This is a genomic window from Natrinema zhouii, assembly GCF_013456555.2.
GTDB classification, from domain to species: domain Archaea; phylum Halobacteriota; class Halobacteria; order Halobacteriales; family Natrialbaceae; genus Natrinema; species Natrinema zhouii.
Window position 1 is genome coordinate 1 of the sequence record NZ_CP084884.1, and the last position, 57,671, is coordinate 57,671.

Here is a 57,671-nt window from a genome sequence, read left to right on the forward strand (position 1 = left end):
GGCGTTCCAGAAGGGCGGCGAGAACGACAATCTGACCGGCCGGACGAACGTCGAACTCGACAACCGTTTAGTCGTCATCGACATGTCGATGTTTGCCGACACGGGGCAAGCACCACTGTTTATGCACGTGATGTTCGACTGGATCTACCAGCGAGCGGCCAGCGATCACGACCGCCGGACGCAGGTGACGATCGACGAGGCACACTACCTGTTGCGGCGGGAGGCGACGACAGACATGATCGATCTGTTCATCAGACACAGTCGTCATTTCAACACGGCAATCACGCTTATCTCCCAGACTGTCGATGAGTTCGTCGCCCAGTCGGACGGCCAGTCCAAGGAGGCCGCCGAGAAAGCGCGCAACGTATACAATCTCTGTGATATCAAGCAAATCTTTCACCACGAGTCGGTCAGCGACGAGATGATCGACTTTCACGACCTTAACCCTTCCGAGCAAACGTTCCTTACGACGGCCCAGACTGGCGAAGACGGGGGCTACTCGGAGTTTTTGCTTGGCGTCAATGAGTGGTCGAAACCACTTGCACTCCACGTGAACGACTACGAAGTCAGCGTCCTCGATGATGACCTTGATCCGTGGGAGTATCTCGTCGAGAACCGGTATATCGACGCCGACGACGCCAAATTCCTTGCCGCAGAGGACCGACTCGATGACTATGAGATTCCGGAGTCGTTGCTCGAGGAGGCGGATCTGGATGAGATTGACAAGGAGTCTGAGACCGACGAGGCAGTCGTCGAGCACGCCGATCGAGAGCGAGCTGATGTGAAGACCGAATACCACGAAAGAGACATTAGTGAGTGTGCTGAGGCCGGCCAAGGAGCGACAGCAGCTGCAGATGAGGGACCGGAGGAACCGCATGAGAAGAGAGCGGCGGATTCTCGTGCTGAAGCGACAGCGGATCAAGAAGACGATCTCACCACGATCACTGGAATCGGCGAGACGTACGCAGGGTATCTCGCCGAAGCGGGTGTCGAGACGGTTGGTGAGCTCGCTGTGGCAGATACCGAGTCACTTTCAGAGGAGATGTCGATCCCGCACACGTTGCTTGACGATTGGGTCGATGCTGCCAGCTCGATGTGTGAACCGGAGACCGCGAGTGGTGACGCTTCTTCGAGCACGGAGGTGACAACCGATGCAGACGACTGAGATAACCGAGAGTACCCCCGACGTCGACGCCGAATCCCTTGAATGGATCGTGGCAGAGGACGAGCAAGTGAAGCAGGTCTCCGACCTGGACGTGCAGTGGACTGGTACGCCACTGTTTCGAGGCGGATCTCGGACGTTTCTGGTCGCACTCGTTTTCATAGTGGTCGCGCTTGCTCTTGCGACCGAGAGCATCGCCGGGGTCACAACAGGACCGTCGCTCGTCGAGCTCGAGTCCTATACGCTCGCGGTGGAGGGAACCAGTATCGAAATCCCACTGTGGTGGCTGAGTGCTATTCCGTTCCTGGTTGGCCTGATAGGCATCGCGATCAGTGTGCGTCCGATTGTTCGGGCGCTTCGCACCACCTACGTCCTCACCTCGGAGAAACTCTACGTCCGCACGCGGGGGATTCGTGGCGATGGGTTCACGAAACTCCCGCTCGACCGTGTCGTCGACACCACTTTTCATCAGTCCTCCATCGGCCAGCTGTTGTCGTATGGAACCGTCACGTTCAGTACGTTCGACCACACGTCGCCCGAAATCCAGTGCTGGGCGATTGAGGACCCAATAGAGTTTCACGAACGAGTGCTCGAGCTTGAGGCGTCCACTAGCTCGCCGCTCGAGCGTAAACAAGAGTACATCCGAGTTGTGCCGTCGACGGGCGAGCGACCGCCACGGGAAGTTATCAACCAGATCCGTCCCTTGCACGACGTCCGACGAGGTGGGCTGTCGTGGTGGCAACAGCTCAACCCGCTTTCGGAGCCCGATCCGCTCACGTTCGAGTTTGTGATCTACAGCGACGGGACGGACTCTCCGATCGAATTTTACTACACATGCGAGCAACACCTGTCCACGCTCTACGATCGACTCAACTCGGCCTATCCCGACTCCGTGGAAATCGAGCGTGTGACTGTTGACTTTGCGGAGAAGCTCATCACTCCACAGCAGTACTCGTACGACGAGTTCGAAACCGCCCTCGAGAACGGCACTCTCCAGTGTACACCGGCTGAAGTCGAGGCGCTCGTTCGTGTCCGGGGCTCCAAACCGACGCTTGCTGACGGAGGAGCTACGACCATCGGCGAGCAGGTCGATCGAGACAAGACTACCGAAGAGAACACCAGTACGGAGGCGTCTGATTCTGAGGCTTCCGATTCCGAGTCTTATTCTCCTCCCAGCTCCGATTCCAGTCTCCTACTCGGCAAGCAACTCCCGAGCATCGACCTCGATGCACTCCGTGCGAAAGAGAAGGCAGAAAACCGCGATCCAGGGTCGCTTACGTTCGCCCTCGAGACGCCAGTTGACACTGGTGAGGGGGTACTCGCCCGGCCACATCCGGATGAAGTTGAACCGTACGGACTGCGGTGGACCGGCAGCGGAGACCCGTTGGCGGCAATCAAGAAATTCGATCAGAAAATGGGAGAAACTGATCGGTCGAAGGCGAGCTCACACGCGCCGTTGACCGTGCTAATCGATCATTTTGCAAGCACGGATCATCCAATCATTTTCCAGGCCGCGTTCGAAGGCGAGCCCGATCTGACGAAAGAGGGAGAATACCACATCGATGAAATCGAACAGGGGCGCGAGACGCTGTGGGGTGAAGCCGTCATAGCCCTTGAAGAGCTTCTACGCGGTCCAAAGAATAACGAGTCGTCTTTGTCGCGGTCAGAGTCACTCAGTGAATCTCGATCTGAGCGCATTACCGAGATCAAAAACGAAGACTGGGGACATACGTTCACGACCAACCTGCGGGTAGTGACTGTCCCCACGAACTCGTCTCTGAGCGACACATCCGAAATCGAACACGGCCTACGGAATCTGAGTACCGTGTTCGATCCGCTTGCCGGTGACTACTACAAACTCGAGAGCGAAACCCTCCACGAGAAAGGAGTTCTTGAGCGCAGTCGGCGAAAGCGGTCGCGACGCTGTTTTAATCGGTTTCTCGAGGGTGAGGTCGTCACTGGTGGGCGGGTAAGCCGCTCCGAACCCGACCTCCATCTCGATCCCGCCGAACTCTGCAACATGGTCATCGTCCCTAGTACCGAGCATTTGACTGATGAAGCAGTCAAAGAGACACACGCGAATCCCGAAAGCCGCACAGCTCTTCCCGGGTTGGACACCGCCCAACGCCGCCAGTACACCACGGGAATGGTCCTCGGTCAGGACGCTAACAGTGCCGTCGAGGGACCGCTTCGGTTACCGCCGAGCCGGCAAACACGCCACTGGTTGCTTTGTGGCGCGACTGGAAGCGGGAAGAGCCAAGTTACGTACCACATGTTGCGCTCGCTCGCCGAGACGACACCTGGGCCGAACGTCCTCTTCGACCCGAAAGGCGACAACATGTGTCAGAACTACCTGATGGCCCACTATAAGAAATTCGGGCACCTCGACGACGTGTACCACTTCCGCGTACCGGAGACGCTTCCTGCAATCTCGTTCTTCGATATTCGACCAGCGCTCGAGGGGAACGATCGCGAGACGGCAGTCAAGGAGAAAGTCGACCACTTCCACGAGCTGATGCGGATGATCATGGGAGCAGAGAAGTACGAACAGGCGTTCGTGGCGAACGAAGTTTTGACGTTCCTGATCCAGGCATTGTTCGATCCGAAACACGATGATGATGTCTTCGGGTTGGATGATCTCGTCGAGGCCGCAACGCGAATGCACCGTCATCAGGAGCTGCCGGAGGTTTCGGAGATCAATGCCGACATCCACGACTCACTCGCCGCCCAGTTCGCCAAGGACGAGAACCAGTTCGACACGACGATGGGGGCGGTGATGAACCGGCTGAACAAACTGAAAGAGGATCGCCACCTTCACTGGATGCTTCGACACAAACCCGGTCGCGAAGTCGAATCCACCGGAGACGATCTCTACGGCTTCCACCAGCAGGAGACCCACTTTGACTTCAGTGAGTTCCTCGAGGAAGATGTCACGATCCTGTTCGACCTGGGCGACCTGTCGTTACCAGCCCAGCGCGGGTTCACCACAGTCCTGTTGAGTAATCTGTGGCATTCAATCCAGCGACGGCGGCGGACGAACCCCGAGAACGTGGTCAACGTCATCATGGAAGAGGCTGCACCGTTCGTCGCGACCGAACTGGTCGCCGATCAACTGCTCCCCCAAGGCCGATCGTCGGGACTGAGCCTCGGCTTCATCATGCAGTATCCCGAGCAGGTCAAGAAGTTCCACAATGGGAACGGTGCGTACGAGGAACTGCTGACAGAGGTGCATACGAAACTGATTGGTGACATCTCGATGAAGAACCGGTTCGCGAAGACGTTCACGCACGACGAGTTGTCTGTGGAGGATGTCCGGAACCGGAACAACCGGATGGCAGCGGGCGAGTGGTTCACGAAACTCGTTTCCCCTGGGTTCGGTGAGGAGCGACCAGCGCCGTTGACTCTGCACTCGCCCCCGATCATAAGCGGGCATCCAGAAAGCGACGAGCCGTTGACGGCAGCCGAACAGCAGCAATTCGACGAAGAGCTTCTGCCGGAGGTGCTCGAGCGGACTGAGGACGAGTACGGGTTGTACGTACCGACCCACGAAGACGCGATGGAGTGGTCGAATTGGAGTGACACAGATCGGCGGGCTGGTGCGCCGCCGGCGCTGGACGAAGGTGAGAGTACAGAGATAATGGAGTCCGACGAAGAGAGTGAGGACGTAGAAGCTCAGCAGCCGCTCGATGAGATCAGCCTTGACGATGGGAGCGACAATCAGCACGATGATCGAGACGATAGCAGTAAAACGGAGACTACCGACGACGATCCAGTTGACGTTGCAAATGGAGCCGCCTTCTTCGATCCGTCTACGGACGAAGAGGAATGCCCAGTCTCGGACGATGAACTTCGGCGACGGGGGCTCTCTCGAGACGACGCGATCTTCCTCAAACGTGTCCTTGACGCGATGAACCGTGACCTCCCGCAGTACACGCTGTTGGAAGGGATGGGCGAATTACAAGAGGATCTTGATGGGGTTGACGTCGACGTGTTGATCGAACTCGGGCTGCTCGAGAAAGGGAAGGTGGACCGACGACCGTATTATACGGTGCTTCCGGATGGACGAGAGCTTCTCGGCGAGACAATCACCGCCCAACCGGGGATTGGAGATCTTGGAGAGAAGACGCCACACAAAGTCGGGGTCGAACTCCTGGTGCGCTGGCTCGAGACTCTCGAGGAGGTCGATCGAGTGGAGCGATACTATCAGCAGTCCTCGGAGACGATTTTCGACGCTGCCGCGTTCGACGTTGATGATGAACTTGTCTGGGTTGGCGAAGTGGAGATGACATCAAATAACGCGGAGGCAGTTGTGAGTGATTACGAGAAGATGGCTGCGGTCGACGCGGATGCCGTGTGGGCGTTCCCGTCACGTGACGACGCTGGCGAGATCGTGAATGTGCTCGCCGATGCAGAACGTCTTCCTGAGAATGTGAGCGGTCGAACAGCTAACTCATTTTCACTTCTCCAGGAGGCAGTCGAAGGATTTGAAGCCGATGGAATGGCGACGATCCACACCTTCAGGAAGCTGACTTAAACAAGGTGAAATAATGAAGGTTTATATGACATTCGCATTCACCGGTGGTAGACCCTTATGACCTGGCGACAGGCAACCCGTGGCGAGGTCTATGCGTACTATACCGAGGAGTTCCCCGAGTATGTAGACCAGTTGCCGCCGTTCATTACTCCAACGGCACCGAAAGAGTTCGGGATCAGCTTCCGCGAGCGCCATCCCATCCGGAAAGCGGAGCGCCCCGATCGCGACTTCATTCGACGGCCGACGTGGCGCACCGACTCAGATGGCGAGCCGATCGCACAGAACTTCAGCAACGTCGAAGAACTCGTCTCGTTCATTCAATCTCCCGCACGGTACGACCCGTTCCAGGGGAGTAAATACGCCTTGGCTGATCCCGATCTGCTCGAGAAGAGTGATCCGATTTCGGATGGCGTCTACTATGCGCTAGACAACTGGGACCGATCGTGGGTTCTCGCGGTCGATATCGATGCGAAAGACATCGCCACAGCACGCGCTGAACGCGAACTTGACGAGAATGACCTCGAGATCCAATCAACGGATGTGAGTCGTGACGACGCGTTGCTCGCCGAATCCGAGATTCGTGACGCCGATCCGAGGGGGTATCCCTACTCGTTCGAGGACATCGACCGTGCGATCGAGTACGGCTTCGAAACACGAGACCTCTTCATGGATGTGTTTGCTGCCGAGAAGACGATGGTCGTCTATTCCGGTCAAGGCGTCCACGTCTATCTGCTCGACAACGAGCTTGAGTACGGGTATGACGAGAAAAGCCGAGAAGTGCTCAACGATCTCTTGCTCGAGCGTTATGAGATCCCGATCGATCCCGTTGTGACTGCCGACCGAAGCCGTCTCCTTCGCGTGCCCTACTCGTTGCACGCAGAGGTCTGCCGTGTCGTCCAGCCGATCGAGAGCCCAGCGTTCGATCCCCGAACGGAAGCCCGACCACAGTTCCTTGAAACCGAGCGTGAACTTACCCATGATTGATCCACGAGAGACCGAGCGAGACGCCTACCTCGCTGCAGCGATCCCTACCAACTACACTGACAGAGAGATCGTTCAATTGTTCACCCGCGGGTACGACCGCTACGTCGTCGATAATACACCAGACCGAGAGACGCTGCTTTCGGATATCGAACGGTTCGGAACTGCTGCGTTCAAGAGCTCCCAGCGCAACCGTCCGCTCGAGTACCCGTTCGTCGACGAGCCCGCCACGCTCGTTTTGCTGGCCACTCTCAGTTCAATCTGCGTGAGCGAACAACCTCGCTTCGAGGACACGCCGCCTCGGCAGAACCAAGTCCTTCACAACATCCGCGAGCTGTTCGCGACTAACCTCCTCGCACTTGTGCATGAGTACGACGATCCAACGCTCTACCAAGAGATGGCTGAGGTCCTCTACGCGAAAGGCCCCAGTCAGGACGGTCCCCACCCGGGTCGCGTTTGTACGGACGTCAAACCGATGCCCGAATTCGACGAGGAGGTGACTGCCGATACCGAGTACGATCTCTACGTCGAGATCCCAATGGCGGCTGCCTCTCGAAAGTGCCTCGCTCGAGCATCCACCGAAGCGACGGGTGCCGACGAAACGGGCGAGATTCGAACGCAGGTCAAGGACAATCATCTCTACGTCCCGCTCGACCACCTCCATGACACTTATCGATCGTACGGCAAGCGGTGTTTTGGCCGGCTACAGGCAGTCCAAGAGGATGAACTCGGCGACCCACAACGCAAGTGGCTTCGAGAGCACGAAACTGCCATCACCGAGCGGACTGACTACGCCCTCGAGATCGGCCACTACGAGAAGGTGTGGAAAAACTGGGATCAAGGCGAGCAGATCGTCCGACTGCTCCGAAATGCTGTGCAAGCATCACCACACACTCAGATCGGTGAGTTTCATACTGCTCAGGAGTTGTCCGATGCTCTTGAGGTATACGAACCAGAAAACGAGAGTGAACGAGCCCAGCTTACACAGCTGTCGACCCCTCGAAGTGTAGGGAACTCGCTTGCAGATCACTCATCACATCGGTCGGTGACAGTCGATCGGAGTGACCGCATCAATACGTATCGGATCGACCACTCGGGCGGTGGATCGCGGCCACTCGAGATTACGGAACTTGAAGACCTGTTTGAACTGCCTTGTCTTGCTGCGATGGATGAGCGGCTCCAAGAGGAGAAACCGGTCCGAAAAGACCTCTTCAACCTCGTTCGGATGGTAATGTGGCTCCCGCAGTACCGCGAGAAATCCGTCGACGCGATCACCGATGAACTCAAAGACCTGTTCAGCCGGTGGCCATGGTTTGATCCAGAGATCTCTGCCTACCAGATCAAGTACGAAGCCCGACGGGGCGATCGTGGCATTGGCCCCGACGGGAACACACCCCTGCCGATGAATTGTAATAATGACGATATGCAACGGTACTGTATTGGCAAAGAGCAGTGTCCCTACTCAATTTATGGCAGCCTTCCATTCCCCGACGTCATGTACGACCAACTCGAGGAAACTGACCCCGTTTAATATAGCGACGAACTTCCCCGGATCCAACCCTCTCTTTAGCCCATTCATTTCACAACTATAAAGAAGATCTGAAAAACTGAATTTGGCGCTATTCTACTAAACCAATATAACATCTGAAATACATTAATTACAGTTACTATACAGGAGATAAAATACCGTTGCGCATTATCTGAGCCTTAGTGATGGAGAAATCAGCGGATAAGGGGTATTCTTCTAAGAATGTAATATCTAACTGCCCCTTTTGCCGTTCTTCAATTTGAACATTGAAATTCAGAATCGGCTGAGTTGGGTGGCTGAAACTCTCCGTTGCGCGTTTTTGACTTCCGTGCTTGAAATTTTCGCTCGTTGCGCGTATTGTTACGACCTTAGATATGCGCAACGGGAATTTAAAATAGTTTGAGCCCGCGAAACCGGTCGTGAATGACGATTTTTCGTCCAAAGGAATGGGGAGGTATGCAGAAACAGAGGTGTGCGCGACGGGGAATGAGACGTGGAGAGCCAGAGAGCAGGGTAGGTAAATACATCAGAATATGGAGAATTAGACAGGAGGTGTGTTATGACTCGAGAATGGAGGGATTGAGTTGGGTGTAGAACGGGTGGAAGGTAGGGGCAGTAACAAGGGGGTGGACGGAAGGGGAATGAGAGAGGAGTGAGAAGCATTTTTAGAACACGATCAGTGGGAGAGTGGAATGCGGTAGAGTGGTGGGAGAGGAAGGGTTCGAAGCGAGATAATAGATGTAAAAGAAAATTGAGAAGAGAGCAGAATGTGAGGGACCAATAGAGAAAGAAGAGAGGTGGGAGAAGTAGAGAGAGGATGGTGCTCGAGGTGAGAGGGGGAGAAAAGAGTGAAGGGCGGAGAACAGGGTAGAGTGTGGTGATCGGAGTGGAGAGGAGTGGGGCGGGAGACTGAAGATGAAGCTGAGGTATGGGGAGAAAGAGGAACGTACAGGTTAGGAGCCGGGGCGTGACAGGGGATGTGGAGAAGGACTCGAGGATAGAGCGGACCTGGAAGAGGTGGTGACGGATCGTAGGTTGTTCTCCTCAAGGAGCGGATAGTGGCCGTGGGCGAGGACGTCGACGGTGAGATTGGACTCGAGGCGGCGGTGAGTGAAGAGCAGCGGAGAAGACGTGAGATTGGACGATCGTGATGGTGGTGGACGTAGAGTGGCAGGGAGACATTAGACTAGGCGATCGCGAGGCGGTGTTGTTCGCCCACCTGAGAGTGATGAGCGGGATATGAGCTGGACAGATCAACACCAGACGGAAGACGCAGAGGACGACGACCAGACCCTGAGCGAGGAATTTGACGACTGGGTTCGAGAAGGAACAGCGCCAGGCGAGGAAGCTGAGCCCGAGGCAGACCAAGCTGATACCACAGCGGACGGAGCCGAGAGTTCAGCCGAGAATAGTGAGGTAAGCAGTGAGGGTGAGCAGGCCAAGGTTGCATCGATGAGTTCGAGTACTGTCTCGAGGCAGGGGGCAGATGACCCGCTGATGATGGACCAGTGCCCGCGGTGTGACGGTCGCGAGTTCGTCTCGAAGAAGCTCGTGTACGAGGAGTTCCACTACAGCGAAGCGGGTGAACTCGAGGGGCACCAGAACAAAGTTCGGGCAGAGTTCGAGTACACGTGTCTGGAGTGCCAGGAACGGTTCCACGAATTGCCGAGAGGTGTGCGATCGTACTACTCGGAAGTGGCGGTGCTGCGGCAGGATCTGCGGCGAGCGATACGGGTACAGCTACGAGCATGGGGCAGTTCGATGAGATCCTGGATCCGGAAACCGTACAGAAGGTAGGGAGTCGGTGCGGTTTGAGTGAGTGGGAGGATGGGAGTGGTGAGATGAGGTAAGTATGGAGGGAGGGACGACGGGCGGACCGCCCCGCACAGTACCGCCCTCCCACGATCACCCGCCCACCTCCAGGTTCCAGGCTGCTCGCTCGCTCTCTTCGAGCTCGCTGTGCTGCCGGGCTTCCCCCAGTGCAGGGTGCCATAAGTTCTTCTCAAAGATTGGTTTCACCCCATGCTCCAGTGAATCATCTGGTATGTAGGTGGGCGAACCTAACAAGGGTGTTTCTATCAGCCATCGGTAATATGCCGGCTAACCAGCATCACGTAAGCCGTTCGCTCACCTCACGTGCCGCTCGTTTGCCTGATTGAATGGCTCCGTCCATGTAGCCACACCACTGTGTCGCCGTTTCCGTCCCGGCCCAATAGATCCGCCCGACAGGTTCGCGGAGTACCTCGCCATATCCGGTCATCGTTCCCGGCGTCATGTTGCCAGCGTAACAGCCTGCCGACCACGGCTCATTCGTCCATGCTTGGTCCACGTACTCGAGTGGTTCAGCGGCCTGGACTCCAAAATACCGCGTGAAGTCCTCCAGCACGTTCTCACGACGCTCAGAAGCGTCTCGCTCACTCCACGTCCGCGCTTTGTTCGCTACGATGAAGCCGACTAAAGCCCCCATCGTACTGTCGGCGGGCGTATCATCGAAGATGAACCCGACTACTCCGTCATCTACGAGCACGAAGCCCGAATAGCCGTCGTTGCGCCAGAACGGCGCCTCGTAGGTCGCGACGCACTTGATTGCCGATCCCATCGGCATCCGCTGGGTGAGCGCATCCCGTCGGGCCGGAAGCGGGGGGTCGTACGTGATCCGTCCAGCGAGTGTCGGTGGGATAGCCACGATCACGTACGACCCGGCGTACGTCCCGCCATCAGCGTCAACGGCCACACCGTTGTCGTCTTGGGTGATGGCTCTGACGGGGGCTTCAAGGTAGACGGCCTCGCCCAATTCGTCGGCCAACAGTTGGGACAGTTGCTGGGCGCCATCCACGATGCGGCGTTCCTGTGCACCCCCTTCCACGCTAGTGATCGGTTCGACACCACCGGCGGCGTGGATATAAAAGAGGAAGTACAGGAACGACATGTCAGCTGGCTCCGTGGTGAATAGTGCCCGTAGAACCGTATCGAAGGCCGCTCGGGCGGCCTCTGTCTCGAGAGTTTCGGCTTTCCATGATTCGATGGTGATCGCGTCCCACTCCTCGGCGTTAGGCGCGTTGTACGGGGCGTCAAGCGGAATTTGCTCTCGGAGGGTCTCAATCTGCCCGAATGCGTCCATCAGCTCCGACAGGGATTCCGCCGGAAGCGCTTGAAGCGCCTCATCGTGTTCACTGACAGTCCCCTCTACTGCGAGTTGGCCGTTCCCGTCGTCGTATTGGCGGGCTGTTTCGAGGTTGAATTCCTCGATCAGTTCCTGCACGTGGTCCTGCGTGGGACCGATCCACTGTCCGCCAAGGTCGATGCGTTCGCCGTCGGCCAGTGTGTAATCGAGTGTTCGACCACCAACACGGTCGCGGGCTTCGAGGACCGTGACGTTGTGATCTTCGCTCATCAGCTTCCGAGCCGCTGTGAGTCCTGCGAGTCCAGCACCGACGATGACAGCGCCGGCGCAGTCTTGGTTGCCCTGGGCAGTCATCTTACGGTTCCCATTGTGGGTGTGGACATAATTTGCCGAGGTTGTCAATTGATACCATTCCACAAGGAGCGTTCGACGTAACCAGTATTAAATCAGTATCGTGTTCAGGCGCCCGTTGTACTGAACTCTGTATTCAGCTCGCTGTTCTTGACAATTATCGGTGAGTTCGATTGCTGCTCCGTTACCTACTTCGCCTGTACGTAACACTCGTCGGGTCAACGCAACTGGTACGCGAACTGTTCTATGACACCCTTCCAGTGTGTCAGGTTGGCTCCTCTCGGTCGGTGGTCGTGGGTCTCGATCGAGATGGAGACCAGGTGGTGAACGGACCACTCGAGAAGGCAGTATACGCGGGATGGGAGGACATTGGTACGTTGGTGGAGACGAAGACGATGTTGCGGGAGTGCGGATAGACGTGTGAATTGCTCGGAGCGCATAGGGCAGAGTGGGGTTGATGTGAAGGTGACGCTCGAGGATAGGAGATGGCTCGAGAAGAGAGGAAGAGAGGAGTACACTCCCACCGAAAACCCTCGGCCGCTCGGCATCCCGCGCCTCGCTGCGCGCCTCACTCCCTCGCTGTGCTCGGTCGTTGCGGTGCTTACGTCGGCGGGGGACGACCGAGACGTCCTCGCCCTTTCGAAGCCCACCAGGCTGAGCTGAAGGCGGGGATGCTGTAGCTGCCCCTCGACTGGTGTGTGGTTACGGCACGCCCCGCTCGCCTTCCCTCCCTCTGCATCGCTCGCGACCGACCATTCCGGGCTGCTCGCTCCCGGTGGTCGCTGTGCTGCCGGGCTCTGGTTTCGACGCCAGCGGGTAACCGCGAGGGGTTGTGCGGCGTAGCTGCTCACCCCCCACGGTTACTCCGCTGGACGCTCGCATCGGTCGTCTCGGCGCGCGGTGCTGGCTGGTGAGGGTGAGTGTCCCGCTCTACTCGCGCCTCAGGGGACCTGAAGGCGCGAGCGAGAGCGGTTGCAGGAGACGAGCACAGTTGGGACTCAGAGAAGTTGAAGGTGAAGACGCGTTGGAAAGCGCCTTCGGGTTAATTGCAATGAGTTCTACGAACTTCCGAGATGATAAAACTTCGGCTGAATCGAGTGTCAACCAGGATGCGGCGGCGGAGAAGACGGACGTAGGCGTGGCGGTGGAAGACGAGTTCGTGGAGTATGCCGTGGACGAGACGCCGGAGTTCGCGGCGTCGGTCGATCAGGAGATCAACACGAAAGTCGAGACGAACCATCCGGAGACGGTGGTTGGACGCGAGGAGAACGAGTTCGGACACCTGCCACTGGCACAGGAAGAGCGGATTCGGGCTCGAGAGGAGGAGCTCGAGTTGATCAGCGCAAAAGCGACGTTCGGAACGCAGGAGGGACGAGAGAAGCGGACGCGAGAGGTCGTGGTCGAGCAGCGCCGAGAGCGGCGGGTCGAACGGGTGGACCCCCGTTCGGAGCTGGAGCAAGAGCAGTTGGCGGAGGTCAACACACAATCGGTGCGAATCACGGAGACGGTGCGTGGGGGTCCAAGCCGGGCGGCAGTGAGCCGTGGACTGGCGGAGAAGGTGACCGACGGGACGTCGCTGATCGACGCAACCCTCGCGGAGATGGATGAAGTGAAGGCCGAGTCGGGCACGATCGTCGATATCGCAGACGTGCCGGAGGTGGAGGCAGGCGAGGTAGACGTGGAAGGCGAGATCATCAAATTGTGGGAGCCCTCGAAGTCGTCGATCAGCCAGGTTGGGCTGATCGCAGATGAGACCGAGAAGATGAAGGTCACGATCTGGGAGAACTCCTACCAGCCAACAGTGAGCGAGGGAGAGACGGTGCGAATCAGGAACGCGGCGAAGAACTGGCACAACGAGCGATGCAATCTGGCCGTGACCGGCTGGAGCCGCCTCGAGTTCCCCGAACGCGGGCGGTGGTGGACCCAGGAATAGCATAGCTTTCCCTCTTTTTTGTGTGTCCGACCACACGCTCGCTTCGCTCGCGTCCTCCCCACCCTCCTCGCTTTGCTCCCTGTGGTCGCATCGCTCGTCCCTCGCACGTTCTGCGCGCTTCACGCGCATTCATCGCGCGCCACCGCTGCCACGGCTCAGAGAGCATCACAGAGCCGTCCAGTCGCCGCATCTACAGCAGCAGAGAAGGCAGAGACGAGACTGCTCGAGTGACTGCTCAGTTCGACGCGATTGTGGCGTTGTTCGCCCCTCACGAGAGGGCTCAGAGGTGACGGTGCCAGACAGCGAGCAAGAGTCGATTGTTGTTGAGTTTGCTCTGTTGAATAGGGGTACGGCGTCGGGGGAGGTGTGCGACAGCCACGAACGAGAGGTCGAAGGATAATATCTTAGAAATCACGCTTCATTCTTGCCCCAAGCCAGATAGGTACGCTATCCACAGTTGCTAAACGAACCACAGGGTGTCATAGAAAAGTTTCCATACCCTCTCTCTGTGACTATCCGACAAACGGTAAGTACAGACGAAGCAGATATCACGACTGCACCAAGCGCCCGCACTCATCCTCTGACAGTTATCCGGATTGACTTGACTTCTTGGCCTTGAGGAAGTTATCGCGGAGGTATTCCAACTCGTCGAACCCATAACTTCTTAGAAGATCCTCGACTTCGTGCTTACTACTTCCAAGACGTTCTAATGGCTGGTCGTGGGTTACAAGGTATGCCAGCCGCGTCGTTAGCGACGAGAAGGTCATTGAACCGCCACGGAGCAGATTGATTTCTTCGCCCACGATGTCCGACATGATAACGGTTGGCGATGGGACACCATCATCTTTGATGATGCTATCGAGCGTTCGAACGGGTGTTTCTATCCCCTGCCCCGAATGGCGAACTTCGCCCATCCCACCTGGCGTATCGTGTTGAGTATCGAACGCTATCGCCCCATCTGAATTTGAGATAGCACAATCCATAACGAGGGCGTCAATCTCATTTAACTCAAGGTTCGTCTCTAGACTCCTCCGTGTCTGGGGGTGAGGCTCGAAACAGACGATATCTATCTCAGGGTGCCTTCGACCGATTACACAGCTGTTGATGCCAATATGAGCACCAATATCGAAGAAGACATCGTCCCCGTGCATTTCGGAAAACATGTCCTCAAACATCTCATCATAGATTCCGACATCGTCGGGAAGAAATCGGCGTTCTCTTTCTGACGCCACACGAAACTGCACGTCGACACCGCTGATCGTAGTCTGTACGGGTTCATCGGACGGCTGCTCTTCATCTCGGTCCATGATTGTGATAAGCAGATCTTAGAGGATACGCAAAATAACAATACAGCTTTGACACCATTACATGATAACTTCGTACCTGTAGTTATCGCTCAGTACAGGTAAAGAAGTGAACAGTATATTCAAAAATGATAGCGTCACGAATCCGGTTCGAGAGCCTGAACGCTTACCGAGATAAAGTAGACGAACATGAACAAGAAGAATCCGACAATGAGCGGAATGAGCCGCTGATCAATGACGGCGAGTTCCAATATTGCCGATACAGCGATCCCGCTTATGAAAACCAGTATCACGAACCCACCAACCGCATAGTAGAACCGGAGATCAGATTCAAAGTAGCTTTGAATTCCCATTACGCTCTGTTGGCGACCGGAAACGAAAAGTACAGCGAAGTTCGCACAGTCTGCAAGTGTAATGAATGTATAATTCACTCCAGGTTCGGCGAAAAGAACATCATACGGATCATTCGATGACACCCTCGAACCGGCCTCTGCTGCAGCTTTCACCGTTTGAATGAGTATAAGAATACATTCAACAGGGCACAACATTCTACTTTCACAGCGCGGAGACATCCAATTCTCCGTGAAAAGAAGTCAAATGCAGCATCGTTGAATACTCTCGTAATATGGATGACCTCACCGGCTTCCAACGAGACCTCCTGTACGTGATCGCAGGTGCCGACCGCCCGTCCGGCCAAGATGTCAAGGAGGAGATAGAGAAATACTATGAGAGCGAAATCAATCACGGCCGACTGTACCCAAACCTCGATACGCTTGTCAACAAGGAGTTAGTCGAGAAGGGCGAACTCGATCGACGGACGAACTATTACGTGATTAGCGACGCAGGAGAGCAAGCGATCCAGGATAGACGAGAGTGGGAAGATCAGTACGTCGAGTTGTAGTGCATCCATATTCGTTCGTTCGAGAGCGTTGGAAATTCCGACCGTTTTGCTAATGAGAAGGCTTATACTGGCAAAGTTGAGTCTCCCACTGTATGCCAAGTGAGACTACGATGACAAATATCGTTACAGTAATCGGTCGTGGAGTGCCATCCAACTACGAAATTAGCGTCGATGGTGATATCGAACCAGTTGAGGCTGACTCGCTCGAGGAGACTACAGTGGTCTCGGAACATGCTGTCGAGGGGACGATCGAAACTGGCGTCCATCGGTTCCAGTTTTCTGGGGAGCTAGCGAATGTCCATGTTCTCGATTGGAACGGAACTCCAGCATCTGAATCACCGAGCACACCGGAAGTCCACATCGATTACGGCGTCCCCGGCCGAAAGAACAACGGCTAGACTGCCAACGCGATCTCGGTTCACTAAATTTCTACAATCGCGGTCGTGGATCAGCTGTTATCGTTGGCTTCGAACTCGAACTGGTCGTCTTCAGCGACAGCGTTGAGAACGAGACTCGTATTTGACTGGTTGATGTCTGGATTGATGGATTGCCAGCCTACCGAGGCATGGAGCACGATCACCGGTACGTTGTCCACAACGAGGATATGTCTCCGAAGACATCCGTCTTTAGTTAGGAGACGAATCGCGTGACAGCGGTGGCTTATCGAGGTATGTTTGCGGAAGGAACGAGGAGGCGGCAAGTGTGCAACAAGACGCCTCCTCATCTCGAATTATGCGTCGGCTCACTACACTGTTTCCCTCCGAGTTCCTCGAAGAGCACGCCGAGGAACTCGGCGTGGTCGAACGCGACCGCAAGCTCCAGATTCCTGCCTTCGTCTGGGCATTCGTGTTCGGCTTCGCCGCAGGCGAGAGCCGAACACTCACTGGGTTCAGACGGAGCTACAACGCTACAGCGGATGAAACGATCTCTCCTGGCGGATTCTATCAGCGACTGACGCCCTCGCTCGCGGAGTATCTCCGCGACCTCGTCGAGGTCGCGCTCGACGAGGTCGCTGTCCCGGATACAGTTGATGCAGATTTCGACCGGTTCCGTGACGTGATGGTCGCTGACGGGACGATCCTGCGGTTACATCGGTTTCTCGCTGATGCGTACGAACCACGGAAAGGGGAGCAGGGTGGAGCGCGGCTCCACCTGCTCCACAACGTCACCGATCAGACGATCGACCGGTTCAGCGTCACTGACGAAAAAGCACACGACGGCACAGAGTTTGACACAGGTCCGTGGCTCAAAGACCGGTTAGTACTGTTCGATCAAGCGTACTTCAAGTACCGCCGTTTCGCACTGATCGACGAGAATGACGGCTACTTCGTGAGTCGGCTCAAATCAAACGTGAATCCGGAGATAACCGGAGAATTACGGGAATGGCGTGGCGACGCCATTCCCTTGGAGGGTGAGAAGATCCACGACGTGGTTGATGACCTCTATCGGCAGTATATCGATGTTGAGGTCGAAGCAGAATTCCAGCGCAGAGAGTATACAGGGACGCAGTCGTGGGACACGAAGACGTTCCGTGTCGTCGGCATCCGCAACGAGGACGCCGACGACTATCATCTATATATCACGAATCTCCCGCGAGAAGAGTTCTTACCAGCAGATCTAGCGACGATCTACCGCTGCAGATGGGAGGTTGAGTTGTTATTCCGCGAACTCAAGACACAATACTCGTTGGACGAGTTTACCACGAGCAAGAAGCACGTCGTTGAGATACTGCTGTACGCGGCGTTGCTGTCACTGCTGGTTAGCCGTGATCTGTTGGATCTGGTCACCGAGCAGGCAGATGATGAGCTCGTGTTCCCACCAGAACGCTGGGCGGCGACCTTCCGGTCGCACGCCCAGCTCATCCTTCACGAACTCGGTGAATACCTCGGCTACTCTCCGCCACCGTTGCTGGAACGGTTGATCGACGACGCTCAAAAGATACACCAATAACGACCGATACTCCAAGAGAGGCTCGCTACCGCTACACAATCGAGGACTGGGGCCTAACTAAAGACCAATGGTTGCGGTTTCATTATCCGTATTTATTTGGGTGTATCTGATGTCCCATTGTTCCCCATCGAACGTCCCAACCAAGTGCCTATCTACAATATCGCCACCAGAGTAGTTTGCATAGATTCGTTCGCCGGCCTGTTCAAAATGGAAGACGGTATCTGCTCCCACTTCCCCGTCTTCGTCGTTCGCAACGCCAGCATTTTCGATGTGATTTCGCTCGCTATCGTTGAGCTGACCGCTCAGCTTCCGACGAGCAAGACCAGTCAGATAGCCGCCAGCACCGACGAGAAACTCCGTTTCGCTGATATCATGTTTCTCCTCAAGCCGAGAGAGGAAGGCTGCCGTGGGGTCGGTCCCGTGGCGGCCGAAGACGTCGATTTCGAGCAGAGTTTTGACACGATGACATTCGATCGCTGGGATTTCCATTCGATCAGAGACTAGGGAAGTGGTTGTGGCCCCCATCGCCAGAAGATCCCCTCGCCGTTCGTCCAGCGGTCGACTGAAAATACACGAGAAATGATCAATCAGTAGAGAGAATGTTGCAGATATATTAACCGCCATACAAACACTTATTGCCAATTATAATTTATGTCACAAAGTACCATGAATCGTACACGCAGGGAATACTTAGCCGGTACAGTAAGCGCAGCGGGAATGATTACCGTAACCCCGACAGGACAGGCGCGAGTACACCCTGGAGAGGGACCACCGGAGGATACTCCGCCAGGAGAAACGCCATCCAGAAGAGGTGAGAGCGTTATGAACCTTGAGGCGGACCCGATCGAAACGGTCGGTGTTGGCATTATTGGGCTCGGAAATCGCGGACCCGGGATAACAGAAACAGTGGCCAAGATCAACGAAAATGCGATGCCCAATTGCGAGATAAACGCCGTCTGTGATGTCGTGGAGGACCGTGTGCAAGAGATGGCCTCCACGCTGCAGGAGGACTACGGAATGGACCCCGCCACGTACTCGGCCGGGGTTTCAGAAGACGAGTGGGAGGACGATGAATCGTTTAGAGAAGACGATCTCGACAAAATGGTCGATAGTGGGTGGAAACAACTAGTGGAACGCAATGATATCGACTTGGTATATATCTTCACGCACCACCGCTCACACGCTGAAATGTGCGTGTATGCAATGGACAAAGGAAAGCATGTAGCGGTCGCGGTTCCTGCTGCGACAACCATCAAGGAGTGCTGGGATCTGGTTCAGGCGTCCGAGCGGAATCAGGTGCATTGCGTGCAGAATGAAAACTACAATTACAGGGAAGAAGAATTGTGGGTATTGAACATGGTGCAGGAGGGCGTCTTTGATGAGATAACTTTTGCGAGAGGTGGATATATTCATAATCTAGTGGGCACCTATTTCATGGGCGCCTATGGCCCGCCGATCAACTGGCGATCGCGAATGCACATGGAGGAGAAAGGCGATACCTATCCTACCCACGGTGTCGGTCCCATTGCATGGTACTTGGAACTCTTGCGTGGTGACCGTATGGAGTCCCTCGTCGCACAGGAGAGTCCCGAAGCCGCCCTTAGCGAATATGCGCAGAACGAATTGGGGCCGGGCGACGAGTTCTATGGTCAGACTGACTGGGCAAACGGTGACACGACCAGATCACTAATCAAGACGAACAAAGGGTTACACATTGAGGAGCAGTTGGATGTGAAAACGACCCGCACAACCTCTGGGCTTTCCCACAACACCCTCGCCGGGACAGGCGGATTTCACGAAAGCACGACGCACCATGGGAGCAGTTTATCCATAGGCAACGAAGGACACAACGTCTTGGATGACGAAACGTATGATGAGTATCGGGATGAGTATGAACATCCTGTTTGGGAAAGCCTAGGCAAACAGGCCGAAGGATACGGCCATGGAGGAGGCGATTACATAATGGTCTATCGGCTCATCGATGCGCTGAACAAGGGTCGGCCGGTCGATCAAAACGTGTACGATGCGGTCCACTGGTCCGCTATCCGGCCACTTTCTCGCATCTCTATCAATCACGGGAGTAGGCCCGTCAAATTCCCCAGTTTCACCCGTGAGGATTGGGAGAAGAATCGAGAATTACCGATCAACAAATACACTGAAAAAGGGCTGGAACTCTCCACCGATGTGAAGTTCGTTACCGGCGGCGAGACGTTCGAGCTAACCGCTACTTTCACCAACGACGATCGGACCGTCGTCGAGGACGTTCAGTTGGACTTTGACGCTCCGAGCGGCTGGGACGCGATGTCGACGACCGAGACGTCGCTCGACGAAGTCGCGGTCGACGAGTCAGTCACGGTCGCGTGGGAGGTGACGGCTCCGCCCGAACCGGATAGCGATGACACGATCGAGGTGACGGCGGCCTACGTACGAGAGGGGACCACTATCGAAATCTCGAATCGTCCGTCAGTATCCGTCCCGCCGGCGCCGCCGACAGGCGACACCTATCTCAGTGATCACGAGTGGACCACGGCGACTATCGGCTGGGGCTCGATCGGCCTCGACGAGAGCGTCGACGGGAACACACTCTCGATCGGGGGTGAAACCTACGAGAAGGGAATCGGTATCCACGCCGAGTCGGAAATAGTCTACTACCTCAATGGCAACGTATCGCAGTTCGTCACCGACGTCGGGATCGATGACGAAGTTGGAGACGAAGGAAACGTCAAATTCCGCGTGCTCGGCGACGATGAGGTCCTCATCGAGACGGATGTTCTCACGGGAGAAGACAGCGCCGTCTCGCTTGACGTCGACATCTCGGGCGTCGACGTCCTTGAGTTGGTCGTCACGGAAGGGACCGACGGTACCGTCGACTACGACCACGCCAACTGGGCCGACGCTCGAGTGTTCAAGTAATCCGGAGCGATGACGGAGAGCGAACGAAGGAACCGCTCGCTCTGATAGCTTTTTTAAGACGGTTTCCGAGCAATCCGACCGTATACAGGACGCAGTTCGACCAGACGGACCCGTTCTGCCTGAACTCGCCGTCCGGGCCGTCGAGGTGGTAGAACTGGTACTCGATTCCGTCCTCCGTGACCGCATTGATGTCTTGACCGACAGAATCCCAGATCCATCTGCCGTGTTGAATAGATTCTGAGTCACAGTTAAAGTTGCTCTGTTGAATAGAGGTACGGTGTCGGGGTGGGTGTGTTCTGGCCACGAATCAGCGGTTGAAGAGTAAAATCTCAGAAACCAATCTTCATTCTTGCTACCAGGTCAGAAAAATACGATACCGATGACCACTAAACGAATCATCTCTGCGGTAGTTTTCTTCTCCTCTCGGGGTTCAGAAAAGCTATTCAACAGGGCATCCCCTCTCAATCCCACCACAACTGGATTTCCAAGATACAGTTGTCACCCTCTATTTGTCTGAGTGATAAGACACACTCGTTCAACGATGAAGGAGCACTCTCTGCAGCCGTACCGGCAGCCTGCCAATAAGAAGCTTATTAACCTGACTTGGCCTCATGTCTCCCTCACTAAGTTCGGAATTCGCCTTTCGAACAATTGGTCGAGAGCGGTCCAGAGTATTTCTGTTGGAACTTTCTTTTCAAAGTTCGAACGCTCGTGCTGGCTGCTCTCAGCATCCGGCTTCTCGTATTGGAAATGGACTGGCCCCAACTCGGGATGGTCCTCATCACGGTGCCAGCCGCAATTGAACCCCGTATTTGGGTCGGCATAGTGGATCCGGTAGAACTGCTCATTCTGAGTGAACCGCCATTCGACGTCCAACCTCGGTTGTTCTGGACCAGTCGGTGGGATGACGCGGTCGGGATCGATCTGTGCTCGGAGGAACTTTTTGACGAGGCTGTCCGGTTCATATGAAACAGTTGTGACAACAGGGTGGCGCTGCAGGACGTCTCTGAGTCCCTTATAGACCGAGCTATCGATTGTTCCTGAAAGGCCCATTTGTCACGCAGAAATTGTATCGCGTTTTGTGGCCCAGTCGTACTCATTGAGTGCAGCGCGAATGACTGGCAGACGATCTTCAAGATGTTCCCACTCGCTGGCAATCTCGCGACGTTGTGCCATCTCATCACTGTCGTCGAGATCAGCGATGCTCGCTCGGAGTTCGCCTGGCGTCTCGACGTCGTACGAGACCTTCCAATCTGTGATTTTGGTTCGCATTGACTCGAGAGCGGTAGTGAGTTCCTCTCGATCGTGTTCCCGCTGGAGTGCCGCAACCTCACGATATGTGGCCATCAGCTGGTCGATGCCATAGAGGGTCTGCTCTCCCTGTTCGATTTCTCGGAGAACGTTGTCCTCGGCAAGTTGCTCGAGGTATTTCTGTGCGGTTTTCACCGAGACCTCTGTCTCGTCAGCAATCCACTGTGCAGTACGGGGTGTCCGGAGGGTTCGTGCTGCAGCACGAACGCGTTCCCCCCGCGTCATCGATGGTTGGTTGTGATCAGGCATGCTCGTGTCTACGAGCCGCTAGGACATATATCCAAGGTACTGGAAATATATTTCTTCGCGTTGTGAGAACTTGGGTTGGCGCTACAAAATAGACAGTGCTTCTCAATTAACCAACACAGTAGGTTGTATGTTGGTTAACTTGGTGCAGAAATCCAGATCTCGACGTTCACTAGCCAGACAACTCACCGAATTCAAGCTACTACACCGGACAGATAACCAAGGAGACGGCTCTGTTGAAATCCTTAGAACATGATAGCTTTGGACCCTCTACGGTAAGTACAGGCGAAGGCGTTACCGCGACGTGCATCTGCGAACGAAGTGAGCAGTTCACCGCCGGAGCGGGCAAAGCCCGCGGAGGCGGCCTTTTTAACGTAGATTTTTGCGCCGAGAGGTTCCGAACGAAGTGAGGAATCCCGAGGCGGAAAAAGGTACGTAGACACGTGTACTGAATAGTGAACCAGCCCAAACCGATCGAGGGTGACACGAAATTATACGTAATTGATGTGAGTGACAGATGGTATGGACAAGATCAACGAATCGACCGTCGACTGGAAAGAGTACGATCGAGAGCAAACGACGTTCCGGCGGAAGGAACTCTCCAACGCCGTCGACGCCTCGGACCTCGGCTGTAGCCTCTACGAACTCCCGCCCGGGATGCGGTCGTGGCCCTACCACTATCACACGGCCAACGAGGAGGCGATCTACGTGCTGGCAGGCGAGGGACAACTGAAGACGGAGGACGGCCTCGAGCCCCTGACGGCCGGTGACTACGCAACCTTTCCCGCCGACGAGTCGGGCGGCCATCGGGTCGTCAACGACGGCGACGACACGCTCCGGTATCTTGCGATGTCGACGATGAACGGGCCGGATATCACAGTCTACCCGGAGATGAACAAGTTCGGCGTCTTCGTCGGCTCGCCGCCGGGCGGTCGCGACGACCGGTCGCTCGAGGGCTACTACCGCATCGACGACGAGACGGAGTACTGGGACGGGTAGCGATTCGGAAGCGCAGGAGTGGAATCAAATCCCGTTCGGTATACGCTACTTACATGCGATCGGTACGCAACTCTGACGCGCCGGCACTGAGCCGAGACGACGGACTCGTTTCCCACATTCTGCACTCCCAGCGGGATGCGTCAGAGACGGACCTGTCGATCACCTGGGTCGACGTTGAGCCGGGTGCGCGGCAAGTCCGCACGTGTAGTGAGCGTGCGTTTCACGCTAAAATACATATGAAGAATAGGATTTCAACAGAGCCAAAGAGACCGTTGTGCTCGGATTCTCGGTGGAGCTGGTGGACCTACCCGATAGATGCCTCCTCCAGCATCTGGATATCGATTTTCCGCATCTGAAGCATCGCCTTCATGGCTCGGCCCGCTTTTTCGGCGTCCTCGTCACGCAAGAGTTCGGGCAGGACCGCTGGGACGATCTGCCAGGACACGCCGTACTTGTCCGTGAGCCAGGCGCACTGCCCCTCCTCCCCGCCGTCCGCCGTGAGTGCGTCCCAGTAGTAGTCGACCTCCGCCTGATCAGCGCAGTCCACGATGAACGAAATCGACTCGTTGAAGGTGAAGTCGTGTTCCTGGGCGCTGTCCATCGTCGCGAAGTGTTGACCGGCGAGCGTGAAGTCGGCGAACATGACCGTCCCCTCCTCATCTGGCGCCTGGTCAGGGCCGTAGCGGGCGATGTCGTTGACGTCCGCGTCGTCAAACACTGACGTGTAGTACGCCATCGCCTCCTCGGCCTGACCGCACCGCTCACCGACGAACATCAGCGATGGGACGATTTTCCGCTCCGGAATGGTGTTGTCGTGAATCAACTGCCATGATACGCTGTATTCGTCTTTTGTCCAGCCGTACCGGTCGCTGAAGGGGTAGGAATCGAGGGGCATCAGCGTCTCGCCCTCCTTCGCCAGTTCCGTCCAAAGCTCGTCTACCGCCGCTGTCGTGGGACAGTTGACGATGAACGAGATTGCCGGAGTGAACTCGAACTGGGGGCCGCCGTTGAGTGCGACGAACGACTGGCCCTCTAGCTCGAAGTCGATTGTCAGGACGCTCCCCTCTGGTTGGCCCGACGCTTCCGCTGACGCCTCGTCATACCGGCTGGTGGGTCCGATCGACGAGTCGTCGAATATGCTTGTGTACCGGTTCACCGCATCCTCTGCGTTGCCGTCGAACCATAGGTTCGGGGTGATCTTCTGCATGAGGTCACCTTCCCCCAGGTACTGACGATGTAATCCGTGACGGACCTGTTCTCGGTTCAATTTGACGGTTAATTGTCGGCATTGTCGTGCTCCTATTGTGGCTTCACTCCGTCGCCAGTCCATTCATCTGCTCGTCCACCTCGTCTTGGGCTTCCTTCCAGGCAGGGTAGGCGCTCTCGATCTTCTTGCGACCGTCCGGCGTCAACTTCAGACAGCGCTTTCTCGCGTCGTCCGCTTCGGCGTCGGTGACCCATCCCTCGTCTTCCAGTCGATTGGCGCTCCGGGTAAGCGTCGTCCGTTCAAGACCGAGGAGGTTAGCGAGTTCTCCTAGCGGTGTCGGGCCCTTGAGGGCCAGTGCGGCGAGCACGGAGAACTGCGTCGACTGCAGCCCATGGGTTCGAAGTTTCTCGTCGTAGAGTCGAGTGACTTCGCGTGCACGGCGGCGTGCGGCCAGGCAGTGACAGTTCTTGGTGGCAGAGAGATCCACAGCTACTATACGAGGTACGTGTATATACACCTATTTGCGAGCCAGCGTACTCTCTTTGAATCCTCACTGTTATAGCATGATTTGAGATAGGATTTATCACAAGATGTCATAGAACGATCTATATGGGGTTCTTTTCGCCCCATTCGGATTGAACTACCCGTTCACTATACCTGCGAACTGAACGCCAGAGTAATTGTCAGGTAGCACGGGGGTTCATCGAGTTGTGCTGAATACACAGCGTGTATCAGTTACAGGCCAGCTCTATCCTTGTTCTTGTTCATTACAGGAAAGCAGTTGAAGAAACGCTTTAATTGTTATTCTGTCAAGCTAGGCTTTCAACCCATGCCCTGTGAGCGGCATCACGACATCCGCATCTGGCTCAAGAGTTCCCTGTTCTTGGTATTCCTGCAGTGCCGCAGGAGCAATCGCCGATGTCGGTTCCACGTAGAATCCGTTCGCATGGAGCCGGTCTAGTTCGGGTTGCACTGCATCCTCAGTGATCGCAATCGCATCACCGTCCGTCTCAGCAATCGCATCGAGTAGTTGCTGTTTTCGCGTCGGCTCCTGTATCTGAATCCCATCTGCGACATCGTTCTTACCTGCAGGGACAGCGTGGAGTTCGCTCGCAATCGGCGCGTATCCCGCCGCTTGTGCACCAAGAAGACGTGGCACCGAATCGGTCCATCCTGCTTCAGATAGCGCTTTGAACCCCCGGTACACCCCGAGGAAGAGTGTCCCATGGCCAAGTGGCATCACAACCGCATCAGGAATGTTCCAGTCGCGTTGAAGTGTAGTACGTGAGAGAAGTTTTGGGGCTGGAGGGAGATAATCGACACAGTGAGCGGCGATCGTCGAAAGGACGTTGTTCGCCATCTTTCTGATGAAGAGCTTGATCAACTCCTGGCCGAGGCGGACGATCCGAAGGTCGTCCGCCGTCTTACCTTCGTAAAGAATCTCTATGAAGGCGACACGCTTGAGGAGGCAGCAAACCGGGTTGGGAAGTCTGAATCGACCGGGAGTCGGTGGGGTCGCCGGTGGAATGAGGGCGGTCTCGGTCAACTGACGCCGAACTTCGGGGACGGACGTCCCCCGAAGCTCGGCGAAGATGAACAGGAAGAGCTTCTCGAACTCCTGCGTGAGGGCCAACCATGGAAACAACAGGAAATACAGTATCTCCTCAACGAGGAATTCGACGTTGAGTATCATCCAGATTATCTGAGCACGTTCCTCCGTGAACTCGGGCTTTCGTACTCAATTCCACGGACAAAGCGCCCGTCACGGCCTGATAACGCTGAAGAGATCCTCGACGAGCGCCTTGATGAGGCGCTCGACGAGGACGACAACCAGCCTCACAACAAACACGAAGCCGACGAAGCCGGTGGCTGGGAACTTGACGACGACATTTGTACAGATGGCGGGACTGTTGTTGGATTCTTCGACGCGTCACATCCCCAACCGTGGGATAATTCGCGTCGGATGTGGTACGTCGATAACCCACATATCGAGCGACCGCTGGTTCGAATCGATGAACCAGCGGTCGGCTTCTATGCACTCAACGGCGAGAGCGTTGTTTCGTTTCCCGAAGATCAGACAAAAGAACGAATTTGCGAGTGTCTCGAAGCAATCCGCGAGCAGAATCCCGGCAAGCGGATTCTGCTCGTCTTGGACAATCTCTTCTCACACACGTGCGAGTATACGCGCAAGCGAGCGTCCCAGCTCGGTATCGATTTCGTGTTCTTACCGGTTGGATCGCCGGATCTCAACCCGATTGAATCGGTTTTGAAGAGTCTGAAGTGGGAAATTTCACCGTTAATCGTCGAGAGCGCGGAGGAGTTCCGCGCTCTCGTCAGTACTGTCTTCGAAAAAGTGACTGACCGTGTGAGCTTCGCTGGAAACTGGATCAAGCAGTTCCTTGACTTGCAAAAGTTATCTTGAGTACTAGGAATGACGCGACGGATGGATATAGGGATGTGATCTTGTTGAGTTCAACGCCAACAGAAATTGGTGGGTGTGCTTGTCACTACAATGGCTATGGGTCGCTAGTCAAAAGACAGCGCTGGTCGTCGCGTCTGCCGGTCGCTCGGAGGTTGCACTGTTGCCCCTGTGAGGCTGACCGTCACGGTGGCGGCCGATCCTCTGCCATCGAGTCTCGTGTCGAATACGGGATACCGTCCTCTCTGCACCTGTAGCGTATGATCGAAAGCAGTACGCAGTTATACCAGAGATCGTGATCTCCGAACGTAGAGGCCCCACTGGCGATGACCTCGTCGCAGCCCCAAGAACCAATCCCGATATCGTCCGAAAGGGATAGTTTCTACATCCGGGAGAAAACTGAATGGATCGATACGACCCTTTCACAGGGCAAACAAGTCCATCTCATATTCTCGAGATGAGTCGTATCAGGCTGTTCGTAGCAGACGATGCAACGCCTTTGCTGCCCGCTCCCGTAGCCATGATCGCCGGATCCAACCGGCTGCTAAATACCAGCTTCAACTGGGACGGCTCTGCCGCCTGTAACTCCTACATCCACTCGAGTAGCGACGCCAGACCCCGAACCTAACTCACCTTCCGAATCTCCAATAGGTGAAATAGGTGGGATAGCTACCGCACCTACTATACCTGAGCTACCTATTATAGTTGTAAGAGGTAGAACTAAGTAGACTAATCAGAATGTGTTATCTGTCCGCTGAAACAGACGTTCATGGTACAATAGGTACCTATTGAAGATTGCAGCGGGCGGAGTTACACAACATGGCAGCTACGAACGGTCCACGAGCAGTGAGCGTTGTTATTCTCAAAGGCGGCGTCGGAAAGAGTACGACCTCGATGAATCTCGCTCGGCAGCTCGCCGAGCGCGGTGACGTACTATTTGCGGACTTGGATCCGAACGGCCACGCGACGAACGGTCTCGGTTTCGAGGACGCCTATCAGAGCGATGTAAATCTCGGCGACGTAATTCTCGAGGGCAACGCAACACCGGCAGACCTCATTCAACAGACCGAGTACGGTTTCGACCTACTCCCATCGTCGAACACGCTCGAGGACGTTGAAAAGGACCTCGCTGGAGCGATGCAAGGATCCGCGCGGGTCAAATCGAAGATCGTGGATCCGCTCCTCGGCGATGAGTACGATTTCATCATCTTCGACTGTCCGGCGTATCCGGGGATGCTCAATAACAATGCGCTCGTCGCGACGGGCAACGTTGTAATCCCGATTGAACCGGGCTCGAGTGCGATCGGCGGCTACAAGCGCACGATGGAACGACTCATCGAACCCGCGCGGGAGTACATCGACGTCGACGTACTCGCAGTCGTGCCGAACAAACTCTCGGATCGAATCGACCAACAGACCGAAGACCGCGAGCTACTCGAGAACCTGAATACGGCCAGCTACGAAGTCAATCCCAGCCAGCCACTCCGAGACGCGGTGCCGAACTTCGCTCGGATCACGGCCGATGAGTTCGACCAAATCGACGCCGGAACGATCGACTCGCCGACGCCGGGAATCCGACACCGGGCGGCACTCTCCCGCTCGCTCCAGCAGAATCAGCCGTTGCAGGATTATGACCCGGAGAGTGACCAAATCCCGTACTACGAAGAACTCGCCGCTATCGTCGCAAACGGAGGGGTTGAACGATGAGTAATCCGTTCGACGATCTCGAAAGTGACGAGGGCGCCGACGATGAATCCGAGTCCGATGTGACGCCGGTACGCGAGGAACCCGCCGTGGCTAAGCCGGATCCTGAACCAATTCAAGAGGAACCGATCGAGACGGATCCGGCCGACGCTGGCCCGGCGTTCGAATACAGCGAGGTGCGACAGAAACCGATCTATGCCCGTGGCGAGACGTGGGACGAGTTCGAAAAGACGTTTCGGACCACGATTGCTCCGCAACTCGCAGAGTCGGGCGTCGTTGACGAAGAAACCCGCGAGGCTCACGACGCACTATTGAAGCTCGCTATCGAGCAACCCGAACGCGTAGCTGAGATCATGCTCGAGGCCCGCCGACAGTCCTAACTGACGCTATTCTTCGTCGTCGTTCGATTCCGCTACTGCTCGTTCAACTCGTCCAGCAGGCGTATCCGGCCAGTCCTCCCGCTGGTACTCCCTGCGTGTTCGGTATTCACGTGCTCGAGCAACTCGGCGGCCCCGCCCGCGGTGTAGCCACAGTCGGGGGACGGACAGCCGTAGGTACGGACGTTGGTCATTGGGGCGTGCTACGGTCGCGAGAGTGAAAGGGAACGCGACCGGTGATCGGCGAGTAGCAGCGACCAACAGTTCTGAACACCCGAACAGCGCCGGGCGATCACCGACTACGTCGACGAACGCGCTCGAGCAGCGAGTAAAATTCAGCTCCGACAGTTGATGGAGAAGCGCTGTCGATCGGTTGGTCGATCTGTGTTTCCATCATCCAGACCTAACAACCTCACATCTAATTTAAATACTCGAAACGGGACAGTTTTCGATGAGGTTCTTGTCAGTATAGTTGACCCGACCGCTCAATCCAACTCGGGAAAGGGCAGTCCGATAGCCAAATTGATCAACGAGAAACTCAGCCTCGGTGAGATCGTGTTTCTCACGGAGTTTCTGCAGAAACGCAGCCGCCGGATCAGTACCATGTCGACTAAACAACGCAACGTCGAGAATCACCTTTGTCTCGATGTCTATTGCAGCATATAGCCAAGACCACTCGCCGTTGATCTTGACAGCGGTTTCGTCGACAGCGACCCGCGACGGCGAAGCCGTCGGCGGGTCACATCCGCTGTCAGCAAGCCGGTGCATCCAGCTCCAAATTGCTCCGTGAGAGCGCTCAACGCCTAATTCAGTGAGAATCGTTGTTGTCTCCCGAAGCGAACAACCGGTCTGATGAAGGCGGACGGCGAACGCCCTAACGGGCGTCGCCGTCCGCTCATTCTCCCAAGATTCTTCTAAATCCCTCTCGTAGCTCTCGCTGAGCAGGTCTGCGAGCATCCTAACCAATTTACTCAACGACCTGCTCGTTTCTCAAACTGGCTCAACTAGACAGTGCCCGTGTGTCGGACAGCGATAAGTCCTACTACGGTTCGGCGCTGCAAGTGACAACCGAGTTGGCTTCTCTCCTTGCGCTGCCAACCGGTAATCGGCGGACAGCGCCTACTTCTGTTCCAATACGAACGACGGGATTCCTCGCAAGCATACGATTATTGTGCCAGACAGCGAAGGCTTGGAACCACGATTCTGCGGTTGATGGTTGTACGTGGCTGAAACAGTTTGCGAACGAAGATGTGCGCCTTTTTATCTCTCGGAAGACACGTTCAACAGCGTTCCGTTTTCCCTAGTTTTCGTATCGAAATCGGAGCCCGCGTCGGCGGAGTGCTGTTTGAAGATGGTGTGCTCTATTGACGAGAAACACTGCGTCGTTGATGTCGTGTTTCTCAGTCAGTTCTCGTAGAAAGATTTCGGTCAATATGGTTGTAGTCGTCGAAAACAGCCGTGTATGGAGAATTCTGTTCGTTTCGGGATCGACTGCGGCGTACAGCCAATATTGCTGATCGTCGATTCGAATCACGGTCTCGTCAAGTGCAACGCGATTCGGATTTGCACCAGCTGCCGGCTGTAGATTGGCTTTCTGTACCCAATCGTGAACAGCCTTACGTGATCGCTCGACACCGAACTTCTCGAGTTCTCGAATGGTATTCGAAAGCGACAATCCAGCAAGATGGAGTCGAATACGGAGTTCCATCAGCAGATGCGGTGTCCGTTCTCGCTCCACAAAGCTCAAATCGATCTAGTCGCTACAACCGTTGAGGCGTTCGATTTTTGCCATAGACCAGCACAAAATCGTACCGCCTCACTTTTCACGCTTAACTACTTGACTTCGCACGTTATATCGTTAGAGCCCGTATAGAGCGTGTGAAAGGTGGATGCTGCCGATAACGTCGTTCCTATCATGTACTGAACCAATCGACCAATTCGAGTGTTTCTCGACGCGGCAAAAACACCACGCCAAAACCTACGTGACAGGTCTTGTTGCGGCCAGCAACAAGACCGTTCAAGGCATCTCGAACATCGTTCTCCCGGCCAAGAGCGAACGTGCTTTGAACAAGTTCCTCACCGAGTATGACTGGGACGAAGATCAGCTCAACAGAGAACGCCTCGCGCTGCTCCAACAAGCCGATGACACGAGATGGAGCAGTGAAGGTGTCGTCATCATTGACGACACCTTCACGCACAAAACGGGCAAGAAAAACCCTCACGCAGGGAAATACTACGACCACGGTATCCACAGCTACATCTGGGGACAGAACATCGTCTACGCACTCTACGCCGATGAGAAAACCACCTACCCACTAGGCTTTCGCCTCTACAAGAAAAACGACAAACGTCGCGTTGAACTCGCTATCGAACTCGTTGACGAACTCATCGAGATAGGTGTCCGCCGGGACACCTATCTCTTTGATATGTTCTACAGTACCGAGGAGTTCGTCACCCATCTCGAAGAGTATGAGAAGGAATGGGTTTCAGCCGTCAAGAGTGATACACGCGTCAGCTATGGCGGTGACCGAATCCGTGTCGATGCGCTCAGCCAATGCATCGACACAGTCCCACGAACCGTTAACGGCGACATCTACCACATCTGGATACAGAAACGTGATGTCGGTCGTCTTGGAGAAGTGAAGCTCCTGATCACTGAGAAAGAATCAAGCGATGAAGACGAGGAACCGAGCGTGATGTATATCGTGTCGAACAAAATCGACGCACCGGCAAGCCATCTCATCGAGTTGTACGCGATGAGATGGCGAGTAGAGACGTTCTTCAGAGACACCAAGCAGGACCTTGGTTTTGGCGACTGCGAGTTACGGCACGCCGCAGGTGCCAGTCGGCACTGGCACCTGCTGATGCTGGCCTACAGTCTCCACAAGTTCGGTGCTGCACATAGCGCCCTTGGAACGATTCTCGGACACGCGAGTTCACTCCGAAACGACGTCAAACGATCCTTTCGTGAAAGCGTTCAGAATCCTCTCTAGTGGGCACTGACCAGTCCGTACCGCAGCATCGACGAGCTAATGCACCAGATCGACGGCATGTTCGTCTAACGTGCGAAGTCAAGTAACTAAACATGGCCGTTTCTCCAGAGGCGAACTTTAAATAGTAGGCGCTGTGGATAACAGGTATGGAATTCGATCACTCGAACATCAGGGCGGTGGAAATCAGCCTTGAAATAATCCGACAACTCGTAGAACTAGACGGGGCTCGAGTAACCGAAATTGCAGAGGAACTAGACATCGCACCGAGTACGGCCCATAACCATCTGCAGACACTCCTAAACAACGGGTTCGTGATCGACGAGGGAAGCGTCTACTATCCCAGTCTCGAGTTCCTCCACGTCGGGGAATACGCTCGCCAGCGGAAGATCGGATATCGGAAGGCCGAACAGCACGTGAAGGCCCTCGCCGAGGAGTCGGGCGGCCGGACGCACTTCACCATTTTAGAACACGGTCACGGACGGTACGTCTACACTAAAACTGGGGACCTCGCCGTTGAGACGTTCTCCCGATACGGCAGTCAGTTTCCGCTTCACGTAACTGCGGCCGGCAAGGCGATACTCGCCGAACTGCCGGACTGGCGGGTTCAGGAGATCGTCGATCAGCACGGATTAAAGGCATTGACGGACCAGAGTATTACCGACGAGGAAGAACTGTTCGCGGAGTTGGAGGCGACCCGTGAACGCGGCGTCGCGTTCAACTTCGAGGAACACAACGAGGGAATCAGCGCGGTTGCAGCGTCGGTACAGGAACCCAACGGCTCGCTCCTCGGTGCGTTAACGATCTCCGGCCCGGCCCAGCGGTTCAAGGGTGGCCTCATCCGTGAGGAGTTTCCTGACCTCCTCCTCGCGAGGGTGAACGAACTGGAACTAGACATCGTCTATTCGAACTAAGCATATACATGCATACTGTTGTAAAGGACCGCGCTCGACGCACCGTCAAAAATCATAGAAGTGTGGCTATAAAAACACGCGACAGATATTCGAACTAATCATATACGAACGTGCCAGTGTAAACGGTTGTAATTGATTTTCACTATCAGTTACACCCATATCACTGTCAAATTCACTGCCAGATTTCTGGTCCAATTATACATCCGCATGGGGGTAAAGGCATGACCTACGTCTGCAGATTTAGCCTTACATGTGACAGATATTAGCAATGGTATGATCCGGTTCCGTGCTTCGGCAGAGCAAAAACTTGGTGATACGGATTATTCGTACAGCACGATAACTACCAATCATATTAGCGGCTAATATTCAGTATTTGCGCACATTCGATTCATATCGACCCTGATTTGCTGATACCTCGAACGCCATCCCTGGAAAAATACTTCCGCCCGTAGTAAGGATCCGTACTGGTAAATCCTGAGCAAACCAAGGTCGCAGTACCCAAACACTCAAATGGAATCCATCCGACCTTCTGAACATGGACTTTCGACGATCCGATGAACAGGAGTTGATATACCAGGCAGCAATCGACATCGCGACAGACCAATTCGCGGAGAAGGCGTTCACTTGGGAGGACGAGTTCCCGTACGAGAATCAGAAGATTCTGGCGGAACAGGACCTTCTCGGGATCGGTTTACCGATGGAGTACGGCGGCGGCGGCTACTCAGTCGTCGAAGTTCTCATCGCGCAGGAGGCAGTCGGACGCGTCTGCCCCGACACCGCACACATCCTCTCGCGATCATCAATGGGACCGCCGCGGGCGATCGCGGAACTGGGAAGCGAGTATCTCAAGGAGAAGTACCTCTCGGCCGTCTGCGACGGGAACTCAATCATCTCCGTCGCAATCTCGGAAGCTGAGGCGGGATCCGACGCTAGCAACATGCAGACGAGTGTCGAGCGCGACGGTGACGAACTTATCCTAAACGGCAGCAAGATGTGGGTAACCAAGGCGGCCCAGTGCGACGCGTTCCTCGTTTACGCGCGGTTCCCGGACGACAACATCGGTGCGATCGTCGTCGACAAGGACACTGATGGCCTCACGCTTGACGACGGCTCGGTCAACATGGCCGGCCACGTCCAACACCAGCTGTACTTCGATGACTGCACCGTCCACGAAGACCAGGTATTAGTCCACGAGAAGGACGCGTTCAAGCGGCTGCTGATCGAGTTCAACGTCGAGCGGTGCCACAACGCCATGATGTGCGTCGCCTGCGGTCTCAATGCGTTCGACAAGGCCCTCGACTACGCGAAGAACCGGGAACAGTTCGATCAGCCGGTCGCCGACTTCCAGGGGATCGAGTGGAAGTTAGCCGATATGGCGATGGAACTCGACGCCTCCCGGCTACTGATCTACCGTGCGGCCGCTAATGCCCGCGAGAGCGATCCCTCGCGACTGGAGACCTCGATGGCGAAAGTGAAGGCCAACGAGGTCGGCCAGGAAGTGGTCGACGAGTCAATGCAGATCCACGGTGCGAACGGCTACATGAAGGATTCGCCGATCGAGTACCTCTACCGGTGGGTGCGTGGGTGGAAGATCGCCGGCGGGACGGTTGAGGTCCAGCGGAACGCGATCGCCAGCGAACTGAAGAAGTACGGACTTGACTGAGTCCCGTCCGGGCATCGGGTAGATACTTTTTTGACCCCGGGCCGGCCTATACCAGGTATGCGCCAACCGCTTAGTGGAGTCAGAGTACTAGATCTCGGTCAGATTTACCAGGGGCCATATTGCGGAACAATCCTCTCCTACCTTGGTGCTGACGTTATCAAGGTCGAGCCACCGTGGGGCGAGAACATCCGAACGCGCACCGAAGACGGCAACCCCCCCAGTACCAGTACCTCAATCCGAACAAGCGCGATATAACGCTCGACTTCAAGTCCGAAGAGGGAAAAGAGGCTCTCCATCGGCTGGCCGAGAAGGCTGACGTCGTCATCGAGAACTACTCGACCGGGACGATGGACTCTCTCGGGCTGGGCTACGACGATCTGAACGAGGTAAACCCTGAACTCGTCTACGCTCATGGATCCGGATACGGCGACGACGGCCCGTACGCTGACTACCCCGCGATGGACCTGACTGTTCAGGCGATGAGCGGCGCGATCCACACGACCGGCTTCCCCGATCAGAAACCGGTCAAAGCTGGGCCGGCGATCGCCGACTTCTTCGGCGGGATTCACCTCGCCGTCGGTGTTGTGGCCGCGCTCTTCGAACGGGAGTTTACCGGCGAGGGCCAGTACGTCGAAGTGGGGATGTTCGACTGCCTCTATCCGACGCTCGCCTCACCGGTTTCGTCGTGGGTCTCCCAGAACGACGCGCCACCGCGAACGGGAAATAAACACTCTGGCCTCGCAATCTCCCCATACAACGTCTACGAGGTCGAGAACGGGTACGTCGCTGTCATCTGTATCAGCAAACACCAGTGGGAGAGCCTCGCGCGGCTTATCGGCCGCGAGGACATGGTTGGGGATGATCGGTTCGGCTCGAAGTACAAACGCGCCCAGCACATGGATCTGATCGACGGTGCGATTGAGGACTGGATGGAGGGGAAAGAGAAAGACGCGGTCGTCGAGACGCTCCTCGAGCGGGACATCCCCTGCGCACCGGTCCAGACGGTCGAGGAGATCGTCGACGATCCCCACCTCAAGCACCGCGAGATGCTCAACTACGTGCCGAACCAAAGCGAAGGTCGCGACGAGATCCCTATCCCCGGGATGCCGATCAAGTTCTCCGGGAGCGAGAGTCCGGAGGTCGAACCCGCTCCCGAACTCGGCGAGCACACGGAAGAGGTGCTCACGGAGCTCGCCGGTTACTCCGTAGAGGAGATCGCGCGACTGCAGGCCGACGACTGACCGACCGCAACCGTTGCGGACCGGACGTCAACGGGGGTGCGACCACCACTGACTGACGATCGCGACGTGGCTGTAACGGGCGGCCGACCGTAGGCAGTCGCGTCCGTCTCGACGAACGGAACGGCAATTTTCATAAGGACTCCCATCCCCGTGTGTGATAATGCCGTACAATAAGATCGACTACGATATCGTAGACGGCCGTGCGGAGGTCTTCATCGACCGCCCTAACATCATGAACGCTTTCGACGAGGAGACACTGCTAGAACTCAACGAGGCGTTACAGGATGCGATGACGGACGACGACGTGTACGTCGTCCTGCTCTCGGGGCATGGCCGAGGGTTCTGCAGTGGTGCGGACGTGACCTCGATGGACGGCCGCGACGATCGAGAGAAGAAACACCTGTACGGCTCGCACCTCTGGCTGGTACAGAACGTTGATCGCCTCCTCTACTTCGGACAGAAGCCAACAATCGCGGCGGTCAACGGGCCGGCGGTCGGTGCCGGTTGTGACTTCGCGCTCGCGTGCGACATGCGAGTCATGGACGACGACGCCTTCCTCCGCCAGTAGTTCGTGAATATCGGTCTGGTCCCCGGCGACGGAGGCGCGTGGCTGTTACCGCGACTCGTCGGTGAGAGCAAGGCTAAGGAACTCATTCTGACCGGTCGCGACATCGATGCCGACGAGGCTGAGGTTCTCGGTCTGAGCGTCGAGACCGCCACCGACGGCGACGTCGTCGAGCGCGCCAGGGACCTCGCGAACGAACTCCGCGACAAACCGGCGCTCGCCATGCAGAACACCAAACAGCTCATCGACACGAGCCAGAGCTTCGAGGACTACACCCAGGCCGCGCTCGAGGCTCAGTGGAAGTGCGTGAACGATCCGGAGCATACGGAGGCCGTCGACGCCGTCATCGAGGGCCGGGAACCGGCGTTCGATCGCGACTACTGAATGGAGAGTTCCGTGATACCGCATTCACCGATCGAGTCCGTGAGACGGTGGATCCGCTTCTGAGCATGTACGGTCGATCCTGGGTTCGCGGCCGTCTAGGTACCGTACAGACGATTTCCGCGAACTGCGCCAGGGGGGACGAGGATAGATCCTGCTCAGCGTCGCCCGGGGATGGCTCCTCTTGATGGGGGCTCGAATTATCTTTCCAGCGATGCTACCGCTGTTCCGGGAGGAAGAGGTTCTCTATTCCAGAGAATAGAATTATAATTCTGCTCTGCGTAATAGTGCTTGTCGATCAGTTATACTCAACCAATCAGGTACCATCGTTAGGACAGATCACACTACTAGATCAAGATAATAAGTATATTACAATAGTATGGCTGTAAAAGAATCTGTGGTGGTCAAACAGGTGCTAGGATTCTGTCTCTGATTCCATAGATTAGAATTATAATTCTGCTCTACGGAATGCTACTTGTAGGTTGCCTTCACGCCTAATATCGTAGCGATGTCGCTAACGAGGTCTGGGTAGGTTTCGCGATACTGCTTACCCTGAAATCGTGTTTTTGGCGCAGCGAGACTCACTGCCCCAATTGGGGTGCCGTCGTCAAGACAAATCGCGGCACCGACAGCCCTGATCCCGTGCATTTCCTCTTCGTCATTGAAGGCGTATCCACGTTCACGGATTCGTTCGATTTCTTCAAAGAGGACTTCCCGCTCACTTATGGTATTCTCAGTAACTGCTGGGAGTCCCTCAGCATCCAAAATCTTCTCAATACGGTCGTTCGAGAGCGCAGCGAGGTATGCCTTTCCAGAAGCAACTGTATGCAGATATACTTCCTTCCCTAGGTGAGAGTCAGTTGTGATTGCCTGCTCACCTTCGGTTTGGTAGATGTAGATACCTCGGTTGTTCTCTTCAACCATAACTTGTGCTCGTTCCCCCGTCTCTTCGACCAGATCGCCTACTTCCGGTTTGAGCACAGAGTACAGTGGATACTCGGTGCGAGCGTTTTCAGCGAGATCAAGAAACCGTAGACTCAACCGATATGCACCGTCCGACTCGGAGACATATCCAAGCTTCTGAAGAGTGGAGAGATGACGATGGATCGTACTCTTAGGTCGATCGAGTGTCTCTTCAAGCATGGAGAGAGTGACCGTCTCTAACTTCTTTATCTGCTCAAGGATAGCAAACGAGGTTTCCGTACACCGAAGGACGTTAGGATCTTGGTCCATAGTAGTTGAGGACGCGGCTTACTACTATAAAGCCTGTGTCGGACGAATGAACTTGGGGTCCACTCTGTGAAACGTTGCGCAGAATAGGATAAATAAATGACAAAACCCTACATCAGATATTACTGCTAATTATGGGGATACTAGATGTTATTTGGTGAGGTAACGATTCATTCGATCAAGTATTCTGGGAGACGTGAGTAGCTAAATCGAAACAATATATATATATACTAATATAAATAGGTGGTTTTTAATACCTATATGGATTGGAATCATCAAATAGGATATTCAGTGGAGAATAAACACATCTGAGTTCGTCGACTTTCCTAGTGACGTTACGTTTCGTTGGGTTCGACAACTGGTTCGACTTCTTGGTAGTCCTCGGGGTAAACAACCTTAACATCGCCATCCCGAACTTGGTTAATCGCGGCTAACGCGTGAGCGTTCTCGCCGTTGTCCTCGAACTCAATACCTTCAAGTGCAAGAGGCGTCTCATCGCTGTCCATCTGGGTCTCTGCGATGGCGTCGTTCAAGGCGTCGGAATCTTTTGTCCCTGCTCGCTCTACTGCGTCGAAGATCACCTGACAGGCTGCCCAAGCGAGTCCTGCCTCCGGCGTTGCCGAGCGGTCGGCGAAGTCGGAGTACTCTTGGCGGAACTGGTCTGTAAAGTCATTGGCAGGGTTCAAAGCATAATTCGCGTCCATAATCCCCTCGGCGGGCTCACCGATGTTCTCGATAGCATCAGGATTGACAAGTGGTGTACTAGCCGATCCACTCAACCAAGTCGGTCGCCAGTTGAGGTTCTCAAGTGCATCGAAAAACATCGCTGCGTCCTGTTCGTACCCAGACAGACAAATACAGTCTGGATCTGCTTCTCGGAGGCGTGCCACCTGCGCGTTCGCATCGTTCTGGTCAAGGGTGATCGCAGTAGATTCAACCATTTCGAGGTCGTTCTCGGGGCCGAACTCATTCTCAAGGTATTCGTTGATCTCCGCCCCGTAAGCGTTGTCGATATAGTAGTGCCCGTAGGTTTCAATCTCGTATCCGGCATTCCGAATTAGCTCTGGGTAGTACCGAGCCCAGTCACGGGCAAAGTGGTATGTAGTTGGCTGGAGCCGATAGACATAGTTCATATCGCGACCCTTTAGAACCTGGTCAGTCGCCGCGACGGACACGACAAATGGGACCTGTGCCTGTTCGGCTGTTGCGGAGGCAGCGATTGTAGAATCAGAGTTGAAACAACCCGTCACGACGTCAGCACCGTCGTTGATAAGTTGCTGGGTTACTTGTCCAGCCATTTCCTGAGCTCCCTCATTGTCTCCCTGAAGCACCGAAACCTCCGCACCGTCTAATGCTTCAATGCCGCCTTCTTCGTTTTTTTGTTGTGCGGCTAGTTCTATGGCCTGAGTCATCGTCTCGCCAGTGTAAGAGAGCGATCCTGATAGTGGATGATTTGATCCAATGACAAATTCCTCACCAGATCCGCTGTCACCCACACAGCCAGCGAGACTAACTGCCGTAGCGACTCCACCATACTTAATGTATCGCCGTCTGCTGTAGCTAGGGCCACGAAGCCCAGAAGTGTTATCTTCTACCATACGAAAAGAAAATGGTCTGCCCTATATATAAATTTTGGGATGTCTGGTATTTTGTAACCGTTTGGAGGAACAACATCTATAGATTCTATTAGCACTGTCTGAGGGTGTTTGAGAAGCGAGCAGGTCGTAGTGAGTGGTGTTAATCTCACCTCCAAACCTACTTGAAAAACCTTAGTCGTAGATTTTGATGAAATTGAGGAGAACGAACGCGTACCAACAGTGTTCTGGATGTGACTCTATTCGATAGGACTATCGGTTTGAGAATTTGTTGAATTGGTCGAATTACTCAGTGTTAACCGTTTTCACGGCACAATTTGGAACTGGATACACATGTTAGCAGACGCTCAGAGCAACCCGCTGATGTCCACGAGAGCGGAGTTCTCGTGGTGCCTATCAGAACACTCTGCGTTCTGAGGACGGTGGAGTTATCGCAAGTCGCGGTCAATGAGAAATAGATCGAGGTCGATGGCGAGGAAAATAGTTGTACGCTACGATCGACACACAATTGCAGTTCCTGCTGGAAATCGACGTGTTCAGCCGCCGCGGGATTGACCCCGCGGCGGCGTTCCTACATTTTTACTGAGGAACATAAACTCGACGAGACAAAGTCCCTCATCCATTCGTCTTTAGCTAAGACTCACACCGGTTGTGTGGCGGTAACGAGCGTCTCTTGTAACACTGGTCGGTGCTGGTGGATCTTCTGTGCGTCTTCGATCAGTCGATCGAGCAGCGGTGGCGGTGAGTAGCCAAGACACTCGCCGAGTTCGTGAAGGATGAGCTGAGCGTGCGACCGGAAGGTCGCCGCCCAGCGTTCTGGCGGAAACACGATCTCATCGTCCGCCTGTTCGGTGACCAGATCAAGCAAATCACGACTTACCAGCAGTGACAGCAACGCCGCGTACAGCAGAATTTCGACAACATGCTTCTTCGTCGTGTCGAACTCGTCCAGTTCATACTGCGTCTTCAACTCACGGAACAACAACTCTACCTCCCACCGACAGCGATAGATCGTGGCTAGATCTGACGGTAGGAACTCGTCTCTCGGCAGATTTGTGATATCTAGGTGGTAGTCGTCGGCGTCCTCCTTGCGGACGCCAACGACGCGGAACCGCTTCGTATCGCATGATTGCGTTCCTCCGTATGGTCTTCGGTCAAATGCTACTTCGACTTCCACGTCGATGTACTTGCGGTGCAGATCATCCACAACATCGTGGATCTGCTCACCTTCTAAGGGAATGGCGCGGCCGCGCCATTCCCGTAATTCCCCCGTTACGACCGGGTTTGCACTCTCTTTCAGCCGACTCACAAAGTAGCCGTTGTTCTCATCGATCAACGCAAAGCGGCGGTACTTAAAGTAGGCTCAATCGAAAAGAACGAGCCGGTCTTCGAGCCACGATCCTGTGTTAAACAACGTGCTGTCGTGCGTTTTCTCGTTAGCAACGTTGAGCCGTTCTATCGTCTGCTCAGTGGCATTGTGGTGCAGGTGGAGCCTTGCTCCAGCCTGCTCCTCTTTCCGGGCTTCGTATTCCTCGGAGAGAAATTCGTGCAACCGCAGGACAGTTCCATCAGCGATCATCACGTCCCTGAATCGGTCGATGTCGGCGTTACTGGTGTCAGGGACAGCGACCTCGTCGAGCACGGCCTCGACGAGGTCGCGGAAGTACTCTGCAAGAGACGGTGTCAACCGGTGATAGAACCCGCCGGGAGAGATTGTCTCGTCGGCTGTGGAGTTGTAGCTGTGTCTGAAGCCAGCGAGTGTTCGGCTCTCGCCTGCGGCGAAGCCGAACACGAATGCCCAGACGAAGGCAGGAATCTGGAGTTTGCGGTCGCGTTCGACCACGCTGAGTTCCTCAGCGTGCTCTTCGAGGAACTCGGAGGGAAACAGTGTAGTGAGCCGACGCATAATCCGAGATGAGGAGGTTTTGGTGTGCACAGCCGTTGCCTCCTCACTCCTTTCGAAAAGTAGCCTCGATAAGTCGCCACTGTCACGCGATCTGTCTCCTAACTAAAGACAGATGGTCTCTCATCAATGCTAGGGTTATCAGACTACCCTCATTCGCCACAACTTGTGTGGTCAACTATAGCGACCGAAACCATGTCAAAAGGTACTGCTAGTTCAGTACCTCCTCAACAGGTGTTCGATCATTGAGAGCTTGATTTGATCGATCATGGTTGTAGTAGTGTCTGAACCGTCTGAGCCAGCGGCGAGTGCTGCTGGACTATCCTGCCGGAACGAGTGAAAGTGATCCATCTGTATTGAGACAGTCCGTGTTACGAGCGATGCTGATTACTTAGCTATAGTTGCGAGACCTTCAGCGAGAACTTGGGTCGCTGTCGCACAGTCTTCCCAGTCAGTCCACTCCAGTGGATTGTGTGAGATGCCGTTTTCACTAGGAGCGAACAATAGCGCCGCGTCTGTTAGTTCAGCAACATTTATCGTGTCGTGACCCCCTCCAGAGTGGAGGTTAATTGTCTCGATACGAGCGGCTTCGGCGCCACCGTGGAGTGCGTCTCGACAGTGGTCAGACATGGGTGTAGGCGCTTGGTCTCGGTACCGATCAAGCGACGTTTCGATACCGCGTTCGCTCTCAAGCCTGGTAAGGCTCCTGCGTGCCTGGGCGACCAGCTTGTCCATCACGTGATGTTCGACGGCCCGAAAATCAGTCCGGATTCTTACACATTTTGGCACGACATTTCGAGCATTGGGTTCATTTATCAACGAGCCTACTGTTCCTACGGCCGTTTCGTGGGTAGTCCGTGCGAGTTCGGTCGCGGCCTCCTCAACGTCTAGGACGAACTCACTGGCGGCAGCCATGGCATCTGTTCGCTCATCCATTGCAGTCGAGGCATGATCAGCGTCGCCAACGATTTCAACCTCGCAGTTGGTCAGCCCATTGATCGCGGTGACAACGCCCGCTGCAACATCCGCTTTCTCAAGGCGTCTTCCTTGCTCAATGTGGAGTTCAAAGAAAGCTTCCCAGTCTTCTGGATTGATTGTCTCGCTACCACGATACCCGATTCGATCGAGATATTCAGCAAGGCTTACGCCGTTGTCATCTTCGAGAGCGAGTACCTCCGTTTCGTCTCGCAGCCCACAAGCGACAGACGACCCAAGTAAGCCTACGTCAAATCGGCCGCCTTCCTCTTCGGTAAACGCAACTACCTCGATAGGTCGATCAGGCTTGATGCGACTTTTCTGGATCGCCCGGACGGCTTCTAGGGCACCGTAGACTCCTAGCGGACCATCGAATATTCCACCCTCGGGAACGGAATCAAGGTGGCTCCCAGCGGCAACTGGCGCTGCATTGGGATTTGCGCTCTCTGCCACCCACCGACCACAGATATTTCCGACTGCATCGACTCGGACATCCATGTCTGCCATTTCCATCCGCTCATGAAGGTACGAACGTACATGTTTGTCTGCCTCAGAGCCTGTCAGTACGGTTCGACCATGGCCGTCTTTGACATCTATTGCCCCGAACTCTGCGTTACGCTCCAAATCGTGGCGGAGTCGCTCCTGATTAACCTCCATCTCGACCGAAAGTGGTAGATCCGCGGTAAAAGTCGTTACGGATACATTGACGTAGATAGTGTTGGTGTCAGGTTGGTAAATCTCCGTCGAAGAGCAGGTACCTCAACAGGGAAAGTATTTTGTTTGTTCCCAATTCACATCTACCCGGAAACATGATCGTTCGCACTTTCGACCAGGGATTCGTGGATACAGCTGGTGGGGTACTCCTCCAATCCGGCTTCTTGAACCGGATGGTAGAACCCATACAGAACCTTATCACAGACGTTGTGGCACTTGATCCCGTTTTGTTGCAGTTGCTGATATTTGGGGTCTTACTGGGTGGGGTCTATGCGCTTGCAGCGCTCGGGATGACGATTATCTTTGGCGTTATGGACGTGATTAATTTCGCCCACGGTGCCTATATGGCCGTTGCCATGTACGTTGTCTGGTGGGTGTCGAGCAACGCCGGAATCTCTCCATTTATCGCAATACCGCTGGCTACCGGTGTCGTCTTCCTGCTCGGCATGGTGACGCATGTAGCCCTCATTGAACCAATCATCGACAGGGAGGCACAGAGCCACTTGCTCGTGACATTCGCCGCTGCATTGATTATTGAATCTGTGCTTCAGATCGTCTTCCAGCCGGATCCGAGGTCCCTAGATATCTCTTTGGGTCGATCGGAGGTGCTTGGGGCCGGGATTCCACATATCCAGCTCGTAGCGCTCCTGCTAGCAGTGACTGCTGTTGTTGCTGTGTGGCTGTTCCTCTATCGAACTCGCTTAGGTCGGGCAATTCGAGCAACAGCCGACAGTCGCGAGGACGCCCAGTTCGTTGGAATCAACGTACCCCGGATTAACTCGCTAACATTTGGTCTAGGCGCGGGGCTTGCTGGCCTTGCTGGCGGTGCGGTTGCTCTCTTTCGACTGTTTGATCCATTCGTCGGGACAGAACAGTACTTAGCGTTAGCATTCGTTATCGTCGTCCTTGGGGGTCTGGGATCGTTATACGGCGCCCTCGCCGGTGGATTCATAATAGGTATAGTTCATAATTTCTCGGCGTTCTACATGCATGGGTCGAGCTACGATATCGTCATCATGATGATATTTATCGTTGTCCTCCTAGTGAAACCAGAAGGCCTGTTTGGTAGTGAGGTGACCAATGAGTAACCGTAACTCGCTGGAGATACCATTCCAGAGTTGGTATCGCCGCTTTGCTGGTCAGTGGTACATGCCGATGGTCAAAGCCATCGTTGGCTTCAGTCTCATTGCGGTGCTACCGCTTCTGCTTGACCTGTCTATTCTCGGCGTCTCACTGGCAGATTTCTTCAGTATTGAAATCTTGATTGTAACACTAATGTTCGCGACTATGAGCCAAGCATGGAATATCATGACCGGATTTACCGGTTACTTCTCGTTCGGGCATGCAACGTTCTTCGGTATCGGCGTCTACATTAACCTGAAACTGCTGATTGACTACGGGATTAATCCTTGGATCGGCATGCTGGTTGCAGCGACATTCGCTGCACTCATTGGGATATCTATCGGTTATATCACCTTTCGGTTTGACCTGCAGGGGCACTATTTCGCACTCACTACGTTAGCGTTCGCGCTCCTGTTCTGGGCCTTAGCGCGTAATATGACCGAATTTGGCGGATCACAAGGGCTTTTCCGGCCTTTCGCTCAAGAATATGCAAGTGGGTCAGGGCTTCTGGCCTTCCAGTGGAATGGACAACTTCCGTACTTTTATCTTATCCTCGTGTTCCTAGTCATTGTGACCGTCGTAGCTTGGGCAATTAAGAACTCTGCCATTGGCGTCTATCTTTTCGCGATCAAAGAAGATGAGAAGGCAGCCCAAAGTCTAGGGATCCCCGTTTTCCGATACAAGATATTTGCAATCGGAACAAGTGCCTTTCTGACGGCTATTGTCGGCACATTCTGGTCGATGTTCTACATCACGGTTACGCCTCAGTCCATCTTCCAAATGGACCGGAACTTAGAGATTCTCTTACCAGCGGTCATCGGCGGACTGGGAACCATCGCTGGCCCGATTGTGGGTGCTATCGTAGTATTCCCGTTCAGCGAGATAATACGACAGACATTTGGAAATATCGCTGGATTCGACCGGATCATCTACGGGTTAGCAATCATCTTCATTGTCCTTTACAGTCCGCGTGGAATAGTCTACTGGCCCAAGCGATTCCAGACGGTTTGGACATGGTTATCTCGTACCCTCAACACTGGTTCAGCTCTGGAGGAATCCGATGACCAATAGTGACCCAACGGTCACCCTCGCGCAATTCGTAACAAACCTCGAGTACGAGGCGATACCTGCGCAGGTTCGTGACCGAAGCGGACTTGTCGTCGCGGACACTATTAGTGCAATTATCGGTGGCAATACGTTGCCTAATGTCGCCCGGTTGGCCGACCTCGAGAGCAACTCCAATCCGGGAGACGCAACTATCCTGGGAACTTGCCAATCGGCAGCCTCAAGCCACGCAGCGATGGTCAACGCAACGGGCGGGACAGCACTCGAACTCGACGAAGGCCATAAGTTCGCTGCTGGACATCCGGCAATCCACGTCCTCCCAGCCGTCCTCGCTGAGGCTGAGATTACTGGGGGAGCCAACGAGGCGTTCGTGACGGCCTTTATTGCTGGCTACGAGGTAGCGACCCGAATCGCCCGAGCTTGCGTCCCACTCGATAAAAGCTATCATATGCACGGACTATGGGGAACTGTGGGGACGGCTGCTAGCCTTGCATCCTACCGGGGACTCGACATTCAGACGACAGCAGATGCAATCCGAATGGCTGCTAACCACGCCCTCCATACACGCTTCGAGACAGCCCTTGAGGGAGCGACCGTCCGGAATACGTATGCGGGCGCGAGCAACCTCGCAGGACTGTTGGTCCTTAATCAGGCTGAGGCGGGATTTACCGGCCTTGAAAACGGAATCCAACGTCACCTCAGCCGCGTCAGTCAGGACTTCGACGCCGCACCTATCACCGACCGTCTCGGGGATCACTGGGAGATTGAGCGTGGCTACTTTAAGCGCCACGCGGCTTGTCGGTATACGCATGCACCGATTGACGCCATGATAACACTTGATGAGCGCCACGATTTCGACCTAACTGACGTGGATTCAATCCGAGTCGAGACCTACGAGACGGCGGCACAACTTACCTCAAGCCGACCACGAAACCCGCTCCAGGCAAAATTCTCTATTCCCTTCGCCGTCGCGACTGTTCTCGTCCACGGTCACTCCGGAAAACAGGCCTTCACGGCCGGGGCTCTCAACGAAGAAACATTTGACCTCGCTGACCGCGTTTCTGTCGTCGCCACAGACGAGTTAACAGCCCGTGTTCCCCAACAGCGAGGTGCGAAGGTTACGGTCATCTCCGAAGATGGCGATGAGTTGACGGAGTACGTCCAGCAGGCTGCGGGCGGTATGGACAACCCCTTTGACGAGACCGACATACGTGCCAAGTATAATTGGCTTGTTGAACCCACGCTTGGCAGCGATGGTGCAGCTGCCCTTTGGCAGGCCGCAAGGAACCCAGCAAACACCAGTCCGAAGACGATCTGTCAGCTTGCTATTCCTGAGTCATAGCCAACGGGAATTGATCCAATCTCCTGTACGGAACGATGGCGAACATTTTTGGGAGATGGAATGATATAGTAAGTCAATGCTGCTGGAAACGTCAGATCTAACCAAGCGGTTCGGAGCCATTACTGCGAACGACAGAGTCGATCTGTCGGTCGAACGCGGAGAAATTCGCGGAATCATCGGCCCGAATGGTGCCGGCAAGTCAACGCTGTTCAACGTTATCACCGGGTTCCACGAACCTGACGCGGGGACAATTAACTTCGATGGAACCGACATCACCGGGCTTTCGCCAGCTGAGGTCACCCAGGAGGGGCTATGCAGAACCTTTCAGATCACTTCTCCGCTGGAGGATATGAACGTCTATAAGAACTTGCTCGCAGCCTATACTCCGGGTTTTCGGATTCCAGAGTGGAAACGCGAGCGGGCTGATGAGATCCTCGAGTTACTAGAGATTGAACACGAGCGGGAGACGAAAGCCGGAGATCTCAGCGGCGGACAGCAGAAACTCCTTGAACTTGGCCGGGTCCTGATGCTTGAACCCGAGTGCATTATGCTCGACGAACCGACTGCGGGTGTCAACCCCGCTCTCCAAGAGCGGATCCTTGAGTACTTAGGCCACGCTAATGAGTCTGGAACAACACTAATAATCATTGAGCATGATATGAAAGTCATCAGTGAAATCACCGACACGGTCACTGTTTTCGACCAAGGATCGATCATTGTAGAGGGCCCCTTCAACGAGGTCAAGAATGATCCCCAAGTTCGTGAAGCCTATCTTGGGAGTGACACCGACGGGATGGAGGCTTTGATATGAGTTCAGAAAACGTAGGTTTCCACAGTAACCTGACTGAGGGCGACACGGCGAACTTTATAGGTGAAAACATCGTTACTGGCTACGGAAACCATACTGTTATTCACGACGTGAGTGTGGAAAGTCGCGACGGTGTGACGTGCATCTTCGGCCCGAATGGTTCCGGAAAATCAACGCTAATTAATACACTGAATGGCAGCGTTCCGACTTGGTCGGGTACGATCAGATTCGGTGATGAGGACCTCACCGACTTAGCACCTTACGAAATCGTTGAGCATGGAATCGTCACCCTGCCACAGGATGGTGGTCTCTTCCCGTCGTTGACCGTTGAAGAGAACCTCAAAGTTGGCGGCCACTCTCTGGCCGATAGCGATGTCGTTGCTGCCCGCATTGAAGACGTCTATGACTCAATGCCATTACTTAAAGAAAAACAAGATGCCAAGGCCGGGTCCCTCTCTGGGGGACAGCAGATGCTTCTAAGTTTCGGTCGGGCAACAATCCTGGATGCAGATATCTATCTGCTGGACGAACCCAGCGCTGGACTCTCTCCCGCGCTAGTTGACGACCTAATTGAGATGGTCGAACAACTGGTCGCTAACGGCTCACAAGTTGTCTTGGTTGAACAGAATGTCGAAGCCGCACTCCGAATTGCCGACTATATCTACATCCTAGCCCAGGGTGAACTGAAATTCGAGGGCACGCCAGAGGAACTCTCTGAGAAGGATCGCCTGCTTGATGTCTACCTTGGCATTGAGTGAATTGCCATCAGGGCTTAGTCACTATTCTTCGAGGTTTCGACTCTTTGAGACGAGTACTGACGAATACTGTAATGGAGTAAGAAAATTAAAATATATCTGTCTATTTAGTCAGATACTCCAATCAGGAATCTCCCGTTTGACAAACTCGCCGGTACCAGGATTGGCGACGAGTTCACCGTCGGCGACAACCTGGTTACCGCGAACGAATGTATGCATGACCGTGCCATTCACCTCGACGTCCTCATAAATTGTAACAGGGTCGTTCGATTTCTTATTAGCGGAGGAGATAGTTTTCGTCTGGTCAGGATCAAACACGACTACGTCAGCGTCCGTGCCAGGTTCCAAAGTTCCCTTCTGAGGCATTCCAAAGGTCTGAGCTGGGTTCGTACACATTGTTCGGACGAGGAAGGGGTATGAGTAATCACGTCGGTTGATTGCAACCTCGTGGAAGACGGGTAGACTAAACTGGAGACCGGTCGCACCGAAGGGGGCGTCCCACCAATCATCAGTCTTCTTAAACTCCTTGTAGTAGACGGAGTGATCCGTCGAGACGACAGAGAGCGTTCCCCGATCTAAATAATTGAACATTGCCTCAACATCATCTGCGGTCCGCAGCGGTGGGGCAATTAGCGGGAAATTCCCCAGTTCATCATGACGGGACCGATCAAAGATGGTATAATGTGTGCAAGTCTCCGCGCGGATAGAGCTCCCGTCATCTTGGAACTGGTCAATAACTGCAGCAGCCTTCTGACAGGAGGTATGTACGCCGTAGTACTTGACACCGGTCTCAATAGCCATCCTGACTGCGTCTTCGGCGGCCATTGCCTCAGCATAATCAGGGCGAGAATCTGGATAGTGGACTGCATTGCCCTTCCCCTCACGTTTCATTCGGTCTGTAATGGCCTTACAGACAGCGGGATCCTCGGTGTGGAGCGCCGCAACAGCATCGTGATCTGCGATATGACGGAAGGCTTCATGAATGAAGCCATTACCGACACCAATGTCGTAGGTCGATCGGAACATCTTGAAGGATGTGACGCCTGCGTCGATGGCTGCCTCGAGTTCATCAAATGTTTCCCTGTCTTCGCGGCGGAGTACACTATGAAGACTGAAGTCGACATAGGAATCCTCGCCTTTGGACTGTTTGTGGCGGATTCCTTCGATCAGTGGTGCGCCGGGTTCGGAGTTTGCTCGATCTTTTCCTTGGAAAGAAAAGTCGATGAACGTCGTTACACCACCTAATGCAGCCGCCGCGCTCTCTGCTTCGTACGTGCCGGCGCGGTTCTCAGGTACTTCGTCAATGTGGACATGGGGGTCAACAACGCCAGGCATGACGATTTTTCCAGAGGCATTGATCCGTTCGTTAGCTTCGGGAAGGGAATCTTCGGCACCGATAGCGACAATTTCACCGTCGTCGATAGCGATACTTTGGATCGATACATCGGTCGTTGTAACTACTCTACCACCAGTTATCACTGTATCGACTGGCATAGATATACGAACTGATGGTAAGGGTAAATAGATTATGCTATTTCCACTTCTAGTGCTGATCAGCGATTGAGAGTCAGATTACTCGGTGTTGAATCCAGTAACAGACAGAGAGAGATCCACACAACCAGACCTGACGGCTGACACGGTCAAGTCTAGGGGGCACAGACTCGGAGGAGGCGGCGCTGCTCAGTGAGACTAGCTCCTATTGGCGCTCGCACGATCGGGAGGTCGACACCGGCAGCCCTGATTGCTCCAAGTTCGTTTCTGACAGTTTCTGGTGACCCTGCGACGCCGACGAGATCGAGAAATGGTTTTGGGAGAGCATCTGCTGCGGTGGCTGTAGATGAGGCAGCCTTCGCTGCTGAGACGGACTCTTCAAAGCCAGCATCACTAGCAACCCGGTCATAGAAGCCAGGAATATCTCGCAGATAGGCAGCAACATGGTGAGCGATGCGGTCGTAGGCAGCCTCGGGGTCATCGTCAACCGATACGAGAATATACATCGCTACGTCAATGTCAGTAACATCGCGGCCGGCTCGTTCTGCACCCGTCTCAAGCCAAGATAGTCCTTCGTCAAGTTTCTCCAGTGGAAACAGGTTCGGGAGCCAGCCGTCAGCTACCTGACCAGTAAGCCGTATGTTTCCGGGGCCGAGCGCAGCGTTATAGATGGGTACTCTCTCTCGCACCGGCTTGAAGCCGTCCCAAAAGTGTGGTCGTTTGGGTGTGAAGAACTGGCCCTCGAAGCCTTCAGGGTCGCCTCGGAGGTACCGCCGAACAAGCTCTACGTACTCAGCCATGCGATCCAGCGGCTGGTTGAACTGCACACCGTGAAACTCTTCAACAACACCGGGATGAGCAACCCCAAGACCGAGAATTGCGCGCCCGTTCGAATGGTCATCTAGAGTGGCAATCGCCTGTGCAAGCGTTGCTGGCGACCGGGAGAAAACGTTCACGATGCCAGTCGCTAGGCCGATCTTCTCAGTGACAGTTGCCCAGCGTTCGAGTTTGCCGAAGGCCGTCCGTCCCTGTCCTTCAGCCGCCCAGACGCTCTCATAGTTGAGAGCTTCTGCAATACGAATGAGTTCAGAGTCGTCAGCGCGACCGAAGAGGACGCCAATTCGCTGGGTCATTTGTTCATTGGCCCTCTCCTTGCCCATGAATCTGCTTCGGCCAGATCGCTGACAAGATTCGATGACATGTGTTTTGATACTAACTGAACCATATAGAGTGAACAAGGCCACCTTGCAAAGAATTTGCGACTAGGAACAAGGTTCTCACTGGCTGGGCTTATAATTTGGTTCAGTTACCAGTTGATCAGGTTGCTGTCCGCTCCATTTCTCAAGCCGCGATCCATAGAAGCGAGGAACAGGTCTATTAGGGACAATTCCAAACAATAGAATAGACTCTTCAAATGACAGAGTATGTGTGGAAAGACCTCCTCACGGAGGAAGACGAACAAGTGATATCCAAGGCCGGTTACGACCAAGGTGGTGCATCTTCCTGGGAAACACGAGAACTTGGCGACAGTCCCTTGGTACTCGTCATTGATATGCAACGACTGATCGTTGGCGAAGACGAACCGATCCTAAATGCCGTTGAGTCACATCGAACAGCAATGGGAGAGATTGCCTGGGATGCAATCGATCGGATTGCTCCATTTCTCTCGACTGCCCGCGACCACGATATCCCCGTTGCGTATACACGACTCGTCCCGCCATCCTACGATGATCCCGACCATGAGGATCTAGCTATTGTTGACCCTGTTGCTCCTGAACCTGGTGATCCCATTATTAACAAGTCCCATGCAAGTGCTTTCTACGGAACTGACTTGTTGTCCCAACTAATTCGTCGTGATATCGATACACTCATCGTTGTTGGGAACTCAACGAGTGGTTGTGTCCGTGCGACAGTCGTCGACGCTCAGCAGCGTGGCTTCGACGTCGCGCTTCCACAAGAGTGCTTGTTTGATCGCATTGAGGCGAGCCATAAGATCGCCCTGTTGGACATGTGGATGAAGTATGCGAGCGTCCTTGAGTCCGAGGAAGTTGAGTCGTATCTCCAAACTATCAATAGTTGATTGCTCGTTTGCCAGGCAGTGTCTAGTTAGGCCAGTTTGAGAAGTGAGCAGGTCTGCGAGCATCATTCCAAACCAACTCTACGACCTGCTCACTTCTCAAACCGCGCTCACTATAGTAACCGTTAGAACTTTCCGCCCAAGGAATGTTACGTATACTAATGGACCATCTCGACGAAATCTCTGTCGAAGAACTTCAAGATGCTCTCGACAACGTCGAGAGAAACAAGCCGACACAGCGGTTACTAGCAGCAATTGCGTACAAAAACGGTGTGACACAGACCGAACTAGCAGAGTGGCACGACACTGGCCGACGAACAATCTACAGTTGGCTCAAGCGACTCGACACTGACGAGTCGCTTGAGCAGGCCGTTACTGATGCTCATAGATCTGGGAGAAAACGAAAGCTCTCGGAAAAAGAGCAAAAAGAATTCGAAGAAACTGTCCACGAATCACCAGCGAACGTTGGAGTTGACGCGCCGGCGTGGACGCCGGCGCTCGTCCAGCAGTATCTCAACGAAACCTACAATGTCGAGTACTCAATCCCGAGCTGCCGGCGGTTGCTCAAAGAAGCGGGATTGAGCTATCAAAAACCACGCCGTACAGCCGCTGAAGCAGATGCTGAGGAGGAAGAAACGTTCCGCGAGGAACTCAAAAAAAGCAGCGGGAGATGGACGCCACAGTAGTCTGTATCGATCAAACCAAGAAATCTGTGCAAGTTGAGCCGCGTGCCGCGTGGTTTCCGCGCGGCACGCGGCCGTCCGTCGAATTGTCTGGACAACGCGACTGGACGTGTTTGTTGGGCGCGATCACCGAGGACGGTGATCGCTTTTTCTCCCGGTTCGAAGAGTATGTCACCGCCGAACACGCAAGACATTTCATTCTCGCGTTATGCAAAGAGTTCGAAGACAATTTGATTATCGTGCTAGATGGTGCGCCGTACTTCCAGGCGTCGGCAGTCACGGACTTAGCGGTCCGCGACGACCTCGCCTTTGTCACGTTACCGGCGTACTCTCCTGAACTCAATCCAGTCGAGGAGTGCTGGAGACAACTCCAAGCCGATCTTAGCAATCGGTTCTTTGATTCACTTACTGAACTCACAATAGCAATCGACACCGCTCTTGACCAACTCTTTATTCCTAGAGTGAGCAATTACTTCTAATGTCTACTATAGCAGTGACAGCAACGCCGCGTACAGCAGTATCTCAACGACGTGCTTCTTGCTCATGGTAAACTCGTCCAACGAGTATTGCGTCTTGAGTTCGCAGAATAACAACTCAACCTCCCATCTGCAGCGGTAGATCGTCGCTAGATCTGCTGGTAAGAACTCTTCTCGCGGGAGATTCGTGATATATAGATGATAGTCGTCGGCGTCCTCGTTGCGGACGCCGACGACACGGAACGTCTTCGTGTCCCACGACTGCGTCCCTGCATACTCTCTGCGCTGGAATTCTGCTTCGACCTCGACATCGATATACTGCCGATAGAGGTCATCAACCACGTCGTGGATCTTCTCACCTTCCAAGGGAATAGCGTCGCCACGCCATTCCCGTAATTCTCTGGTTATCTCCGGATTCACGTTTGATTTGAGCCGACTCACGAAGTAGCTGTCATTCTCGTCAATCAGTGCGAAACGGCGGTACTTGAAGTACGCTTGATCGAACAGTACTAACCGGTCTTTGAGCCACGAACCTGTGTCAAACTCTGTGCTGTCGTGTGCTTTTTCGTCAGTGACGCTGAACCGGTCGATTGTCTGATCGGTGACGTTGTGGAGCAGGTGGAGCCGCGCTCCACCCTGCTTCCCTTTCCGTAGTTCGTACGCATCAGCGAGAAACCGATGTAACCGCAGGATCGTCCCGTCAGCGACCATCACGTCACGGAACCGGTCGAAATCTGCATCAACTGTATCCGGGACAGCGACCTTGTCGAGCGCGACCTCGACGAAGTCGCGGAGATACTCCGCGAGCGAGGGCGTCAGTCGCTGATAGAATCCGCCAGGAGAGATCGTTTCATCCGCTGTAGCGTTGTAGCTCCGTCTGAACCCAGTGAGTGTTCGGCTCTCACCTGCGGCGAAGCCGAACACGAATGCCCAGACGAAGGCAGGAATCTGGAGCTTGCGGTCGCGTTCGACCACGTCGAGTTCCTCGGCGTGCTCTTCGAGGAACTCGGAGGGAAACAGTGTAGTGAGCCGACGCATAATTCGAGATGTGGTGGCCTCTTGTTGCACACTTACCGCCTCCTCGTTCCTTCCGCAAACATACCTCGATAAGCCACCGCTGTCACGCGATTCGTCTCCTAACTAAAGACGGATGGTTGTGGGGAATATCATCGGAACCCTCGTCGAACGCGTCCGCGACGCGTTCGTCGAGAATCTCTTCGGCGTTCTCTGGCCGTGACGGACGTTTTGTCCGCGGAATTTCTTAAGAAAGACCGAGCTTCTCAAGGAAAACAGTGAGATAGACGGGATAGAACTTAACGTCGAATTCTTCGTTGATGAGGTGCTGTATCTCTTGTTTTTTCTAGGGTTGGCCGTCACGGAGTAGTTCAAGCAGATTCCCTTGTTGATCCTCGTTGAGCTTCGGGGGCCTGCCGTCCCCGAAGTTCGGCATCAGCAGTCTGAGCCCACCCTTATTCCAGCGACGAGCTCACCGAGTTCCCGTTGCAGAGGACCTGCCGACATCGTCGGCAGCGTCCTCCAACGTTGCCCCCTTGTAGACACGTTTGAGAAAGACCAGCCGCTCAGTCAGTTTCTCATCAGTAGACTCCGCAAGGAGTCGGTCGAGATCGTCCGACACATTAGTGAGGACGGTCTCTTTGCGGCGGGCTCCAGACATACCACTCTTTCCCGGTCGTCGCCTACATCTCTTTGCTTAAGCACTATAGGTCAGAATGGCAGCGAGGGCATTCGACGCCGTCACGCCAGCGAACCTGTTCCAGCAGGTCCGCTGCGAGTGATTCCGAACTGAACACATTTAACGGAATCATTCGTGTCGGACACCGCGCTAGCGGTGTCCTTGCCCTCTTTGGTTCGAGAACAGCAGCTGAACGGTATCAACAATCTCCTACAGAAGATCGATCTCAAAATAGTTGCCCGTGCAACAAGAATGGACATTAGAAGGTCGCTCTGAGTTCGTTCGTGGTCACTGCTCCAGTCAAAATCACGCATATTAGCCCGATAAGTGGCCTATAGGCTCAACTTCTGTCGCCGCAAGAAGATGTAGCACTCTACACTTTATAGAATACGATACTCTACCGTAGACCACTCGAGCATACCAAAAACAAGCGAATTAGGTCCCATTTATTCCACTTGTCTAAATACCAGTTTAACCAAGGGACTTTACGAGGGTCGATACTGTACCCCACATACGAATGTCTACTCCCAGCGAGAGACGGGCTAACTCCAAGGGGAAGACCGTCCAAGACGCGATCGAACGCTACCTCACCTACAAGATCCAAGCGGAAGGGTCACGGACTACGATGCGCTCGCCGCTTATGGGGTTTGCCGAGTTTTGCCGACGTGACCTCGGCCTCAAGGACATTGGAGATCTCGAGCCGGCGCACATCCGGCGATACAGCGAGGACCTATATGACCGAACCAAGATCGACGAGGAGATCTCGGCGTCGACGGCACAGACGTACTTCGCGTACGTCCGTGCTTTCCTGTCCTGGTGTGTTCGAGACCAACTCCTCGAGACGAACCCAGCGGACACGACCGAGGCGATGGATCCTCTTCCTGAGGACGACGGGAAGCGGAAAACGCAGTACTGGTCAGAAGACGAGCGCGAGCAGCTCATCAACTACGTCACCAAGCGCGTCGACATGGCGCTCGAAGGAACCATCCGGGTTGATCGAGAGACTGCATTCCGCGATAGAGCGATCGTCGTCATGCTCGATGGAACGGGGGCGCGTGGAGCAGAACTATTCTCGGATCCAAAGGACGAGAAACGTGATGGCCTCCGCTGGTCTGACGTCGATTTCGAAGAGCGGTCGATAGAGGTCTATGGGAAGTCACGAGACTATGAAACCGCACCGTTCCCCGAGAGCGTTCATGATGTCCTCGAGCGATGGCTCGGACTCCTTGATCCACCGACCGAGGAGTGGCCTGTTTTCCCGACCGGACCATCTGTGTTCGGTTAAGGCCATACCTCCGTGTTGAAGGCTTGAGCCACTCGTTTGTTCAAGGTGAGGCGTGATCTCTCTGGTTGGCGAGCCTCACGACGTACCAGTTCAGGAAGGTTCGGTGGTGGATGGCCGAGAGCAAGTGCGAGATCTGCAAGAACTGGCTGGGCGACGACCTTTCGGTCGGTCGCCCAGCGTTCTTCTGGATACTCAACGTCTGGTTCAATCTCCTGGAACATCGCTAACAAGGCTCTGCTGACCACAAGCGTCAGCAGAGCCGCCGTCACAAGCAACTCTGCAATCGCTTCATCACCTGTCTCGAACTTCTCTAGCCCGTACCGTGACTTCAACTCCCGGAACAGCAACTCAACCTTCCATCGCAGGCTGTAGAGCGCTGCTACTTGCTCCGGGGTGAACTCATCCGGGAGGTTCGTCACGTAGAGGTGGTAGTCGTCGGTGTCCTCGTTGCGGACACCGACGACGCGAAACTCAATGGTGGCTCGTGACCGCCGCTTCCCATACTTTCGGCGCTTGAACTCGAATTCACCGGTCACATCGATGTGCTTCCGCGTGAGCTTCGAGAGCTGGTCTTGGAGATGGGTTCCAGTCAAGGAAATGGCGCGCCCGCGCCATTTCCGTCGCTCGCCTACGATTCGTGGGTTGGCGTTCGCTTTCAACCGGCTCACAAAGTAGCCATCGTTCTCGTCGATCAACGCAAACCGCCGGTAACTGTAGAACCCCAGATCGAACAGAAATAGCCGCCCACGCAGCCAGTTTCCGGTACGAAACTGGCTGCTTTCGTGGGTTCGTTCGTCGGTGAGATCGAACTGTGCGAGTGTCCGCTTGGTCACGTTGTAGACGAGGTACAACTGCGCTCCGGATTGATCTTCGTGAGTCGCTGGAAACGCTGTAAGGAGCCGATGCAACCTGAACACGGTTGCATCGGCGATCATCGTGTCACGGAACTGGGTGAGTTGCGGTGCGATAGTGTGGGGAACCGCGACCTCCTCGAGCGCGTGCGCGAGGAGGTCGCTCAGGAGGTCACAGAACTCCGGCGTAAATCGGTCGTAGAAGCTGGAGCGGGCCACGGTTTGGTTAGTCGCAGTCTGATAGGCCCGCTGAAACGCGGCGATAGAGCGGGTTTCGCCGTCCACGGCGAATCCCAAGATGAGCGACCAGACGAGCATCGTGATGTCGATTTTCCGGTGACGTTCGACGGCATCGCGCTCGCGCGCGATACCTTCGATGAGGGCTGCAGGAAAGAGGGAAGTCAACCGACGGCGTATGAGTGTTGGAGAGAGTTCGGGTTTCACAACCTCTCTCTACGCGGTTTCTGAAGATAACCTCGTCAAGACGCTGGCGTCTGTCGGTTTCGCTCCTTAACCGAACACGGATGGATCACGCACACAATGCTCGTATTGACGAAGGTCGGTACGCTCAGCGGTCAATAACCGAAACCGTCAACTCAACTGTCAAGCGCTCGCTCGGCTACGCCGTGCGAGCGCGTAACTGGTATCGAGAGTTCCGTGAAGTCACCCTGATGTGTGTCGTCTACAACATCAAGCGTGCCATCAAACCGTGAAATCCACCGCCTTACAGCGATTCAACAAAGCCTCGAATCAAGTCGAGAGCCGCGTTCAACACAGGGAAACTGAACCCGAGATGATCGTAAAGATACCGCTGCAACAATTGGTCGGATCCGACTCGGTTGCTGTGAAGGCTCCGCTGTCGATCCGCTACGAGTTGTTCGCAGGCGTCGATATTCCTTTGTAGGGTC

At 54.8% G+C, this 57,671-nt stretch carries 41 protein-coding genes and 13 pseudogenes (1 of these 54 running past the window's edge); 29 read left to right on the forward strand and 25 right to left on the reverse strand.

Features of this window, described 5'->3' with window-relative positions; genetic code table 11:
- The 5 genes from HYG81_RS42410 to HYG81_RS42430 form a co-directional block, all read left to right on the forward strand.
- On the forward strand, window positions 1-1,165 hold a 1,165-nt coding region (locus HYG81_RS42410), incomplete at its 5' end, for a helix-hairpin-helix domain-containing protein (RefSeq protein ID WP_340674454.1).
- Window positions 1,152-5,696, forward strand: coding sequence for a type IV secretion system DNA-binding domain-containing protein (locus HYG81_RS42415; protein ID WP_226778409.1), 4,545 nt, complete (start codon window positions 1,152-1,154; stop codon window positions 5,694-5,696). The genes HYG81_RS42410 and HYG81_RS42415, both read left to right, overlap by 14 nt.
- A gap of 57 nt (window positions 5,697-5,753) precedes the next feature.
- A complete protein-coding gene (locus tag HYG81_RS42420) occupies window positions 5,754-6,680 on the forward strand; it encodes a bifunctional DNA primase/polymerase (RefSeq protein WP_226778410.1) in 927 nt (308 codons plus the stop codon).
- Window positions 6,673-8,208 carry a primase-associated protein gene (locus tag HYG81_RS42425; protein ID WP_226778411.1) on the forward strand — a complete coding sequence of 512 codons (1,536 nt, stop codon included), beginning with the start codon at window positions 6,673-6,675 and terminating at the stop codon, window positions 8,206-8,208. The genes HYG81_RS42420 and HYG81_RS42425 overlap by 8 nt, the downstream gene beginning before the upstream one ends.
- Before the next feature lie 1,236 nt (window positions 8,209-9,444).
- Window positions 9,445-10,002 (forward strand): hypothetical protein, encoded by a 558-nt coding sequence (locus HYG81_RS42430; RefSeq protein ID WP_226778412.1) that lies wholly within the window; start codon window positions 9,445-9,447, stop codon window positions 10,000-10,002.
- A gap of 313 nt (window positions 10,003-10,315) precedes the next feature.
- Here the strand turns inward: HYG81_RS42430 and HYG81_RS42435 are convergent, their stop codons facing one another.
- Entirely contained in the window at window positions 10,316-11,683 is a 1,368-nt protein-coding gene (locus HYG81_RS42435) for a flavin monoamine oxidase family protein (protein WP_226778413.1), read from the reverse strand.
- 456 nt (window positions 11,684-12,139) lie between these two features.
- On the opposite strand from HYG81_RS42435, the gene HYG81_RS42440 reads away from it, so the two are divergent.
- A complete protein-coding gene (locus HYG81_RS42440; protein WP_226778414.1) occupies window positions 12,140-12,343 on the forward strand; it encodes a hypothetical protein in 204 nt (67 codons plus the stop codon).
- Between the two features lie 388 nt (window positions 12,344-12,731).
- Entirely contained in the window at window positions 12,732-13,613 is an 882-nt protein-coding gene (locus tag HYG81_RS42445; protein WP_226778415.1) for a DNA-binding protein, read from the forward strand.
- A 587-nt stretch (window positions 13,614-14,200) separates the two neighbouring features.
- On the opposite strand, the gene HYG81_RS42450 is transcribed toward HYG81_RS42445, so the two are convergent.
- On the reverse strand, window positions 14,201-14,920 hold the full coding sequence (locus HYG81_RS42450; protein WP_226778416.1) for an FkbM family methyltransferase: 720 nt from the start codon (window positions 14,918-14,920) through the stop codon (window positions 14,201-14,203).
- 134 nt (window positions 14,921-15,054) lie between these two features.
- The gene (locus tag HYG81_RS42455) at window positions 15,055-15,270 is read right to left on the reverse strand and encodes a hypothetical protein (protein ID WP_138246919.1); all 216 of its coding nucleotides are present in this window, start codon (window positions 15,268-15,270) and stop codon (window positions 15,055-15,057) included.
- A gap of 272 nt (window positions 15,271-15,542) precedes the next feature.
- Between HYG81_RS42455 and HYG81_RS42460 the strand changes: the two genes are divergently transcribed.
- The 3 genes from HYG81_RS42460 (at window position 15,543) to HYG81_RS42470 (ending at window position 17,768) form a co-directional block, all read left to right on the forward strand.
- A complete protein-coding gene (locus HYG81_RS42460; RefSeq protein ID WP_226778417.1) occupies window positions 15,543-15,818 on the forward strand; it encodes a PadR family transcriptional regulator in 276 nt (91 codons plus the stop codon).
- Between the two features lie 92 nt (window positions 15,819-15,910).
- On the forward strand, window positions 15,911-16,216 hold the full coding sequence (locus HYG81_RS42465; RefSeq protein ID WP_226778418.1) for a hypothetical protein: 306 nt from the start codon (window positions 15,911-15,913) through the stop codon (window positions 16,214-16,216).
- A 334-nt stretch (window positions 16,217-16,550) separates the two neighbouring features.
- A complete protein-coding gene (locus HYG81_RS42470) occupies window positions 16,551-17,768 on the forward strand; it encodes an IS4 family transposase (protein WP_226778687.1) in 1,218 nt (405 codons plus the stop codon).
- Window positions 17,769-17,825: 57 nt separating this feature from the next.
- Here the strand turns inward: HYG81_RS42470 and HYG81_RS46130 are convergent, their stop codons facing one another.
- Together HYG81_RS46130 and HYG81_RS42475 are read right to left on the reverse strand one after the other, a co-directional pair.
- Window positions 17,826-18,038, reverse strand: coding sequence for an avidin-fold protein (locus HYG81_RS46130; protein WP_486641990.1), 213 nt, complete (start codon window positions 18,036-18,038; stop codon window positions 17,826-17,828).
- Window positions 18,033-18,224: pseudogene (locus HYG81_RS42475) on the reverse strand (IS6 family transposase); the annotation flags it as partial. The pseudogene HYG81_RS42475 and the gene HYG81_RS46130, both read right to left, overlap by 6 nt.
- Before the next feature lie 366 nt (window positions 18,225-18,590).
- On the opposite strand from HYG81_RS42475, the gene HYG81_RS42480 reads away from it, so the two are divergent.
- Entirely contained in the window at window positions 18,591-20,681 is a 2,091-nt protein-coding gene (locus HYG81_RS42480; RefSeq protein ID WP_226778419.1) for an NPCBM/NEW2 domain-containing protein, read from the forward strand.
- A gap of 609 nt (window positions 20,682-21,290) precedes the next feature.
- Here HYG81_RS42480 and HYG81_RS42485 read toward each other — a convergent pair.
- A complete protein-coding gene (locus HYG81_RS42485) occupies window positions 21,291-21,734 on the reverse strand; it encodes a hypothetical protein (protein ID WP_226778420.1) in 444 nt (147 codons plus the stop codon).
- A 3-nt stretch (window positions 21,735-21,737) separates the two neighbouring features.
- Complete coding sequence (locus HYG81_RS42490; protein WP_226778421.1) at window positions 21,738-22,241, reverse strand: DUF7342 family protein; 504 nt, start codon at window positions 22,239-22,241, stop codon at window positions 21,738-21,740.
- Window positions 22,242-22,760: 519 nt separating this feature from the next.
- On the opposite strand from HYG81_RS42490, the gene HYG81_RS42495 reads away from it, so the two are divergent.
- The gene (locus HYG81_RS42495) at window positions 22,761-23,237 is read left to right on the forward strand and encodes a cupin domain-containing protein (RefSeq protein WP_226778422.1); all 477 of its coding nucleotides are present in this window, start codon (window positions 22,761-22,763) and stop codon (window positions 23,235-23,237) included.
- Between the two features lie 304 nt (window positions 23,238-23,541).
- Here the strand turns inward: HYG81_RS42495 and HYG81_RS42500 are convergent, their stop codons facing one another.
- From HYG81_RS42500 to HYG81_RS42510, 3 genes and pseudogenes are all read right to left on the reverse strand, one after another.
- On the reverse strand, window positions 23,542-24,444 hold the full coding sequence (locus tag HYG81_RS42500; RefSeq protein ID WP_226778423.1) for a VOC family protein: 903 nt from the start codon (window positions 24,442-24,444) through the stop codon (window positions 23,542-23,544).
- A gap of 103 nt (window positions 24,445-24,547) precedes the next feature.
- Window positions 24,548-24,931, reverse strand: coding sequence for a MarR family winged helix-turn-helix transcriptional regulator (locus HYG81_RS42505; RefSeq protein ID WP_226778424.1), 384 nt, complete (start codon window positions 24,929-24,931; stop codon window positions 24,548-24,550).
- Window positions 24,932-25,258: 327 nt separating this feature from the next.
- Window positions 25,259-25,720, reverse strand: a pseudogene (locus HYG81_RS42510) (pyridoxal-phosphate dependent enzyme); the annotation flags it as partial.
- 48 nt (window positions 25,721-25,768) lie between these two features.
- Here HYG81_RS42510 and HYG81_RS42515 point away from each other — a divergent pair.
- The 3 genes from HYG81_RS42515 (at window position 25,769) to HYG81_RS42525 (ending at window position 28,947) form a co-directional block, all read left to right on the forward strand.
- Window positions 25,769-26,866: an IS630 family transposase gene (locus HYG81_RS42515; RefSeq protein WP_226778425.1), complete on the forward strand. Its 1,098-nt coding sequence runs from the start codon at window positions 25,769-25,771 to the stop codon at window positions 26,864-26,866.
- A gap of 816 nt (window positions 26,867-27,682) precedes the next feature.
- Window positions 27,683-28,570, forward strand: coding sequence for a ParA family protein (locus tag HYG81_RS42520; RefSeq protein ID WP_226778426.1), 888 nt, complete (start codon window positions 27,683-27,685; stop codon window positions 28,568-28,570).
- Window positions 28,567-28,947, forward strand: coding sequence for a DUF7970 domain-containing protein (locus HYG81_RS42525; protein WP_226778427.1), 381 nt, complete (start codon window positions 28,567-28,569; stop codon window positions 28,945-28,947). The genes HYG81_RS42520 and HYG81_RS42525 overlap by 4 nt, the downstream gene beginning before the upstream one ends.
- 32 nt (window positions 28,948-28,979) lie before the next feature.
- Here the strand turns inward: HYG81_RS42525 and HYG81_RS42530 are convergent, their stop codons facing one another.
- From HYG81_RS42530 to HYG81_RS42540, 3 genes and pseudogenes are all read right to left on the reverse strand, one after another.
- On the reverse strand, window positions 28,980-29,138 hold the full coding sequence (locus HYG81_RS42530) for a hypothetical protein (protein ID WP_226778428.1): 159 nt from the start codon (window positions 29,136-29,138) through the stop codon (window positions 28,980-28,982).
- Between the two features lie 253 nt (window positions 29,139-29,391).
- Window positions 29,392-29,901 (reverse strand): annotated as a pseudogene (locus HYG81_RS42535) (IS6 family transposase); the annotation flags it as partial.
- 211 nt (window positions 29,902-30,112) lie between these two features.
- A pseudogene (locus HYG81_RS42540) lies at window positions 30,113-30,697 on the reverse strand (IS6 family transposase); the annotation flags it as partial.
- A 136-nt stretch (window positions 30,698-30,833) separates the two neighbouring features.
- Here HYG81_RS42540 and HYG81_RS42545 point away from each other — a divergent pair.
- The 5 genes and pseudogenes from HYG81_RS42545 to HYG81_RS42565 all read left to right on the forward strand — a co-directional run bounded on the left by HYG81_RS42545 (window position 30,834) and on the right by HYG81_RS42565 (window position 36,701).
- Window positions 30,834-32,006, forward strand: a pseudogene (locus tag HYG81_RS42545) (IS701 family transposase).
- Window positions 32,007-32,083: 77 nt separating this feature from the next.
- A complete protein-coding gene (locus HYG81_RS42550; RefSeq protein ID WP_226778429.1) occupies window positions 32,084-32,848 on the forward strand; it encodes an IclR family transcriptional regulator in 765 nt (254 codons plus the stop codon).
- 535 nt (window positions 32,849-33,383) lie between these two features.
- Entirely contained in the window at window positions 33,384-34,511 is a 1,128-nt protein-coding gene (locus HYG81_RS42555) for an acyl-CoA dehydrogenase family protein (RefSeq protein ID WP_226778430.1), read from the forward strand.
- Window positions 34,512-34,568: 57 nt separating this feature from the next.
- A pseudogene (locus HYG81_RS42560) lies at window positions 34,569-35,752 on the forward strand (CaiB/BaiF CoA transferase family protein).
- A 160-nt stretch (window positions 35,753-35,912) separates the two neighbouring features.
- Window positions 35,913-36,701 (forward strand): annotated as a pseudogene (locus tag HYG81_RS42565) (enoyl-CoA hydratase/isomerase family protein).
- 468 nt (window positions 36,702-37,169) lie between these two features.
- Here the strand turns inward: HYG81_RS42565 and HYG81_RS42570 are convergent.
- The 5 genes and pseudogenes from HYG81_RS42570 to HYG81_RS42595 all read right to left on the reverse strand — a co-directional run bounded on the left by HYG81_RS42570 (window position 37,170) and on the right by HYG81_RS42595 (window position 43,058).
- On the reverse strand, window positions 37,170-37,931 hold the full coding sequence (locus HYG81_RS42570) for an IclR family transcriptional regulator (protein ID WP_226778431.1): 762 nt from the start codon (window positions 37,929-37,931) through the stop codon (window positions 37,170-37,172).
- Between the two features lie 332 nt (window positions 37,932-38,263).
- On the reverse strand, window positions 38,264-39,526 hold the full coding sequence (locus HYG81_RS42575; RefSeq protein ID WP_226778432.1) for an ABC transporter substrate-binding protein: 1,263 nt from the start codon (window positions 39,524-39,526) through the stop codon (window positions 38,264-38,266).
- A 637-nt stretch (window positions 39,527-40,163) separates the two neighbouring features.
- Window positions 40,164-41,429, reverse strand: a pseudogene (locus HYG81_RS42585) (IS4 family transposase).
- A gap of 208 nt (window positions 41,430-41,637) precedes the next feature.
- Window positions 41,638-41,795 (reverse strand): annotated as a pseudogene (locus HYG81_RS42590) (IS6 family transposase); the annotation flags it as partial.
- A gap of 18 nt (window positions 41,796-41,813) precedes the next feature.
- On the reverse strand, window positions 41,814-43,058 hold the full coding sequence (locus tag HYG81_RS42595; protein ID WP_226778433.1) for a Zn-dependent hydrolase: 1,245 nt from the start codon (window positions 43,056-43,058) through the stop codon (window positions 41,814-41,816).
- A gap of 152 nt (window positions 43,059-43,210) precedes the next feature.
- Between HYG81_RS42595 and HYG81_RS42600 the strand changes: the two genes are divergently transcribed.
- The 5 genes from HYG81_RS42600 to HYG81_RS42620 all read left to right on the forward strand — a co-directional run bounded on the left by HYG81_RS42600 (window position 43,211) and on the right by HYG81_RS42620 (window position 48,210).
- A complete protein-coding gene (locus tag HYG81_RS42600; protein ID WP_226778434.1) occupies window positions 43,211-44,203 on the forward strand; it encodes a branched-chain amino acid ABC transporter permease in 993 nt (330 codons plus the stop codon).
- Window positions 44,196-45,308 carry a branched-chain amino acid ABC transporter permease gene (locus HYG81_RS42605; RefSeq protein ID WP_226778435.1) on the forward strand — a complete coding sequence of 371 codons (1,113 nt, stop codon included), beginning with the start codon at window positions 44,196-44,198 and terminating at the stop codon, window positions 45,306-45,308. Before HYG81_RS42600 ends, HYG81_RS42605 begins: the two co-directional genes overlap by 8 nt.
- Entirely contained in the window at window positions 45,298-46,644 is a 1,347-nt protein-coding gene (locus HYG81_RS42610; RefSeq protein ID WP_226778436.1) for an MmgE/PrpD family protein, read from the forward strand. Before HYG81_RS42605 ends, HYG81_RS42610 begins: the two co-directional genes overlap by 11 nt.
- A 76-nt stretch (window positions 46,645-46,720) precedes the next feature.
- Window positions 46,721-47,455 (forward strand): ABC transporter ATP-binding protein, encoded by a 735-nt coding sequence (locus HYG81_RS42615; protein ID WP_226778437.1) that lies wholly within the window; start codon window positions 46,721-46,723, stop codon window positions 47,453-47,455.
- On the forward strand, window positions 47,452-48,210 hold the full coding sequence (locus tag HYG81_RS42620) for an ABC transporter ATP-binding protein (protein WP_226778438.1): 759 nt from the start codon (window positions 47,452-47,454) through the stop codon (window positions 48,208-48,210). Before HYG81_RS42615 ends, HYG81_RS42620 begins: the two co-directional genes overlap by 4 nt.
- A 108-nt stretch (window positions 48,211-48,318) precedes the next feature.
- Here HYG81_RS42620 and HYG81_RS42625 read toward each other — a convergent pair whose 3' ends face one another.
- Together HYG81_RS42625 and HYG81_RS42630 are read right to left on the reverse strand one after the other, a co-directional pair.
- Window positions 48,319-49,701 carry a dihydroorotase gene (locus tag HYG81_RS42625; RefSeq protein ID WP_226778439.1) on the reverse strand — a complete coding sequence of 461 codons (1,383 nt, stop codon included), beginning with the start codon at window positions 49,699-49,701 and terminating at the stop codon, window positions 48,319-48,321.
- A 152-nt stretch (window positions 49,702-49,853) separates the two neighbouring features.
- The gene (locus HYG81_RS42630) at window positions 49,854-50,831 is read right to left on the reverse strand and encodes an LLM class flavin-dependent oxidoreductase (protein ID WP_226778440.1); all 978 of its coding nucleotides are present in this window, start codon (window positions 50,829-50,831) and stop codon (window positions 49,854-49,856) included.
- 281 nt (window positions 50,832-51,112) lie between these two features.
- Between HYG81_RS42630 and HYG81_RS42635 the strand changes: the two genes are divergently transcribed.
- Together HYG81_RS42635 and HYG81_RS42640 are read left to right on the forward strand one after the other, a co-directional pair.
- Window positions 51,113-51,778, forward strand: a complete 666-nt coding sequence (locus HYG81_RS42635) for an isochorismatase family protein (protein ID WP_226778441.1) — start codon at window positions 51,113-51,115, stop codon at window positions 51,776-51,778.
- A gap of 158 nt (window positions 51,779-51,936) precedes the next feature.
- A protein-coding gene (locus HYG81_RS42640; protein WP_226778442.1) for an IS630 family transposase occupies window positions 51,937-52,937 on the forward strand; the annotation gives its coding sequence in 2 pieces (ribosomal slippage) (window positions 51,937-52,429 and window positions 52,429-52,937; 1,002 coding nt in all).
- A 9-nt stretch (window positions 52,938-52,946) separates the two neighbouring features.
- Here the strand turns inward: HYG81_RS42640 and HYG81_RS42645 are convergent.
- The 3 pseudogenes from HYG81_RS42645 to HYG81_RS42655 all read right to left on the reverse strand — a co-directional run.
- A pseudogene (locus HYG81_RS42645) lies at window positions 52,947-53,972 on the reverse strand (IS4 family transposase); the annotation flags it as partial.
- 115 nt (window positions 53,973-54,087) lie between these two features.
- A pseudogene (locus HYG81_RS42650) lies at window positions 54,088-54,609 on the reverse strand (helix-turn-helix domain-containing protein); the annotation flags it as partial.
- 49 nt (window positions 54,610-54,658) lie between these two features.
- Window positions 54,659-54,760, reverse strand: a pseudogene (locus HYG81_RS42655) (transposase); the annotation flags it as partial.
- Window positions 54,761-55,144: 384 nt separating this feature from the next.
- On the opposite strand from HYG81_RS42655, the gene HYG81_RS42660 reads away from it, so the two are divergent.
- Window positions 55,145-55,912 (forward strand): tyrosine-type recombinase/integrase, encoded by a 768-nt coding sequence (locus HYG81_RS42660; protein ID WP_226778443.1) that lies wholly within the window; start codon window positions 55,145-55,147, stop codon window positions 55,910-55,912.
- Here the strand turns inward: HYG81_RS42660 and HYG81_RS42665 are convergent.
- Complete coding sequence (locus HYG81_RS42665) at window positions 55,909-57,207, reverse strand: IS4 family transposase (protein WP_226778444.1); 1,299 nt, start codon at window positions 57,205-57,207, stop codon at window positions 55,909-55,911. The genes HYG81_RS42660 and HYG81_RS42665 overlap by 4 nt on opposite strands.
- An 83-nt stretch (window positions 57,208-57,290) precedes the next feature.
- Here HYG81_RS42665 and HYG81_RS42670 point away from each other — a divergent pair.
- Window positions 57,291-57,476, forward strand: a pseudogene (locus tag HYG81_RS42670) (IS5/IS1182 family transposase); the annotation flags it as partial.
- Between the two features lie 11 nt (window positions 57,477-57,487).
- On the opposite strand, the gene HYG81_RS42675 reads toward HYG81_RS42670, so the two are convergent.
- On the reverse strand, window positions 57,488-57,671 hold the 3' portion of the coding sequence (locus HYG81_RS42675) for a DUF7260 family protein (RefSeq protein WP_226778445.1). 719 nt of this gene lie beyond the right edge of the window; the window shows 184 of its 903 coding nt (coding positions 720-903); the start codon falls outside the window, past its right edge; the stop codon is at window positions 57,488-57,490.

Bases quoted from the DNA above. Each gene is read 5' to 3' on its own strand.
- HYG81_RS42610 (WP_226778436.1), top strand. From the start codon at position 45,298: ATGACCAATAGTGACCCAACGGTCACCCTCGCGCAATTCGTAACAAAC.
- HYG81_RS42595 (WP_226778433.1), bottom strand. From the start codon at position 43,058: ATGGAGGTTAATCAGGAGCGACTCCGCCACGATTTGGAGCGTAACGCA.
- HYG81_RS42635 (WP_226778441.1), top strand. From the start codon at position 51,113: ATGACAGAGTATGTGTGGAAAGACCTCCTCACGGAGGAAGACGAACAA.
- HYG81_RS42465 (WP_226778418.1), top strand. From the start codon at position 15,911: ATGCCAAGTGAGACTACGATGACAAATATCGTTACAGTAATCGGTCGT.
- HYG81_RS42555 (WP_226778430.1), top strand. From the start codon at position 33,384: ATGGACTTTCGACGATCCGATGAACAGGAGTTGATATACCAGGCAGCA.
- HYG81_RS42530 (WP_226778428.1), bottom strand. From the start codon at position 29,138: ATGACCAACGTCCGTACCTACGGCTGTCCGTCCCCCGACTGTGGCTAC.
- HYG81_RS42500 (WP_226778423.1), bottom strand. From the start codon at position 24,444: ATGCAGAAGATCACCCCGAACCTATGGTTCGACGGCAACGCAGAGGAT.
- HYG81_RS42525 (WP_226778427.1), top strand. From the start codon at position 28,567: ATGAGTAATCCGTTCGACGATCTCGAAAGTGACGAGGGCGCCGACGAT.
- HYG81_RS42490 (WP_226778421.1), bottom strand. From the start codon at position 22,241: ATGCCTGATCACAACCAACCATCGATGACGCGGGGGGAACGCGTTCGT.
- HYG81_RS42470 (WP_226778687.1), top strand. From the start codon at position 16,551: ATGCGTCGGCTCACTACACTGTTTCCCTCCGAGTTCCTCGAAGAGCAC.
- HYG81_RS42445 (WP_226778415.1), top strand. From the start codon at position 12,732: ATGAGTTCTACGAACTTCCGAGATGATAAAACTTCGGCTGAATCGAGT.
- HYG81_RS42615 (WP_226778437.1), top strand. From the start codon at position 46,721: ATGCTGCTGGAAACGTCAGATCTAACCAAGCGGTTCGGAGCCATTACT.
- HYG81_RS42570 (WP_226778431.1), bottom strand. From the start codon at position 37,931: ATGGACCAAGATCCTAACGTCCTTCGGTGTACGGAAACCTCGTTTGCT.
- HYG81_RS42425 (WP_226778411.1), top strand. From the start codon at position 6,673: ATGATTGATCCACGAGAGACCGAGCGAGACGCCTACCTCGCTGCAGCG.
- HYG81_RS42600 (WP_226778434.1), top strand. From the start codon at position 43,211: ATGATCGTTCGCACTTTCGACCAGGGATTCGTGGATACAGCTGGTGGG.
- HYG81_RS42485 (WP_226778420.1), bottom strand. From the start codon at position 21,734: ATGGGCCTTTCAGGAACAATCGATAGCTCGGTCTATAAGGGACTCAGA.
- HYG81_RS42575 (WP_226778432.1), bottom strand. From the start codon at position 39,526: ATGGTAGAAGATAACACTTCTGGGCTTCGTGGCCCTAGCTACAGCAGA.
- HYG81_RS42435 (WP_226778413.1), bottom strand. From the start codon at position 11,683: ATGACTGCCCAGGGCAACCAAGACTGCGCCGGCGCTGTCATCGTCGGT.
- HYG81_RS42450 (WP_226778416.1), bottom strand. From the start codon at position 14,920: ATGGACCGAGATGAAGAGCAGCCGTCCGATGAACCCGTACAGACTACG.
- HYG81_RS42420 (WP_226778410.1), top strand. From the start codon at position 5,754: ATGACCTGGCGACAGGCAACCCGTGGCGAGGTCTATGCGTACTATACC.
- HYG81_RS42620 (WP_226778438.1), top strand. From the start codon at position 47,452: ATGAGTTCAGAAAACGTAGGTTTCCACAGTAACCTGACTGAGGGCGAC.
- HYG81_RS42430 (WP_226778412.1), top strand. From the start codon at position 9,445: ATGAGCTGGACAGATCAACACCAGACGGAAGACGCAGAGGACGACGAC.
- HYG81_RS42660 (WP_226778443.1), top strand. From the start codon at position 55,145: ATGTCTACTCCCAGCGAGAGACGGGCTAACTCCAAGGGGAAGACCGTC.
- HYG81_RS42625 (WP_226778439.1), bottom strand. From the start codon at position 49,701: ATGCCAGTCGATACAGTGATAACTGGTGGTAGAGTAGTTACAACGACC.
- HYG81_RS42455 (WP_138246919.1), bottom strand. From the start codon at position 15,270: ATGGGAATTCAAAGCTACTTTGAATCTGATCTCCGGTTCTACTATGCG.
- HYG81_RS42495 (WP_226778422.1), top strand. From the start codon at position 22,761: ATGGACAAGATCAACGAATCGACCGTCGACTGGAAAGAGTACGATCGA.
- HYG81_RS42480 (WP_226778419.1), top strand. From the start codon at position 18,591: ATGAACCTTGAGGCGGACCCGATCGAAACGGTCGGTGTTGGCATTATT.
- HYG81_RS42520 (WP_226778426.1), top strand. From the start codon at position 27,683: ATGGCAGCTACGAACGGTCCACGAGCAGTGAGCGTTGTTATTCTCAAA.
- HYG81_RS42550 (WP_226778429.1), top strand. From the start codon at position 32,084: ATGGAATTCGATCACTCGAACATCAGGGCGGTGGAAATCAGCCTTGAA.
- HYG81_RS42630 (WP_226778440.1), bottom strand. From the start codon at position 50,831: ATGACCCAGCGAATTGGCGTCCTCTTCGGTCGCGCTGACGACTCTGAA.
- HYG81_RS42605 (WP_226778435.1), top strand. From the start codon at position 44,196: ATGAGTAACCGTAACTCGCTGGAGATACCATTCCAGAGTTGGTATCGC.
- HYG81_RS42415 (WP_226778409.1), top strand. From the start codon at position 1,152: ATGCAGACGACTGAGATAACCGAGAGTACCCCCGACGTCGACGCCGAA.
- HYG81_RS42460 (WP_226778417.1), top strand. From the start codon at position 15,543: ATGGATGACCTCACCGGCTTCCAACGAGACCTCCTGTACGTGATCGCA.